Source organism: Paracoccus sp. (in: a-proteobacteria) (genome assembly GCF_030538655.1).
Lineage (GTDB): Bacteria > Pseudomonadota > Alphaproteobacteria > Rhodobacterales > Rhodobacteraceae > Paracoccus.
The window spans coordinates 1-53,011 of the sequence record NZ_JAUNTO010000005.1; the positions used below are offsets into that span (position 1 = coordinate 1).

The window sequence follows — 53,011 nt, forward strand, 5'->3', positions numbered from 1 at the left end:
AATACAAAAATAACCGAAAACACAAACACAACCATGAAGGAAATCAAAAAAGCAGTGTTACGGGACACTTGAATCCATGATTTCCGGGATTATCCGGGTTGACCAGCGATTAGCCGGTTAGAGCCAGCAAAATAAGGGCTTTGCGGCATCTGTGCAGGCTGTTTTGTTGGCGGGTCACGGGACACTAGAATTCGTGCAAGTGTGATGATGGGACACTAGAATGCCGAAATCTGGGGCGCTTCTGTGAGGGCTTCCAGAAGTCTTTTAGAAGCAACTAAACCCAATGAAATCAAGCAGGTTAGGCGTTCGTCGCTGAACCTGATCTGGGCATTTCTGGAAACGGCCTGGAAGGGAGAAGTCTGCCAAATGGCAAACTTCTAAAATCGTCCTGAAAACAGGAAAAATCTCAACAAATACAGATGTATGACGTGGATTCTGCGGCTGCGAGAAGTCTGCCACTTTTTTGCCCGAAAAAGGCGCGGGGCGACCCGAAAGCCGCCCCGATCTGTTACCAGCCAAACCCCCAATAGGCGAGGGCAAGGATCAGGATCGACAGGGCGATTGACGCCCATGCGATGCGGGTGGTCATAGCTCCTCCTTTTCCGGCCACGGGCCGAGGTTATGGGTGACGGCGGTCATGGCCAGTGCCACTGTGCGCTTGACCTCGACGTTCTGACCAGCCCTAACCAGCCCAGCACTTGGATGATGTTCAGCAGCTTGATCGTCGTTTTGTAGTTCCCGTTCACGGCACTCTCCTCTCTCGGGGTGTCACTGCCGGAACGTATAGCCCGCCCATGCAACGCGGCCAATGATTTCAACCTGTTCGGCATTGTGGCCGGACAGGACGCGGCTGTCATAGGCCGGGTTGTCAGAATTAATCAGCAGCACGTCGCCCTGTTGTTGCAGGCGCTTGACCAGCACGTCATCACCGATGCGCAGGGCATAAATGCCCTTGCGCGCAGCGTCCCGGTTCTTGTGATCGACCAGAACCAGTGCGCCGTCGCGCAGGGTCGGTTCCATGCTGTCACCACGCACCCTGACCAGCGAGGCTGCGCCGGGCGTGACGCCTTCGCGGCGCAGCCAGTCGGTACGGAATGCCAGGTTGCCGATCACCTCTTCGCTGCTGTTCAGCGCTCCGGCACCTGCGGCCAGCTGGGCCTCATACATCTGCACCTGGGAAAAGGCGCTGCCGTCGATTTCGACTGGCGGTAGGGCTGGATACGCGCCGGTCATCAGCCAGTCGGGGTCAAGGCCAAGGCGGGCCAGCGCGGACAGCAGCGCGGGCTTGGGTGCGCGCGTGCCGTTTTCGACCTCTTCTATATAGTCAATGCTGGCCCCGATGCGGCTGGCCAGATCGCCAATAGGCAGGCCGCGCCCGCGCCGCCATTCAGCCAGCCGCTGGCCGATAGCCGGATCAACATCTGATGAAGGCGGTAACGAACTGCGCTGGCCAGTCAGGATATAGGTCACGTCCGCGCCGTGGCCTGCGATGGCCGAAAGATAGTTCCCATCTGGAGATCTTTCGTTCGCCTCGTAGCGGATCTGTGACTGCTTGCTTTGCCCTGCAAGGCCCGAGAAATCCGTCTGATTATAGCCTAATCGGCTTCTTTCATCTCGCAAACGATCACCAATAGTCACCATTCGGTATCTTTCCGCTTGACGGTATCCATTCGGGAACCTAATATCCATCACAGGTTAGCGCCTAGGCGCGCAGTTAGGTGAAACATGGCAGATAAATCCCCCCCATACCAGCCCGGCGTCATGCTGCACGAGGCCATCGTGGGCGCGTTCCGTGCCAGCGGCAGCAGTTTTGAGGCTTGGTGCAAAGAGCAAAACAGGCGTCCGCAGAGCGTGCGCAATGCGTCCTTCGGCGTCATACGCGGCCAGATCGGCACGGCACTGCTGACCCAACTGATCGAAGACGCTGGCCCTGATGTCGTCAAAGCGGGCTATCTGGCCCGCCTGAAATCTCACGTTGCAGAAATGAAGGGTGTCGCGTGATGTCCCGTCCGAACTGTGACGCCGCCGAGTTGGCGCGGTCGCTGCTGGCCGAACTGCCCGACGCCGAGCGTGTCGAGCTGATGACTGAACTGCTGGTCAGCCTCAATGGGCCTGCGGCGATCAACCTGCTGAACGGTGCCCGTGCCGCACTGAATGAGCATATTGGCGACATCATCGCTGAAATGTTTGGGGGTGACCTGTGATCACCTCGACGCTGAAAACGGCGGTGGCGCTGACCGCGCTGACCGCACCAGCCTACGCCGTGACGCTGATCCCCGAATTTGACACGCCGCTGGAATGGATCGAGGGCGTCGGTTTCCGCCGCGCGGGCTATGACGCGCCGACGGTGATCGGCATGGATCGCTGGGGCGATTGCCTGCGGCATCTGGGCGATGATCTGCCGGGTAAGGCTATCGTTTTACGCCGCTGCGACCAGCCGCCGCTGCGCCCTGCTGGTGCGGTACTGCGCTGTGGTTGCGCGTGGTTTTGTCCGCCATTGATGCAGGCCCCCGTTGTCTTTGGGGTCACGCCACCGCTGCAAATTTCCGGTGGTCAGCGCCCAATGGTGGTGCCTGTGGTCCCGCCGCCTGCGGCGGTGCCGCTGGGGGGCGCGCTGGGCGCGATGCTGGCCGGTTTGGTGCCTATGGGTGGCCTTGCCGCCCTACGCCATCGCGTCAAACGCGCGGCGGATCGGCTGGACAACAGTTTGTGGGGCGATGCGCTGGGCGCGGTGGCGCTGTTTGCATCGCTGATCGCAGGGATTTGGATTTCTTATGGGGTGTTCGGGTGAGTGAGATAGAGCAGGTTCAGGAAGTCCGTCTGGACCGGATTTCTACGGATCACACGCGGGCGCGTTTCGTCAAGAAAGCGCGCGTCATGCAGCTTGCGGATAATATTGAAGAGCGGGGCCTGCAAAATCCGATCACGGTGCGGCCTGATGTTGATGGTTCTGGGTTCTTGCTTGTCAGCGGCAACCATCGGTTTGCGGCATTTGTCGAGTTGGGTCGTGAAACGATCCCGGCCTTTGTCCGGCCCATGAGCGATGAAGAGGCTCGGCTGACCGAAGTGCAGGAAAACCTGATCCGGCAAGAACTGTCGGTCATGAACCGTGCACTGCACATGGCAGTTGAAAAGCAGATATATGAGGCGCGTAATCCGGGCGCAAAACACGGCGGTGATCGTAAATCGGATCAAGTTGCCAATGTTGTCAACTTGATCCCACGGCGCTTCACGGAGGAAATGGCGGATGCGCTTGGCTGTGGTGAACGAGACGTCCAGCGCGCCATGCAGATCGCCAAGATGGTTGCAAAAACTCCCGGCCTGCAAGCTGAAATATCTGAAACCGAGCTTGAAAACAACCAACATCAGCTTTTGGCGCTGACCAAAGAGGCACCGGAGGAGCGCCTTGCGATTGTCCGCGCCATGAAAGAGCGCGGACTGACCAAGGTTAAAGATGGCAAACGCGTGCGGCTGAAAGGCGATACCCCGAAACCCAGCGAGCATCCGCAGGAGGTGTGGATGCGCAAGATGGCTTCGTTATGGGCCAACGCAGACACCAAGCGGTGGCAGGATGATTTCCTGCGCCGGATCGGCGCGGTTCGCACCGGCAAATCGCCTGCGGCCCCCATTGATGATGCCGAGGCGTAATCATGCAAGAATGGTTTTCCGCCCCTGACCTGCTGGCTCTGCACTCGCCCTTGCTGCCCGCGTCCAAGCGGTCGCTGTATCGCCACCTGGGCGACCGGGCGGCGCATGACGGTGCCGCGATGGTGCGCGACCGGGCGGCGCAGGGTGGTGGGCGCGAATACCATATCGGGCTGTTGCCGCAAGAGGTACAGGATGCAATCCGTGCGCGGACCGATATAGAGCAGGCACAGAAAGCCGCCGCCGCGCTGGCCGCAAGCCGGAAAGAAGCGGTCTGGAAGATCTATCAAACCGCTAGTGACACCGCAAAGGCCGAGGCGCAGGTGCGGCTGGCGATCGTCAAACGTGTCAATGCGCTGCTGGCCGATGCGCCGCAGAAGGTGGCCGTTGACATCGTCGCGCGGGCTGAGGGTGTTTCGCCCTCAACTGTCAAATCGTATTACAAGTTGATTACAGGCTATGACGCCGCCGATTGGCTGGCCGCGCTGACGCCGCAGCATATCGGGCGGACGGCGGTTGCAGAGTGCGATGAGCGCGCTTTGAGCATGCTCAAATCGGACTATTACCGCCCCGAAAAGCCATCGTTTCAAAGCTGCTATGACCGCATGGCCGAGGCTGCCGCCGCCCATGGCTGGTCGCCAATCCCCAGCGCCAAAACGCTGAAGCGCCGCATTGAAAAAGAGGTTGGCCATGCGGCTGGCATCATGATGCGCGATGGACGCCGTGCGGCGCAACGGTTGGTGCCGTCACTGACCCGGACCCGTAACCACATGACCGCGATGGAGGCCGTAAACGCCGACGGTCACGTCTGGGATGTCGCGGTAATCTGGGATGATGGCCATATTGGCCGCCCGCTGATCGTCGGCTTTCAGGACGTTTATTCCGGGCTGATCCTGTCGCACCGGATTGCGGCCAGCGAAAGTCAGGAACTGATCCGGCTGGCGCTGGCCGATATGGTCGAAAGCTGGGGCATCCCCCAGCACTGTTATTTCGACAACGGCCGCGCGTTCATGTCGAAGATGCTGACCGGGCGGATGGCGACGCGGTTCCGGTTCAAAATCAAAGAGGAAGACCCGACCGGGATCTTGGAAAATCTGGATGTGAAGGTGCATCCGGTGAAGCCCTATCACGGCCAGTCAAAGCCGATCGAACGGGCGTGGCGCGACTTTGCCGATAGGATCGCCAAACACCCGCGCGTGGCTGGGGCCTATCTTGGTAACAACCCGCTGAACAAACCCGAAAATTACCGCAGCCGGGCGATCCCAATTGCCGAGTTCCGCGAATTCGTTGCGGGCGAAATCCGCCGCCACAACCTGCGGGCCGGACGCACATCGCACACCGCGCAGGGCCGCAGCCTGTGGGAGACCTTCCGCGACAGCTATGAGGCCCCGACGACGCTGGTGCGCCGCGCGACCGATGCACAGCGTGAGTTCTTTCTGTTGGCCGGTCTGGGCGTGTCCGCCCGCCAACCGAACGGCGAAATCCATCTGGCAGGCAACCGTTATTGGGACGAGGCGCTGATCGGCTATCGCGGCCGCAAGCTGATGATCCGCTTTGACCCCGACAACCTGCATGACGATCTGCTGGTTTATACGCTGGCCGGTCAGCCGATCTGCCGCGCGACCTGTCTGGCCCCCGAGGGCTTTGACAGTTGGGAGGCTGCCCGCGAGATCGAACGCAAACGCAAGACTTTTATGCGCAAATTGCGCGAGGTTGCGGATCTGCATCGCGAGCTGACGCCGGATCAGGTGGCCGATTTGATCCCGGACGCCTCGGAACTGCCCGCCCTGTCCGCAGGCGTGACGCGGATCGTAACTGGCAACACGGTTCGCAAGGCCGAAATCAACGCCGATCCTGACGCCTTCATGCGCGGGGTCGAGCGGATGAGCGGGGAGGTGATCCGCCTGCCCGAAAAAAACAGGGACGCATAAAGCGCCCCCGAAAAGTAGATCACGAGGAGAATACACATGAATACGCAGGCGAAACAAGAGGGCTGGGAATTGCCGCGCCAGACCGCTGCGATCAGCGATCAGGCAGTCTTGGACCGCTGGCAGGAGGTCACGACGGCAATCCGCGATGTGGCAGCGGTCGAGGGCTGGACCAAATCCGAGGTCGCCCGCCGCGCAGACATGCCGCTGGGTACGTTTTCGGCGTGGTATGACGGCACTTATTCGGGCCGTTACGACACCACGACGCAGCGGGTGCAGAACTTTCTGAACAGCCGCCTCGCCACGCTGGAGGTTTCACGCGGGATGCCGGTGGAACCCGGCTTTGTTCAGACGCGGTTGGCACGAGAACTGTTTACCGCCTTTACCTATGCGCAGATGATCCCGACCATGGCGGTCATCACGGTCGCGTCCGGCCTTGGCAAATCGCTGGCTGCCGAGACCTTTGCCGCCAGCCGTCCGCATGTGACCCATGTCACGCTGTCGCCTTCATCCGCCGCCGTCCACACGATGAAGGCCGAGATTGCGGCAGAAATGGGCCTCGACATCCGCGACGGCGCGCAATTCAAACGGGCGATCACCTCGGCACTGAAGCGCACCGGGCACCATTCTTTGTTGATCGTGGACGAGGCGCAGAACCTTGGCGAGGACGCGATCAACGAGCTTCGTCATTTTCGTGACATGGCCAAATGCGGGCTGGTTTTGCTGGGCAACGAAGAAGGCAAGACGCCTTATGCCGGCCGCGATCCGCGCCACAGCAGCGCCCAGGTCGCCCGCCGCGTCGGCCACCGTCTGAACGTGCTGCGACCCTATCCTGAAGATCTGGAAGCCATCGTGGCGGCATGGAACCTGCCCGATCCGGCCGCCATCGAAATGGCCCGCAAAATCGCCCGGATGCCGGGCGGTTTCGGGACGCTGCGCGAAACGGTCCTGACCGCTGGCATGATCGCCACCGGCCATGATCGCGACATCACCGCCGATGATCTGAAAGCGGCGTGGGAAAATCGCGGCGCGGGGGTGCTGAAATGACCAGCGCCGCCAACATCCAGCTCCCCTTCACAGAAAAGGACTAAACCAATGGACCAAATCATCACCAGCGGAACCGACCGCACCCATATGACCGACAGCAAGGGTCGCGCGGTTCCGGTCGAGATGGTCAGCGAGGTCGATCAGCTGATCGACCAGACCGTCGCCAAGATCGCCGAATTTGCCGAGGAACTGTCCGCACAGGTCGCCCGGTTCAAAGGTCACACCTATGACGATGTGAACACCACGCTGGAGCTGATGGCCGAGAAATACGGCGTCAAGCGCGGCGGGCAAAAGGGCAATGTCACCCTGACCAGTTTCGACGGCTGCACCAAGGTCGAGGTGCAGGTGGCCGATAACATCGTCTTTGGCCCCGAGCTGCAAATCGCCAAGCAATTGGTGGACGAATATATCGCCGAGTTTTCAGACGGCCTGCCGCCCGAAATCGAAATGCTGATGAACCACGGCTTTCAGGTCAACAAGGTGGGTACCGTGAACCGCGAGGCGCTTTACTCGTTGCGCCGCCTGCCGATCAAGCACCCGATCTGGGATCGCGCCATGGAGGCTATCGGCGACAGTATGCGCGTCGTCGGTTCGAAAGAATACGTCCGCATCAGCCGCCGCGAAAACCCGCGCGCAGGCTGGAAGATGATCCCGATCAGCCTGTCGGCGGTGTGACATGAACCAATATTTGACAATTCCGGCGAACCGCCCCATCTTGGGCCTGTCAGCAAGCGGTTTAGAACCCGCCCTGATGGCTACCAATGGCGGTTACGCCCCGAACGGCGGTTCATCAGAACCGATCCACTTCCGGGTGCTGCGTGTTTGTCCAGGGCGAAAGCCTAAAGGCGCGCGGGGACTGACCATTGGCAGTCGTTCTAACACCCGGAAGGCATTCGCCTTCCGCGTAACCAATGGAGACGGCCATGACGACACTGTTCGACATTGCGGGGATTCAGGCCCGTATTCACACCCTGCCGGGGCGAACGCCCTTTATCCTGTCCGCCGATCTGGCCGAGGTCTATGGGACCAGCGTCAGGGCGATCAACCAAGCCGTGAAGCGCAATCAGGACATCTTTCCCGAGGACTTTGCCTTCCGCCTGACAGAGGCCGAAGAGGACCAGATGTGGTCACAGATTGTGACCACATCGGCCAAAAAGCGGGACGACTTTCGGACGCTAGTTTTCACCCATGCGGGGGCCAACGGCCTTTCCGCTGTCCTGAAAACTCCGACCGCCCGCAAGATGCACGTCGCGGTTCACCGCGCCTTTGCTGCGATGGAGGCGCAGGCATTGGCCGAGGCGAAGTTTCGACTGCAAAAACTGAATTGCGACGTGCTGACCAAGAAGCCAATCTACGTGCGCGTCCTGCAAGCGGTCGAACAAGACTGGACCTTCGATCAGCTTTGGGCTTCTGGCAACTATTCTCGCTGGAGGCTGGAAAATGCAATTCACGAGATGCTGGACATGCGCATGATCGACGCGCCTTTGCGGGGTATGTCACGCGACATGTTCGCGGAGGCCGTGAATGCCTGACATCAACAGCGCGAGCGAAAAGCTTGATCGGGCGCGCGGTGCGCTCAACGCGATTGTTGATCTGCTCGACAACATGCCAAGCCGCGCACCCAACCTGCACATGTCAGCGCCTGAAAACCTCTCGTCGCTCTTGTTCCTCATTTCAGAAGAAATGGGCCGGGCGGACGACGAACTGGTTCGCCGCTGACGCAAAACTGGCGGGGGCGCTGTCATGAGCGCCCTTGCCGCAGTCCAGATCAAACGCCGTCAATTGGGCCTTGAGGACGAGGACTGGCGCGACGTGGTCGAGCGTGTGACCGGCCAGCGGTCCACGCGGACCCTGCGCCCGGTGCAGCTGCACAACCTGCTGGACGAATGTGATCGCCTGCTGGGCGGGCGCGGGCCGGTCAGCAAGCCCCGGCGCAAGCCTTTGGGCGGGCGCTATGCGGCCAAGCTGCAGGCGCTGTGGATCGCAGCGTGGAACCTTGGGCTGGTCGCAACGCGTGATGACAAGGCGCTGATTGCCTTCGTGCGCCGTCAGACCGGGATCGACAACCCGGCGTGGGTGCTGGAGCCAGAGGATGCGCTGAAGATCATTGAGGCGCTGAAGGCCATGACGGCGCGGCGCGGTGTGAACTGGCACTTCAACAAATATGACCCGGCGTTCCTGCGTGCCCCCGGCTATCAGATCGCGCTGGCGCAGTTCCGGTTGGTTGGTCCCGAGGCCACCAGCTTTAATTTCTGGGCCGGCGAAATGTCGGGAAAGCCGGTCGAAGTCATGACCGGTCCCGATTGGGTCATGGTTATGAACCACCTCGGCCGTCAGGTTCGCGCCGCCGTCCGCGCGGGCAAGATCACCGCAGGAGACGCGGCATGAGCTATGACTGGCTGCCCCCATTGCTGGCCGAGATTGCCGAGGTTGCGGGGCTTGACGCCGCGCTGGCCCTGGCTGCGGCACGCGGGGGCAGCCGGGTCACGATCCCGGCGCGACCACGCCCGGATCACTGGCTGACACAGGCCGTTGGCCCAGAGGCCGCCGCACTGATCTGCGATCATTTCCGGGTCGGGAACAGCGGCGCAGTAGTTGAGTTGCCCGTCGGCAGTCTGGCCCAGAAACAGCGCCGGATTGACGCGATGCTGCGCGACGGCGTATCAGCAGATCAAATTGCGCGCCAATTGCAAGTGCATCGCACCACTGTATTCCGGCGCAAGGCCAAAGCTGGCCCAGACCCACGTCAAGCAAGCCTGTTTGACTAGGTAGCCCCGCTACCGCCGTCCCGTCGCGCGCGCGCGAATATGGTCCTTCTCAACCCGAGAGGACCGCCATGAACATCAAAAATCACAAACTGACCGGGGTCGAGTATCAGCAAGCCCGCTGGATCGGCCCCGAAATCACCCCGGAAATCGTGATCCTGCACGATACCGCCAGCAGCATCAAAAAAGGTGCGGCGGCGGGTTATCTGCGCGACAATCCGGCCAAGGTGTCAGTGCATTTCGTGATCGAAATCGACGGCACGATCATTCAGCAGGTGCCGGTCAACCGCCGCGCCAATCACGCGGGCGCATCCAGTTTTCACGGGCGTTCTGGCTGTAATGATTTCTCGATCGGCATCGAGCTGGTAAACCCCGGCAAGATGAGCGCGGTTGCGCCCGGCGTCGGGCGGACGTGGTTTGGAGCCGCCATTCATAAAGACCCGGTGCAAGGTATCGAGATCCGCGAGGCCGCAACCGAACAACACGGCACTGGCGTCTGGATGGACTATCCAATCAAACAAATCACCGCGCTGTGCCAGTTGCTGGCCGTGCTGTTTTCCGACATCCCGACGCTGCGCGACATCACCACTCACTGGTATGTTTCGCCCGGACGCAAAATTGACACCAACCCGCTGCTCCCGCTGGAAGAGGTTCGCGCGCATATTCTGGGGTGTGACGATCCGGCAGATGTTGTTGCCGAGGATCAATCGACCGAGACCGTATCAAGCGACCTCGTCCAGATCGACGCGCCCGGCGACGGCCTGAACCTGCGCCGCTGGCCCTCGTTCAATCCGAACGTCCTGACCACGATCCCGCACGAGGCCGTCGTGCCGGTGCTGCGCGAAGGCTGGTTCAGCGGCCGCCACTGGCTGCGCGTCATTTACGCCGGGCAAGAGGGCTGGATCGTCGCCAGCCACACTGCCGCCATCACCCATTCTGCCTGAGGATCACCCCATGAACAGCTTGCTTGCTGAATTCGCCGCCACCATCCTGCCCGCCGCCGTTCAGTTGATCGGCGCGGCTCTGGGTCTGCTGCTGATCCGCGCCGCCAATGTGGCCCGAGACCGCTGGGGCATCGAGATTGAAGCCCGCCACCGTGAGGCGCTGCATTCCGCACTGATGAGCGGCATCCGAGCTGCAATCTTGAAAGGTCTGCGCGGGGATGCCGCCGTAGATATGGCGATTGCGCACGCCACGGCCAGCGTCCCCGATGCGTTGTCCCGGCTGCAACCATCAGCAGATGTGCTGATCTCGATCGCCACCGCCAAACTGGAAGAAGTGTTACCTCTGATCTCAGCGCGGGTTGACGCCTGATGGACGAACGCGACTTGGAACATGCCGATGCACTGGCCGAGGCCGAGCGGGCCAATGCTGCGGACCGCGCCTGCCGGGCGGTTGCCAGTCCCGGCGCGGCTGACTGCGAGGATTGCGGGGCCGTGATCTCGGCCGAGCGGCGGGCGGCAGCACCTTTCGCCATCCGCTGCATCCGCTGCCAGCGGGCCCATGAACGCCGGAGGCTGCGCCATGCGGTATGATGATCTGCCCTGGCCGGTTCAGGGGCTGGTGCGCTTTATGCTGCATGATGAGGTGCGGATTTTCGAGGTGTTCTCGGCGCTAAACCTGCTCGCGTGGGCGTGGATGCTGTGGCTGCATCCAGAAATACTGGCCCGCGCCAGCTATCAGGGCTTTATCACCGCCGCGCCGCCGGTCTGGGCCGTCATCGCCTTTGTCATCGGCGCGATGCAGATCGCCGCGATGGTGCTGCGTCATCATCATGTTGCCCGGTTGCGGTTTCCGGCCATGGCGCTGGCGGCAGGTATCTGGACCGTGATTGCGGTGCATTTCTGGGCAGGGCCGCCCTCGACCGCTGCCGTCAACTATACGCTGATCGCCCTCGGGGCTGCAATTTCGGGGGTCTATCTGGGATGGAAACCTACTTCCAACAACTTCTAACCCAAGGCGGACCGCTGGGTGCTGTCGTTGTGATCGTTGTCATGGTGCTGGGCCTGTGGTTTCGGCACAAAGGCTGGCTGTTTGACAGCCCGAAACCCGCGCTGGACAGCAGCCAGATGCGAGAGCTGGCCGCCCAGATGGATGACGTCAAAAAGCGGCTGACCAGTGTCGAGCGTGACCTGAGCCACCTGCCGACCCGCAGCGAAATTCACGCACTGAACGTCGCCCAGGTGCAGTTGAACGAACGGTTGCAGGCGCTGGACCGCACCGCCACCACAACGGGCCGGGCCGTCACCCGGATCGAAGATTACATGATCCAAGTCAGCCGCCGGAGCCAAGAGCCATGACTGTTTTTGACGATTACAGCGACCACTATGACGAAACCGTCCGTCTGACGATGCTGAAGGCCATCGCGGACGATCCCGGTGGAATGCTGAACGAGACCATGCTGCACAAGGTGCTGGATGATTTCGCATTCCGCCGCAGTCGCGCCTATGTCCGCAGCCAGATGATGTGGCTGGCCAATGCCGTCAGCGCCGTCCTCGTTCGCGAGATCAACGGCATTATGGTGGCCAAGATTACCCCTGCTGGCAAAGACCATCTGGACGGTCGGACCTATCTGGATGGCATCCGCATCCCGTCAACGACGCGGGGCTGGTGATGACCCGGCGGCGCGGACGCGGGCGGCTTTCCGCCATTGATCTGCTGCCGGTCGAGGCGGCGGATGCGGTTGCATGGGCGTTCAACGAGCTGCGCGAACGCAACCGCACCCAGATCGAAATCCACGACGAGTTCAACGAAAAGCTGGTGGCGTTGGGGTTGGAGCCGGTCAGCTATTCCGCGTTCAATCGCCACTCGATCCGGCTGGCCTCGATGGCGCGGCGGCATGAAGAGGTGCGGGCGATCACGACGGCGCTGACCGACCGGTTGGACCCGGACGCCGCTGACGATCTGACCATCATGGCGGCCGAGACCATCAAGACGCTGGTGTTCGAATTGATGGAAGGATCGGTCACGCCCAAGCAGACGCAGGAACTGGCGAACGCACTGCGCGCCGCCGAAGCGGCGGCCAAGATGCCGCTGATCCGCAAGCGCGAGATTGAGGCGCAGTTCGCGCGGCAGGTTGATGACGCGATCGACAAAGTGCGGGTCGAAAAGGGCCTGACTGACGAACAGGCGGCATTCTTCCGCCGTGAGGTTCTGGGGGTGAAGCAATGACGAATACCTGGGCGATGTGGAGTAAAGAAGATCTGCAATATGCTGCGGCTGTCGGGCTGACGGTCTTGGCGCAACGCGGTTCGACCGCGTTCATCCAGCGCAATCTGGGGCTTGGATACAACGATGCGGCACGCCTCGTTGAACGGATGGAAGTCGAGGGCATTCTTTCCAAGCCGTCGGCTGTTGGGAAGCGGGATGTTCTCGTTGGCGCGCGTGGAGGAAATCAATGAGCATGTCGCCCCACAACCCGCCCGCCTCGCCCGCGCAGATCGCCCATGATCTGCGGATGCAAGCTAAGGCGCTGCAGGGGCGGCATCTGAGCGGGCATATGATGGACGGGCTGTGCCGGTCGTTGAACCGTGGCGCGGCCACCATCGAACATCTGCTGAAGCGGATCACCGACATTGAGGCCGAGCGATGAAGCCCGATCCCGCCTTTGTTTCCGGCCCGCCGGTCCTGACCCGTGACCCCGGTGCGCTGCCCCATGATCTGCTGGCCGGCAGTGAGATCCCCGACGATCTGGACCCGCTGGCTGACGGCATCCTGATGCAACATCAGATCGACTGGCTGGCGGACAAGTCCACGCTGAAGGTGGCCGAAAAGGGCCGCCGCACCGGTATCACTTTTGCCGAGGCGCTGGATGACACCATTCTTGCTGCGACCGCCCGCTCGGCCGGGGGCGACAACGTGTTTTATATTGGCGACACCAAAGATAAGGGCCGCGAGTTCATCGGCTATGTTGCCCATTTCGCCAAGATCATCGCGGGTGGGCTGCACCCGATCGAAGAGTTCATCTTCAAGGACGAACGCGCCGATGGCACCACGAAAGACATCAGCGCCTTTCGCATCCAGTTCGCCAGCGGGTTCCGGGTCGAGGCGCTGTCATCGAACCCGGCAAACATTCGCGGCCTTCAGGGCACCGTGGTCATTGACGAGGCCGCCTATCACCGCGACGTGCGTGAGGTGATCGACGCGGTGAACGCGCTGTTGATCTGGGGCGGCAAGGTGCGGGTCATCAGCACGCATAAGGGGGTTCTGAACGCTTTCAACGAGCTGATCCTTGAGGCGCGGGCGGGAAAAAACGGCTTTAAGGTCCATCATATTCCGTTCGCAGCCGCCGTCACGAACGGCCTTTACAAGCGCGTTTGCCAGATGAAGGGCAAGGTCTGGTCGCCTGAAGTCGAAGCCGAGTGGGAGGCCGAAATCCGCGCCTCTTACGGCGTGCGCCGCGCAGCGATGCGGCAGGAACTGGACGCAATCCCGGCCGAGGCCGAGGGCGCGGCCCTGTCCCGCGTTCAGATCGAAGCCTGCATGGAACCGGACATCCCGGTCATCCGCTGGTCGCAGCCCGACGATTTCCGCGACGCCCCCGAGGAGGCCCGCAAAGCCGCTGCGCGTGATTGGTGTGAAACGCACCTGCGTCCGATCCTATCCGGCCTGAATCGCAACCTGCGCCATTATGCGGGCGAGGATTTCGCGCGATCAGGCGACGTGACGGACATCCTGATCGCCGAGGAACTGCCCGACCTGACCCGGCGCAGCGTGCTGATGGTCGAGCTGCGCAATATTCCCTTCGATCAGCAGCGTGACATTCTTTATTACGTTTTTGACCGGGTACCGCGCATGACAAAGGCTGCGCTGGATAAGACCGGCAACGGTGCCTATCTGGCCGAAAAAGCGGCACAGCGGTATGGCAGCCGCGTGATTGAGGTGCATTTCTCGCAGGAATGGTATCGCGCGGAAATGCCCGCCTATATCGAGGCGTTCAGCGACCGCACGATCATCCTGCCGCAGCATGCTGACGTGCTGCAAGATCATCAAGCGCTGCAATATGTGAACGGCGTGATCCGGGTGCCGGAGGGCCACCGTTTCAAGGGCAGTGACGGTTATGACCGGCATGGTGACAGCGCCATTGCGGGGGCGCTGATGTGGTTCGCCTCGCGCCAGATCGGCGCGGAATACGGCTATCAGCCGGTCGGCGGCGATGATGATGCAGACCCCGACGATTGGGACAGTGAAGACGCCCCCGGCTTTCGGCGGCGCGGAGGATTGTGGTGATGGTAAAACGTGAAAGCCGGGTGCTGGGGCCGGATGGCCGCCCCGTTGAGATGCAGGCGCTGACTGACAGCGTGATGCCGCCCAGTACGACGGGTGTGCGGCAGGCATGGGCCAACAGCATCGCCAGCGGGCTGACGCCGGAAAAGCTGGCGGCGATCCTGAAAGCGGCGAACGGCGGGGATAACCGCGATCTGCTGACGCTGGCCGAGGAAATGGAAGAGCGCGACACGCATTACGCCTCGGTCCTTGGCCAGCGTAAGCGCGCGGTCAGCGGGATCGAACCGATCGTCAGGGCGGGCGGGACAGACGCCAAGGCCAAAGCGGCGGCGGTGGCTGTGCAGGAACTGGTGGCCGCGCCGATCTTTGACGACATGATCGACAACCTACTGGATGCGCTGGCCAAGGGCTATGCGGTGGTGCAGCCGATCTGGAACTATGGCGCGGTCTGGAAGCCCGCTGAATACCGTTTCGAAGATCCGCGCGCCTTCCAGTTCGCGGGCGACGATCTGCGCATCCGCGATGCAGAGATCCGCGAGGGCCGTCCGATCCCACCGTGGTCGCTGATCGTTCATCGCCCGCATCTGAAATCCGGCCTGACCGTGCGCGCGGGTCTTGCGCGGCTGGTGGCGTGGACCTTCATGCTCAAGTCCTACACGCTTCAGGACTGGGCGGCGTTTCTGGAAATATTCGGGATGCCGCTGCGCGTCGGCAAATATGATCGCGGGGCCTCGGCCGAGGAGCGGCGGGTGCTGCTTCGCGCGGTGCGCGATCTGGCGACTGATGCCGCCGCGATCATCCCGATGGGCATGGAGATCGAGTTTATCGAAGCCAAGGGTGGCAGCGGCAACGCAGTCTTTGGTGCGATGGCTGAATACCTGGACAAGCAGGTCAGCAAGGCCGTGATCGGCCAGACCATGACCACAGACGAAGGGTCCAGCCGGTCACAGTCCGAGATCCATGATGAAGTGCGGCTGGATATCCGCCGCGCCGACGCCAAACAGCTGGGCACCACGGTCAACCGCGACCTGATTGCGCCTTTCATCGCCTTCAACTTTGGGCCGGATGTGGCTGCGCCTGTCGTCAGCTGGCCGGTCGAAGATCCCGAGGACGTCAAAGAATTCACCGAGGCCGTGGCCCGCGTTGTGCCTTTGGGCCAGCCGGTTGCCGTCGTGGACGTGGCGGCCAAGATGGGTATCCGCGTGCCCGAGGCGGGCGATGCAATCCTGAGGGTACCCGGCACTCTGGTGGCTGACGCCCCGGCCCATGTCGCTCGGCAGATCGCCGGGTGCTGCCCCGGCTGCGGCACCACGCATCGCGCCAGCGCGACCCCGCCGCCCGAGGATGACCCGCTGGTGGCCGAGGCGCTGGCCGAATGGCATCTGGACATGGCGCCGATCATCGACCCAATCCTGCAGGCGCTGGACGAGGTGCAGGCAGCGGGTGGCGGCTATGATGAGTTCCTTGCACGGCTGGATCAGATGCAGCCCGACACTTCGGCGCTGGCCCGGCGACTGGCGATCCTGACGATGAAGGCGCGTGGCGATGGCGACCTCGGACGATAACCCCTTTACCGAGGCCCCCGAAGAGGTCACGCGCTATTTCGATTCCAAGCGCCGCCGCCCCAGCTATGACTGGCGCGATGTTGCGCCCTATGAGCACGCCACCGATTTTACGGTGGCAAAGACGACCGGTTATGACGTGCTGGAGGATATTCGCAAGGCCGTCTCGGATGCCCGCCGCAATTACAAGGACTTTGGCGAGTTCGCCGACGAACTGGAGCCGATCCTGCGCAAGAAGGGTTGGTGGGGTTTCCAGAAGCACCCAGAGACGGGCGAGGTCGTTCGTCTTGGGGCGCTGCACCGGCTGCGCACGATCTACTGGGCGAACATGTCCACCGCTCGCGCGGCGGGCGAATGGGAGCGGACCCAAAGGACCAAGCGCGCGCTGCCCTTTCTGATCTATGAGCTGTCCTCGGCCGAGAACAAACGCCCGCTGCACGTCAGTTGGGTTGGCACCATCCTGCCGGTCGATCATGTCTGGTGGACCACGCACTATCCGCCGAACGGCTGGCTGTGCAAATGCCGGGTGCGCCAGATCACCCGGCGCGAAGCGCTGCGGAACAACTATGACCCGGATGCGCCCGCACCAGCCGTCGAAACCTATCGCTGGACCAACGCCCGCACTGGCGAGGTGGTCGAGGTGCCTAAGGGCATCGACCCCGGCTGGCAGGGCAACCCCGGCCTGCGTCGGGTCGAGAATGCGCAAAAGTTGCTGGCGGGGCGGTTGGCTGAAATGTCTGACGCGCAACGCAGTGCGGCGGTGGCGGACCTGACGTCTGGGCGCAAGTTCCGCGCCATTGCCGACGGCGATTTTCCGTATCGCGGGCCGGGCGATCACAGCCCTGAAAATCGCGCCCTTGGTCATGTGGCCGAGCCTGTGGCCTCGCTGCCTGACGATCTGGCACGGCTGATGCAGACCGATGCGCCAGTGGTCGAGTTCTCGGTCGCCGACGCCCATCATCAGCGTGTCGAGAAGCGTGACGAGCGGTCATATCTGTCAGCGCCTGATTATGGTGTGGTTCAAAAGATGCTGTTGCAAGGGCGCATGGCCCGATCAATCGGCCACGACCGGACTTTTGGATTTAGCGTCGAGCACGAAGGAACGATGTGGTGGGCCGCAACAGTGCGCACCGCCGACGGCAAGCGCGTATTCCTGCGGCACCTTTATAAGCGTGGCCAGAACGGTGGCCTGCCGTCAAAAGGCTGGATGTGGGTGGATTGAGGCGGTGGGGTGCGTCACTTTCCCGCGCAGCGCAAGTGGCTGCCTGACGACGTGCCCGCCTCAATGCAGATATGCGGTCCGCGAGGCCAGAATTCAACCCTTCCAGTGCCCTTCAAAAAAATGCATCAGGAGCGGCGTGGCCTTTTATTTGGCCCCTGTGTGCCCGAAGCCGCCGCGCACCCCTTCTAGGGGCTTTTATCCGGCTTCCAAAAGTGATCTGGGGGCCGGTACCCGGTGTGGTTATCGACTTAGCGTCATGCTAGGCATAAAATTGCGAACCGGGTAGTAACGCCACTGGCGTTCATCGCGCCAGCACGGGTTAGACCCGGCGCATGAGCACCAAACCTGAAACCTCCTCCTTCAACTCCAATCACGCCGCCACAGAGGCGGCAGTTCTGGCGTTTCAGATCGCTGCCCCTGACCCCACCCACGCGGCGGTGGGCAGCGTCAGCGCGCCGGAATGGGTGCAGGTGTTCCCGGCCGGCCCGGTCGTCACCGCAAATGACGGCCGGGTCTTTCGCCTGACCGATCCGGCCGCGTTGGTTGCCCGCATCATGGCCGGGCCGCTGCCGATCCTTGTTGATTACGACCACCGCAGCCATTTCGATCCGACCAATGGCGGTGACAGCGTGGCGGCGGGCTGGTCCGATCTGGTCGAGGTGCGAGCGGACGGCATCTGGGCGCGGGTCGAATGGACCGCCGCTGCCGCTGCCCGCATCGTCGCGCGCGAATGGCGTTTCATCAGCCCCGAGTTTCGCGTTGACCAGCTGACAGGCGAGATCGTGGCCCTGTCCGCAATCTCTCTGGTCAATCGCCCTGCCTTTTCTATGGCCGCGCTGGCGCGGTCGCAAACCACCAATGGAGACTCTGACATGAAGGCTATCGCCAAGGCCCTCGGCCTTTCCGATGATGCGGACGAGGCTGCGATCCTTACCGCGATCGAAACTGGCCGCATCGAACTGGCAGCGGCGCAGGCAGCCCCTGCACCCGACCGCTATATGCCGCGCGCGGATTATGACACCGCACTGGCTCGCGCCACCTCGGCCGAGGCTGAGGTGGCGTCGATCCGCAAGGCGGCGCGTGACGCCGAGATCGAAACCGTGCTGACTGCCGCCGTGTCCGAGGGCAAGATCGCCCCGGCGTCAAAGCCGCATTATGTCGCGCTGGCCGCGACCGATGCCGGGTTTGAGCAGGTCAAGCAGTTGTGCGCCGCGCTGCCCAAGGTCATCGCGGACCCGAACGTAACCCTGCCCGCCGCGCCTTCAGGCACGCTGTCCGACACCGAGCGCCACATCGCCGCCAGCCTTGGCCTGTCCGAGGCGGATTTCATCAAAACGCGCGGCGCTGCCGCCTGACCGAAGGACTGACCAAATGGCCGTGACCAACGACCGCAATACACTGGAACGTCAAGGCAGCCGCTTTGCTTATGAGGTTGCCGCAAATGCAGTAATCCACGCGGGCACCATCGTCTGCTTGCAGGCGGGCGCGGCTGTCCCCGGCGCGGCCACCGCCGGGCTGGTGACGGTCGGCATCGCCCAAGATGCCGCAGACAACAGCGGCGGTGCGAAAGGCGCCCGATCCGTCCAGGTGCGCACCGGCACCTTCCTGCTGGCCAACGCCGCAACCGATGCCGTCACCGCAGCCGAGATCGGCGCCGACTGCTTTGTCTTTGATAACGAGACGGTCGCCAAATCCAACGGCGGCACGAACCGCCCCAAGGCGGGCCGCGTCCGCGCCGTCGAACCCGGCGGCGTCTGGGTGACCATCGCCTGACCCTCAAACAAAGGACTAACCTATGAGCACCCCTATCGCCCGCCGTGGCGCTGTAACCCGCGAAGTTCTGGAGGCCGTGAATACGGGCTTTCAGGCGATCTTTCAGGGCGCGTTTGCCAGCGCCGCACCGACCTACACTCGCTTTACCGAGGTCGTGAACTCGACCGCGCTCGTCGAGACCTATGCGTGGCTGGGCCAGATCCCCGGCATGAAAGAATGGATCGCCGAACGCCACATCAAGCGCCTTGAGGCCGAGGCTTACATGCTGCGCAACCGCAAGTTCGAAGACACGGTTGCCGTCCAGCGCGAGGCGATCGAAGACGACAACGTCGGCACCTATGCCCCGGCCATTCGCGCCATGGCAATGGCTGCCGCCGAGCATCCCGAGGAACTGGCCTATCAGGCGCTGGCGTCTGGCTTTGCCGGTGCCTGCTATGACGGCCAGAACTTCTTTGACGCCGATCACCCGGTGGTCCGTGACGGTAAAGAGGTTTCGGTCTCGAACTATCAGGCGGGCAGCGGCCCGGCGTGGTTCCTGCTGTGCACCACGCGGCCAGTCAAGCCGATCATCTATCAGGACCGGATCAAGCCCGAGCTGATTATCCATGATGACCCGGCGAAATCCGACCGCGTGTTTATGAATGACGAGTTCCTTTATGGCACGCGCTCGCGCGGGGCTGCGGGCTACAGCTATTGGCAACTGGCCTATGGCTCCAAGGATGAGCTGAGTGCCGATGCGTTCAAAGAGTTCCGCGCCAAGATGGCCGGGCTGAAGGGTGACGGTGGGCGGCCGCTGAACATCGTGCCGAACCTGCTGGTCGTTCCGCCTGAATTGGAAGACGCGGCCAACGAGATCGTGGGCGTTCAGCGCACCACCAGCGGCGCGGATAACCCGCAATACAAAAAAGCCGAGGTGCTGATGTCACCGTGGCTGGCCGCGTAAGGGGGGGGCGACGATGGCACGTACCCCTCGCAAACCCGCCGCGCAGCCCGATAGTGCTGCCGATCTGGCCGCTGCCGCCGCGACCCTGTCGATCATGGATGGCAGCGATGTCGCCGATCTTGCCGATGATCTGCGCGAGATCGTCGCAGCGGTTGTCGTGGTCAGCGCCCCAGCAGGCCGCCGCCGCCGCGTCGGGCGCGCCTTTGATACGGTCCCGACCCGCATCCCGGTTGGCGATCTGTCGGCCTTCGAGCTGGCCGCGCTCCAGAACGACCCGGCGCTGAAGATCAGTTTCGAGCCGCTGACTGAGGACGAAGCCGCCGCGCTGGCCACTGTCAACGAGTTCAGTGTGGTCGAGTAATCCGAAAGGACATCAACAACCCAATTTATGCAGCGGGCAAACGTCAATCCCCAGCATGAGGCCAAAGCCGCGCTCTGCGCGGCACGGGCCAAGCAACAGTGCGAAAATATGGGCGTGACAGCCGGGAAAGACCGGCACCCATTTTCAAGAGGTGTGACATGACCGCAACGATTGCTGACACAGATAATTCTCGCGTCGAGAACAGCCCGATCCGCCATCAATATCGTATCCTGACCGATGGCGAAAAATACCAGATCGGTGCGATTAAGGATGCCGGTGAAAACTTCCTGCATGCTTTGCCGGAAGGGGCGTCCTCGCGTGAGTTGTCGATTGCCCGCACCAAAATCGAAGAGGCCGTGATGTGGGCCGTCAAGCATGTGACGGCCTGACCCATGATCTACGCCACCCGCGCCACCATCATCACCGTTTATGGTCAGGACTTCCTGACCGATCTGACGCCGGTTGATGTGACCGATCCCGAGGCCACCGTCGATCAGGCGCTGGCGCAAGCCTCGGCCGAGATCGACGGCTGGCTGTCGGCGCGCTATCAGATCCCGCTGGCCCGCCAGCCTCGGGCGCTGGAACGGCCCTGCATCGACATCGCCGCCTATATTCTGGCCAACAGCCACACCCGCCTGACCGTCACCATCGAGGATCGATACAAGCACGCCATCGCGCTCTTGAAGGACATCGGTGCGGGCCGGGCCGGTTTGGGCGATGCGGAACCCTCGGCCGCAATCGACGCGGGCGGCACCGCGTCCGGGGCTGATTTCGTCGCCAACCCGCGCCGCTTTCGGCGGCCCAATGGGCGGGGTGGCAACTGATGGGCGTCGCGCTGACCTTAGAAATCACCGATCGCGGCTTTGACGCCGTGGTCGCGGCGATGGCGCGGCTGGCCGACCCCGCCGATCAGTTCGAACTGATGGACAGCATCGGCCGACTTGTCCAAGAGCAGACCCGCCACCGGATCAGCGCCGAAAAGACCGGGCCGGACGGCACAGCGTGGGCACCGAACCAGCGTGGGACGTCGATCCTTTATGCCAGCCACCGGCTGGCCGAGAGTATCGACTACATCGCGAACCTTGATGAGATCAAAGTCGGGTCGCCCTTGAACTATGCCCGTATCCACCAGACCGGCGGCAAGATCAGCGCCAAGAGTGCAAAATCGCTGCGATTTTTCGCAGGCGCAAATAATCAGCCGATCTATGTCAAATCCGTTACCATCCCCGCGCGCCCCTATCTGGGGCTGTCCACCGAAAATATCGCCGACATCGAGGACGCTGTGGCCGAGTTCACCAGCGCCGTTTTTGAGGGGGCCGGCGAATGAAAATCAACGCCGTTCTGGAGGCCCTTAAAGCCCGCCTTGAAACCGCTTCGAAGGTCAGCCTTCAGGGTGACCTGCGCCGGTTCAATGTCGAGATTTCGCGCGGCCGGTTCGACGCCTTCGAACTGACCCGCGAAAGCTTCCACGCCCCGGCGATCCGGTTGGCCTTTCTGGGGGCCACGCGATCCAAGGCACAGGCCAATGGCCAGCGCCGCTATCTGGCCAGCATCGCGGCCTATATCATCACCGACACCGTGGCCCGCGCGGTGGCCGGCACGGATCTGATGGAGTGGGTCGCGGCCGAGGTCGAGCTGTGGCGACCGAATGTCGAGGGTGTGATCGGCCTTGCGCAGGATCAGCGGATGGAGGCGCTTTATACTGGCGAGGTCGATAAGCGCGGCGTGGCGCTGCATGCGGTGGCGTTCCAGATCCCGCTGCGCATCGGCGCGGATGAGATGGGCGCGGGGCCACATGACCAGCTGGCGATCCCGGATCACGCGGGCGATCTGACCATCAGCCCGGCGAAGCTGGCGGAGGGCATCTGATGGCCAGCCTTGACCGCATCCTTGCCGAAATCATGCGCCAGCAGTCGGAAATCCATCGTCGCATGACAAACATGATCCGCGTCGGGCGCGTGACCGAGGTGGACGCCGCAAACGGCCTTGTCCGCGTCGATGTCGGGGCCGAGGGCGCGGCACTGGTGACGCCACCAATCCCGTGGCCAGAACGCGCCGGGGCACGGCGCAGCTGGAACCCGCCGACCGTGGGCGAGGTGATGACGGTGTTTTCGCCAGGCGGCGAGGTCGGCGCAACATCGGTCGCGGCTTATGGGGGCTTTACCTCGGACACGCCCGCGCCATCGGGCGATGGCGATGCGGCCGTGTTCGCGATCGGTGGCGTGACGATCACGGTGCAGGGCGATGCCGTGACGATTGAGGCCCCGACTGTAACGGTCAAGGCAGCGGATGTCCGGCTGGGCGGTGAGGGTGGCAAGCCGGTCGCCCGGATCGGAGACAAGGTCCACGTCCGCACCGGATCGTCGCAGGGAATGTGGGAGATTATTGAGGGGTCGTCAGTTGTGACGGCTGTGGATTAAGGGGCTGAACATGAAAATGACGAAAGACTATCGTGTAGCACAGCCGTTCTGGTTTGGGGGGCTGTTGCGAGAGGTCGGCGAGACCATCCGCCTGTCTGCGGCCGAGGCCAAATATCGCGGCGACGAAATCGAGCCAATCGAACTGCATAGCGCGCCGCCGTCGGCGCAAGAAGATCTCGTCCCAACGCGGTCACGCCGCCGCACGGCCGAGGGTCAGTCCGAATGATCGGCATGGACCGCCATACCGGCCGCCGTCTGGACGGCTGGCCCCATATCCGGCAGTCGATCATTGACTTGCTGACCACGCGGATCGGCACGCGGGTAATGCGCCGTGATTACGGGTCAGAGGCCCCCAATCTGGTCGACCGCCCCAGCTCGGCCGAGACGGTACTGGATCGGTTTGTTGCTATTGCCGAGGCGCTGGATCAGTGGGAGCCACGCGTCGAACTGACCGGGTTTGGATTAGTTTCGGCACGGGCTGATGGTCAGACCGTGATTGGCATCAGTCTGCGCGACCGTTCCAGTGGTGAACTGCGCCAGGTCGAGGTCACCGCATGACCTACAGCGCCATTGCCCTTGATCAAATCCCCGCACCCGATGTTGTTGAGGCGCTGGATTTCGAGACGATCCTTGCCGAAATGCGCGCTGATCTGGTGGCCCGTGCGCCGGAGCTGGCGGCGGTGCTGGCGTTGGAGAGCGAACCGCTCAACAAACTGCTGGAGGTCTGCGCCTATCGCGAACTGATCCTGCGCGCGCGGGTCAATGACGCGGCGCGGGCGGTGATGTTGGCCACCGCCACCGGCAGCGATCTAGATCATTTGGCGGCGCTGCTGGGCGTGGCCCGGTTGGAGGTGACGCCCGCCGATCCGACCGCCAGCCCGCCCCAGCCCGCCATTTACGAGGATGACGCGGCGCTGCGCCTGCGGGCGCAACTGTCGCTGGAGGGTCTGTCCACCGCTGGCCCGCGCGGCAGCTATGAGTTTCACGCGCGATCCGCCTCTGCGGAAATCGCTGACGTGGCCGTGGACAGCCCGACGCCGGGCACCGTGCGCGTGACCGTGCTGGCGCGGTCGGGCGACGGCACCGCCGATCAGCCGCTGCTGGATCGGGTCAATGCCGCACTGACGGATGAGCGGGTGCGCCCGCTGTGCGACACGGTGCAGGTGCAGTCGGCGACAATCACGCCCTATCAGATCGACGCGCAACTGACCGTCGCGCCGGGACCTGACGCCGGTGTGGTGCGTGCCCGCGCACTGGATGCGGTCACGGCCTATACCGCCGCCGCCCGGCGTATCGGCCAGCCGGTTACGCTGTCGGGCCTCTACGCGGCCCTGCACCGCGAGGGTGTGGCACGGGTGGCCCTGACCAGCCCGGCTGTAGAGGTCGCCCCCGGCCAGACCGGCGTGGCGCATTGCACCCAGATCACGGTCACGGTGGCGCAATGACCAGCCTGTTACCCCCGAACAGCACGGCCACCGAACGCGCCGCCGAGGCCGTGACAGATCGCCCCGTGCCGGTGCCAGTGGCCGATCTGTGGTCCGCAGACCGCTGCCCGGCGGCGCATCTGCCGTGGCTGGCATGGGCGTTGTCGGTGGACGATTGGGACCCGGATTGGCCCGAGGATACCCAGCGTGCGGTGATCGCGGCCAGCGTCGAGGTGCACCGTTGCAAGGGCACGGTTTGGGCGATGCGCCGGGCGCTGGCGGTCGCGGGTCTGGGCGATGCCACGATACAAGAGGGCTGGTCAGCCAACCGCTATGACGGGGTGGTGCCGCGCAATGGCAGTCGCACCCGCAAGACGTCGGATCACTGGGCCGAGTATCGCGTCACTCTGACCCGGCCCATGGCGATCCGGCAGGCCAGCCGCGCCCGCGCAATCCTGACTGCGGCGGCCCCGACGCGCTGTCACCTCACGCAAATGAGCTATGCGCAAGCGGCACATCTTTACAACGGCACCGTCCCGCGCGGCGGTCAATATACGCGAGGAATTGTTTGATGGCGGTTTTACCCGAGGACAACAGCTATCCGGCGGGCATCTATCAGCTGGAACAGGATGATCCTGTGCTGGGCGGCGCACCCAATGAGGCAACCAAGGCGGGGATTGATAATATCCCGCACCAGCAACTGGCACGGCGCACCAACTGGCTGAAGGCGCGGGTTGACGGGCTGTTGGAATCGGTCGTTGCCGCCAGCGCCACGGTGGCCGGTCTGGTGCGCCTGTCCAGCGCCACCAACAGCACGTCACAGACACTGGCCGCGACCCCGGCAGCCGTCAAACTGGCGATGGATAACGCCAACAATCGGGTGCCCCAGAGCCGCACCATCAGCACAGGCGCAGGCATGACCGGCGGCGGGGCGCTGACTAATAATCTGGCGCTGGCGGTGTCGTTTTCCGCGCAGCCCGCTGCGGGCGACGCCACAGCCGCCAGCCTGCGCCTGATCTGTCACAATATCGGCAAGGGCGAGCCGGAGCGCCTGACCACGGCGGCGCTGCTGTCGATCCTCGACGTGCCAGCGATCATTGCGGCCACACAGGCGGGCGCGGTCGGGTCGTGGGCGCTGGCCAAAAACCTGACCGGATCGACGGTCAACACCGGGTCGCTGGCCGCTGGCACGTCGCTGCGCGCCGCCAGCGTCGGCGGGGTGTTGGGCGTCTATTTGACCGGCACGTGGCGGGCTATGTCCGTCACGCCCGCTGATGACGTTGGCATGTTTTTGAGGGTGTTGTGATGATGGAGATCCGTAATGCGCGGCTGATCCGCACGGGTGTAATCGAGTGCGAGATTAATCACCCCGATCTGGGCTGGCTGCCGTTTGGCGCAGTCAATGGCGATCCGGGCCTGCCCGGTCGGGTCTATGCCGCCGCCATCGGTGTGGCTGTCGATGTGCGAGGCGCGTCCAATGACCCCTGACGAGCTGCGCCAGATGGAGAGACGCCTGCGCCAACTGGCGGCCATATCCGTCACCTCGGCCCGTACGCTGCAAGCCCGCGCTGGTGACCCCGGTCTGGCGGCAGATGTGCGCGCGGTCGCAGCGCGCGCCGATGCTATCGCCGCCGATCTCACCGAAGCGACCGAGCAGCTGGCCACGCGCATCGACGGGCTGCCTGTGCCGAACGCTGTCACGGCACTGGACATCCGCGACGGCCACTATGTGTTGTCGCTGGCCGATGGGTCCACGGTTGTGGGTCCAGAGGTGCCGGCGGTTACCGCGCCACCAGCGCAGCCGGTCCCTGTCACGATCACCGGATTTACGGTGCGCGACGGCCACTATGTGCTGACCCTCACGGATGGTTCCGAGATCGTCGGCCCGCCGGTGCCGACTGCCGCTGCGCCGGTGCCCAATACTCCACCTACGCTGGCCAAAATCCCGGATCAGACGGGAACGGTCGGGGTGGCCCTGACGCTGGACCTGTCTCAATACGCCGCCGATGCAGAGGGCGGCGTGTCGTTCACCGCCTCGGGACTGCCTGCCGGGCTGGTTCTGTCGGGGACGGGGCAGTTGTCAGGTGTCCCGACCACAGCCGGTAGTGTGGCGGCCACGATCACCGTATCCGACGCGGGCGGGTTGACCGCACAACGATCCGTCGCGTGGGCGATTGCGCCGTCCCCCGCATTGTTGTGGGTGGGGCAGTTCGACGCCAACAGCGTGACCGTCACTGCGTCCTCGGTGCAGGGTCACGACACGGTCGTATTCCGGGCGGTTCCTCAATCCGGTGCGGCGGTCGTGTCCGCCCCGACCGCCGTCGATCAGACCTACGGATATGCGCGCGCGACGATCACCGGCCTGTCGGCCGGGCAATCCTATACCGTGCAGGCACAAACCCCGGCAGGTATCCCGCTGGGTCAGCCGGGCGCGGTGGGGACCACACCGACCACGCGGGCGGCGTTCAGGATAGGGTTCGCCTCCTGCCATACGGTCGATCGTTCGCAGGAGATTTACAGCCGGATCGCAGACCGTCAGTTGACCGCATTCTATCACCTCGGCGACCGGGGGTATCCCGATATTGCCGTTAACAACGAGGCGCTGTTTCACGGCAACGACGACGCGCAGATGGCGGCGTCTGGGATCGGTCTGCTGCACCGTGCCCAACCGCTACTATACGTCTGGGACGATCACGATTACGGGGCCAACAACAGCGGTTCCGGGTCGCCGTCCCGCCCGGCTGCCCTGTCGTGGTATCGCGCCCGCGTCCCGATGCGCCCCGTCGCAGGGTCGGGCGCGGTCTATACGCTGCACAGCCCCGTGCCGGGGGTTCAGGTCGCGTTGCTGGATGCGCGCACCGACCGGGGTGGCGGGCGGTTGATCTCTGCGGATCAGGAAGCGTGGTTGCTGGGCGTGATCGCCGGGCTGGCCAGTGACGACGCTCTGGTGATCTGCGCGCAGGTGCCGTGGATCGCAACCGGCGTTGCCGACACTTGGAGCGATGCGACCGCGCAGCGTCAACGGATCGCCGACGCGATTACCGCCAACGCCCCCGGTCGGGTGATCGTGATTGCGGGTGATGCGCATATGCTGGCGTTTGATGACGGGAAAAACTCGGTCGGTGGACTGCCGGTGTTTCACGCCGCGCCGCTGGGTCGCCCGACCAGTGTCAAGGGCGGTCCGTATTCGGGTGGCACCTCAACCGCATCAACCCAGCAATACGGGGTGCTGGAGTTCGAACCCGTCATGGGCGGCTGGACCGTGACCTATCGCGGCCTGTCGGTCGATGCCGCTGGCGTCGAGACCCAGCGGCTGACACACACGGCGACCCTGATTGCCCCCGCGCCGCCTGTTGACGTGCCCCCCGGCGTCACCGCCCCGCCGACGATCAGCCCCAACGGCGGCACCGCTGGGGTGCTGCTGACCCGCACGGCTGGCACGGCCAGCGGCAGCCCGGAGCCGAGCCAGACCATCGAATGGCTGCTGGACGGGCAGGTGATCGCCGACCAGTCTGGCGACACGTTGGACACAACCGGGCGCGTCGGTCAGATCACCACCCGCGACCGCTGGAGCAATTCGGCAGGAACGGTTGTAGGCACTTCGCAGGCCGTCACGATCACTGCGCAGGTTGTGGTTCCGCCCGACGATCCGCCACCGGTCAGCGATTTGTCGGCACAGGCGCGGGCGTATCTGGCGGCGATCTTGCCGCACCAGCCCCAGTTCGTGCTGCTGAAACCGGAGGGCGCGCAGATGCTGGACGCGTCAGGCAATGACCGGCACGGCCAGATCGTCGGGGTGCCCGGAGCACACATTGCCGAAGGGCCGCACGGACTGCCTTTTTTTGCCGGAACAACCACCAGCCACGTCGTGGTGCCGCATGAGGACGTATATAACGGCGGCGATTATACCGTTCTGTTCTGGTATGATGCGAACAATCAGACGATGAACCCAATGGGGCGGTATCAGCGCGGCGACGGGGAGCGGGTTGTCTCCTATACGTCTGACGCCAGCCTGCTGTCGGTGCGGGTAAATAATTCGGCGTCCAGATATTCCGCTGCGGATGCGATGCCTAAATCCGGCTGGTGCCTGCTGGCCGTGGCCTACGCCGCTGCCACCAATACGCTCGCCACGTTTGTGGGGCGGGACGGCGGGGTGACCTCCGTTCTGACCGCCTCCGGTGGGGCAGGATACACCACGACCGACGACATTATCTTCAACGGGCGCAGCATCGCCGGGGTAGTGGACAGGCGGGGCAATTCCGCCCACGCCGGGATGGCGCGGGTCCCCGCCGCGCTCAATAAGGCGCAGATACAGGCGATTTACGAGGCAGTGGCTGTAGCGGCGTCCAGCGATCCTGATCCCGGACCGGAACCAACCGACGGGGCTGAAATCCTGTCGTTTGATTTTGTCAGTCAGGCTCGCCGGGTCGCTAGTTATGATCTGTCTGTCAATACGGCGGGCGGTGATGTGGTGCTGGCACTGACGCAGCGCAGCTCCAATGCCGCGCCCGAGGCTGCAACCCTGACGATTAATGGTGCGGTGGCCACGCTGATCGGATCGCAGCGAACGGCGGACAATCAGCAATATAACTCGGTCTATCTGGCGCGCGGTGTTCAGTCCGGCAGTGCGGCTGTCACCTTTTCGCCGGGCAGCGGATTGCCTAATCGAATAGGTGTTGCGGCGTGGTCTGTGGCGGGCGTTGATGTGGATCAGGCCATGGTCACGTCCTCGCTGGGCTTCAATGCTCCTGTCACCGTAGCTGCTGCTGCTGGGGATTTGGTGCTGGCCCTCTACACCCGCAACCAACCCGGCGATATGGCATGGTCCGGCGTCGATCGGCGTATCCCGTGGACTGATTTCGGTGATGGCTATGGCGCATCCGCCGCCGATGCCATCGCCAGCGCGGGCGGCATCGACAGCGTCGCCGTCACCGACAGCGCCGGAAACCTGCCAGTCCTGTCAGTCGTCAGATTGCCGGGGGTGTGAATGTTAATCACCGGTCCGATGGGAGGTCAGGGCGGTAGCAAGAACTGCTGATTTCCAATTTCGCACTGAAGGCTTGATTCAGCCGGTGTGTCGCGTATAGCCTGCGACAGCTTCATAAGACTATTCAGGCGGCGGTAGCGATGCTACCGCCGCCATTATTTTGGCCCCGCGCTATCCCCGAAAAGACAGTTTTCAGACGCCTTTAAGGGGGCTTTCATGGGATATTTGCACGGGATTGAAACGCTGGAGGTGCTGAACGGCGCGCGACCGGTATCGGTGGTCCGCTCCTCGGTGATCGGGCTGATCGGCACCGCGCCAGATGCTGATACGGACGCCTATCCGATCAATACGCCGGTGCTGCATATCGGCGGTGCCGAGGCGCTGGGGAAGCTGGGCGATAAAGGCACGTTGCTGGATGCACTGCGCGGTATTTTTGCGCAGGGTGTCGGTGTTACGGCTGTAATTGTCCGGGTTGAGGCGGGCGAAGATGATGGTGACGCCATGGGCAACATCGCAGGTGATGCCGCCGCAATGACCGGCGTCCACGGGTTCCTGAAGGCGCAGGCGATGTTTGGGGTTACGCCCCGCATCCTGATCGCCCCCGGCTTTACCTCGCAACGCCCCTCCGGTGCCGCAAACCCGGTCGTGACCGCTCTGCTGGGCATCGCGCAACGTCGTCGCGGCATTGTCATTGCTGACGGCCCCTCGACCACCAAAGAAGCCGCGCTGACCTACGCACAGGATTGGGGCAGCGACCGCGTCTATATTGTGGACCCGGCCGTGACCGTGTTTGAGGGCGGTCAAACCGTCCAGCGCCCGGCCAGCGCCTATGTCGCGGGCCTCATCGCGCGGGTCGATCGGGACTTTGGCTATCACCATTCGCCGTCCAACCACGAGATTTTCGGCATCACCGGCACCGCCCGGCCTGTCGGATTTTTCATGGGCGATCAGGACACCGAGGCGAATGCGCTGAACGAAAAGCGCATCGCCACGATCATCCGCGAAAACGGGTTTCGGCTTTGGGGGAACGAAACCCCCTCGACCGAGCCGCTGAACAAGTTCCTGTCGGTCCGCCGCACCCATGACGTGATCGCGGACAGCATTCAGCAGGCGCATCTTTGGGCGCTGGACAAGCCGTTCAGCCTGCAATTGCTGCTGGATGTGGCCGAGACGGTGAACGGCTTCCTGCGCATCCTGAAATCGCGCGGCGTGACGCTGGGCGGCAAGGTCTGGATCGACCCGGCCAAGAACACGAAAGAGGCGTGGGTCGATGGTCACCTGACCGTCGATTATGACGCCGAAGCCCCGGCCCCGATGCAGCGCATCACGTTCAAGTTCAACCGCAACACCGGCTATTACGACGAACTGGCGACCAGCGCCGCCGCCGAAATCGCGCAGCTGACCGCCTGAAAGGACATCCCATGACGCATATTCTGCGCAATTTCACCGCTTTCGTTGACGGCTATGACCTGCGGATGGAGGTCGAGGAGCTGACCCCGCCTCTGATCCGCGACCTGACGGACGAGGTTAAATCCGGGGCGCTGGATGCGCCCTATGATGTGCCGCTCGGCCTGCAAAAGCTGGAAGCCAGCCTGAAAATCAACAGCCGCCAGAAAGAGTTGATGAAAAAGGCTGGACTTGGGCCGGGATCGAATATCCGCGCCACTTTCCGGGGCGTCGCGATTAGTGAGGTGGATGGTAGCCAGCAAAACGAAGTGCTGGTGATGCAGGGCCGCATCAGTGCTGATGCCGCCGCATGGGCCGCACAGACCGTCAACAAGGCAGATTTCAAGATCGGCAGCATCACCTATTACAAGCACTTGGTGGACGGCGCGCCGCTATACGAGATCGACCTGTTCAACTTCGTCCGCATCATCGGCGGGGTCGATCAGTTGGCCGGTGTCCGTAACGGGCTGGGGCTGTAACCATGGCCAAGCACATCAAAGCCGCCGCCCGCACTGCCACGCTGGAACTGGATTGGCCGCTGGAACTGGATGACGGGTCCGTTCTGGATCAAATCACACTGCGCCGCCTGACCGGCGCTGAAGTGGCCGACCTTCAAGAGCAAATGGTGCCCTGTGGTATCAGCGAGGCTGCGCTGCTGGCCGCGTTTTGCGATCAGTCTGCGGATATCATAGCCTCCCTGGATGCCGACGATTTCATTGAGTTGAAAGAACGTGTGGTCGATTTTTTGCCCAAACGCCTGCGGGCGATGGTGGAGGCCGAAATGGCGCGGCTGACAGCCGCTGCAACATCGTAAACTGGCGCACACTGGTGGCCGATCTGGCCTATGCATTCAAGTGGTCCAAGGCCGATTTGCTGGCCGAGCATTGGGACGAGCTGATCCGCTGGCACGCCGAGGTCAGGCGGATATATCGCAGCCAAGGGGGCGCGCATGACTGAAATGAGCGTTGCGCTGGTTATGCGGCTGATCGACCAGTTATCAGCCCCCTTGAAGAAGGTGACTGATGCGCTGACCGGCGTCAAAACCGGGGCCGATGATGTCGGCGATGCCATGGATGGTGCCGGGTCCAGTGCCGGGGCTGCTGGTCGATCTGTGGGGCAGGCGTTCGGGCCACAGCTGCCCCGCCAGATCGACGCGGTAAAGGGCGCGGCTGACCGTGCAGGCACTTCGCTGGATGATGTGGCCGCAGATGCCAAAGAGGCGGGCGCGGCGTTAGATCAGGCGTTCGGGCCGCAACTGCCCCGCAAGATTGACCAAATCACCACCTCGGCCGACCGGGCGCAGGGTGCATTTGGTCGGTTGCGCCGTGCCGCCGGGGATTTTGGTGAAGGTCTGGGCGCGCAACTCCGCACGGGGTTTTCAACAGAAAAGATAGACGAGGCGCTGAAAGAAAACGAAAAGGCCGTCGCCGCTGCGCGAGGCCGGATGATGGGCGCATTTGGGATGGCCGCCTCACTCGCTGCGCCTTTGTGGTTGGCGGGTAATTATCAAGCTGATCTGATTGATTATGGCAACCTCGCGGGCCTGTCCCTCGATCAGCGCAACGATCTCTCCCGCCAGTTGGATGGTATGGCACGGGCCGACACCACTGGCATGGGATCGGGCGAGTTGCTGGCTGGTCTGGGCACCTATGTTGGTAAGGGTATGACCCAAGAGAGCGCGCTGGGCGCACTGGTGGCCACGGCTCGCGCGGCCAAGGCTACCCGCTCGGAGTTCACTGACATGGCCAACGCCGGTTTTGCGGTTATGGACAACTTCAAGGTGGCCCCGGCCGATCTGGACCGCGCGTTCAACATTATGGCTGCCTCGGGTAAAGAAGGGTCATTCGAGTTGAAGGACATGGCCCGCAAATTCGCGGAACTGACCGCCTCGGCACAGGCATTGGGGCTGGAAGGGACCAATGGTGTGGCCTCGCTGTCGGCCGCGCTTCAGATTGCCATGAAAGCAGCTGGCGGCGCCGATCAGGCTGCGAACAACACCGCGAACTTTTTCGGCAAGCTAACCGCCCCGGATACGGTCAAAAAATTCGAAAAATTCGGCGTTGATCTGGAAAAAGAGCTGCGCGGTGCGACCGAGCGGGGCGCTGACCCGCTAGAACACATGCTGGGCGTGATCGAGCAGATTACAGGCGGCGATCAGTTCAAGATGGGCGAGTTGTTCGCGGATAAACAAGTGCTGGATTTTCTGCGCGCGGTGATCCCTAATCTCGAAGAATACCGCCGTATCAAAGAGGCATCGGCAAGCGCTGAAGGCGTGATTGACAGCGATTATCAGGCCGTGATGGATGGGTTCAACGAAAGCGTCAGCCAGCTTGGTAAATCGCTGCGGGGGTTGTTTTCGGCCTCGGGTGCATTGCTGCCCGCGCTGACAGAGCTTGTCCAGGGCGCGACCAGTATGGTCGATGTGGTTCGGGACTGGACGGCTGCCAATCCCGAACTGACCGCATGGCTGGTTAAGGGGGCGGCAATGATGCTGGGCATGGGGATTGCCACGCGCGTGCTGGGCTTTGCTTTTGCTGTGGGGCGCGGCCATCTGATCCGGTTCCTGTCGCTGTTTCTCAAGTTCAATGATGCCGGAAAAAACATCTCGATTGTCGCCCGGCTGTTGCGAGGTCTGGGCGCTGGCATCCGGGCGTTGCCAGCCCTGCGTTGGGCCAGTCTGATCGCGCCGCTGCGCTGGGCTGCGTTCCTGCCGCAGCTGGCATGGTCCAGCGTGATCGGGGTGTTGCGCTGGGGCGCATTCATCCCACGACGCTTGTTCCTGCGCGATTTCGGGCCGGGCGTGACCCAGATCGGCCCGGCCATGCTGCAAGCTGCGGCACAGACAGAGGTAGCATCCCGGCGGATGCAGGTCGCAATGCGCGGGATCATGATGCGGGCGGGTCTGGCTGCGGCCTCAATGGCGTGGCTGGCGCGCAGCATGCCGTCGGATCCGGCAGATATGCCCGCATTCCAGCGGGCTAATAACGAGCAAATCAACAACACGTTTCGCAGCATCCCCGGCCTTAGCCAACTGATGGCCGGGTATGATTGGGCGTTCGAAAAGGTCCATGGCTATCGGCCCGAAAGCTATCCCGGCGCGGGCAATGGCACCGCCCCGCCAGCCCCACGGCCGACAGGGGGACTGAATGACCGCGCGGTCAGTGCTGCCGCGCATAGCGGGACAACCCCATGGATGCGCGGGGCACCGCCCAGCGCGCTGATCCCAATCCAGTTCCAGCCGCCAGCCGGTGCAGGCGGGTTGGGTGCGGCGCAGCCAACCCGCCCAGAACCCGTCAAGGTCGAAGAGACGATCAACCATGACTATTCCGTGCAGCATGATGTGACGGTCACCGTGCCGGTCCAGATCACGCAAGAGGTCAAGGCCGATGCTGTCGCACTGGCCCGTGACATCGGCCAGCGCACCGAGCGCGCCGTGCGCAAGGCGCTGTCTGATCAGTTCGTTCCGCAATAGGTGTCCCATGTTGATGGCCCTCGGCCCCTTCCGTTTTACCGTCTCGCTGGCCCTGCTGGACCGGCTGACCGACAGCGAGCAGGCCCGTATCGAGCAGATGCCCCGCGCAGGGGCGATGCCGACCCCGCAATTCCTCGGCCCCGGCGAGCGTGCGATCGAAATCGACGCGCTGGTCTATAAAGAGGTGCTTTCACCGGGCGGTCCGTTGCAGATCGAACTGATGCGGTTGGCGATGCGGCGCGGGCGACGCCTGCCACTGATTTCCCGGTCGGGGCATTTCTACGGCTTCTTCCTCATCGAAGAGCTGGAGGTCGTCAAAACCCACGTCCTACCCAACGGCACCTTTCAGAAAATGGAAATCCGCCTGCGCCTGACCCGCGCGCCCTTGGGCGTCAGCGTGGCCGGGATCGCGCTGTTTTGAAGGAGAAAGCGCCTTTGACCATCTACACCACCACCGGCCCCGAGATGATCGACGACATCGCGTGGCGGCACTATGGCTACCGGCGCGGCACGGCTGAGGCGGTGTTGACTGCCAATCCCGGCCTGTCCACCCATGGTCCGCTGCTACCGCCCGGCCTGTCGATCACCTTACCCGACCTGCCAGCGATCACAGCGACACAGATCCCGGTCAAGCTCTATGATTAACCTCGCCCCCCTGACGCCGCAGATCACCATCACGGCCGACGGCCAGCCCTTTGCCATGGACCGGGTGCTGTCGGTCGAGATCACCGACGAGGCCGGGTTTGAAAGCGATGAACTGGTTATCACACTGGACGATGCCGCCCCCCAGATTGCCCGCCCGCGCGAGGGCGCGAAACTGACCGTTGCCATCGGCTATCGCGAAACCGGGCTGGTTCAGTTCGGCACCTACGTATTCGAGGAACTGGCCCGCGAAGGCTGGCCCCGCATCTGCACCCTGACCGCCAAGGCCGCCGATCACGCCAAAACGCTGAAAGAACCCAAAACCCGCATCTGGGAGAAAACGACACTGGCCGAGATCGTGGAAACCATCGCGGCCGAGCATAACCTGCAGGCCCAGATCGCCCCCGCGCTTGGTGCGCTGGCGGTGCCGTTCCTCGCCCAGACCGAAGAAAGCGACCAAAACCTGCTGACCCGCCTCGGTCGACGCACCGGCGCGGTCATCACGCCCAAGGATCAGCGCCTGCTGGTGACGGCCCGGCACAGCGGCAAGACTGCATCCGGCCAGCCCATGCCCGCACTGCCGGTCACCCCCGACATGCTGATCACAGACCGGGGCTATTCGATTCGCCTGAAACCCCGCGCGCGCCATTCCGAAATCCGCGCCCGCTGGCGCGATCGGCCTGCTGGTCGCACCAAAATCGTGGTGCTGAAAACCGGACTGGAAGGCCCTTCGATGACGCTTCGAGAGGTCTTTCAGTCCGAACCCGAGGCCCAGAAAGCTGCGGATGCCGCCAAGCGAGACATGGTCGCAGGCGAAGGGGAAATGGAACTGACCCTGATCGGTCAGCCCCTTGCGCGCGCTGAAGCCCCAGTGCAGGTGTCAGGCGTCAGTCTGGACGTAGACGGCAACTGGATCGCCACTTCAGTCACCCACGAATGGGCCTTCAAAGGTGGCGGTGCGCGGACAACAATCCGAGCTGAGTTCGGGGCTGACAGCGACGAAGAATGAGGCGGAGAAACAGGCGCTTCGCACGAAAAAAATTTGGGTCAGATTCAAGTGTCCGAAAAGTCAGATTCAAGTGTCCCGCTACAAGCAGGGTGAAAAAAAGGGGCGTGGGGGGGGTGGGGGGATACGCACATATGGCCTGTCCCCCGCAATTGTGCGGGTTAGCCATGACCGGCTTTGCTGCGATGAAGGCGGATCATTCTGAAACGCCTGTGAGACAGGGCATGTGCCGACAAACTGCGCAGAACCGGGCCATGCCTTTTGGCCGCATTCTTGACCGCGACCGCAATAATCTGCTGATGACGGCGCCGGTTGCCGATCCCCGGCTGGCTGGCCCCAGACTGCGCGCGCTTTATCCCCTGCTGCCCCAATTCGCGGGCTGGACATCGCAGCGGCAGGCCGAGTTTCTGACCGCGCGGGCGCTGGTGATGCGCGGGATGCGGATATTCGGTCAGACGCCCCGGCCGGTGTTGCCCGCCCCGGAAGCGCCGCCCGACTGGGGCGAGGGGATCACCGGCTCGATTTCCTATGCCGCAGGGCAGGTGGGCGTCTGGCTGAGCCGAAGTGTGGATCGCGGTCCGGGGCTGAACCTGCTGCCGATCACCGGGGGGCCGGATATGCTGACAGCGGCCGAAATCCGGCTGCTGGATCATCTGCCCGGTCTGGCGCGGATGGCCGGGCGTGAACGGCTGGCCGCTGCCGTTTCCGCCAAGCGGGCGCTGGTCAAGGCACTGGCCGTCTGTGGCCGGGGCCGCTTCAGCCCCGGCTGCGCCGAGGTCGTGTTGTCAGACCTGCCGGGCGTCACCCTGTCGCTGACCCACGATCTGGGGGTGGGGCTGTGGCGCGGAACGCGGTTCCGGGTCGGGCTGCGGGTGCTGCCCGGTCTGGTCATGACGCAGGTTTCGGTGCCGTGCAGGCCGGGGTTGGCGGCGGTTCCATGCCATTGGCACTGATACCCCCGCAATTGCGGGGGTCGGATCAGACCCGTTCAGGCGGGTGAATATCCCGACGTGACCTTTTCTTTAGCCTCGTCTCAGGAAAACCAAAGCGGGCGCCAGTGATGTTCACCTTGATCCCTTCACACGACGTTGCCTCCAACCCGGATCTGATGACGATGATCTTTCGCCTGCGGAAAAAGGTCTTTGCAGACGGCCTGAACTGGGATGTTCCGGTGCATGGCGATCTGGAACATGACGAATACGACCGGGCCGGGGCGTCTTATCTGGTCTGGTGTTCGGATGACCGGCAAACGCTGTATGGCGTGGTTCGGCTGATGACCACCAATGGTCCCACTCTGCTGCATGATGTGTTCTGGGCCACGCATGGCCGGAATGCCGAACTGATCGGAAGCGACATCTGGGAAGGCACCCGCATGTGCGTGGACGAGGCGATGATCGCCCGCGATCACCCCGGCACGGATTGCGGCCGTGCCTTCAGCCTGCTGCTGATCGCCCTGTGCGAGGCCGCGCTGGCCTGTGGTATCGCAAAGCTGGTCTCGAATTTTGAACCCGTGATGAGCCGCATCTATAAACGCGCCGGGGTGCAGATGCGGATGCATGGCAGCGCCGATGGCTATGGCCGCAGGCCAGTCTGCTGCGCCTCGTTCGAGGTGTCGCCCTGCGTGCTGGCCGGGATGCGTGCGCGGGTTGGCGTCAACCTGCCGCTGTTGCGGCCGCTGCCGCATGTCATGGCCCGCTTTGCCGCCGGAACCGCCAGACGGGCGGCCCCTTTTTGACCCAACCAGACGAGTGACCCTGTGGACAGTTTTTCCCTTTACTGCCTTGCGACGGAATCCGATCAGGCCGAAATGCCGCGCGCTCTGGGGCTGATCGAGGCGCGGCTGGCGGCAGATGACAGCCGTGCCGATAACTGGCTTTACAAAGGTGCGTTGTTGGCGCGGATGGGGGCGGGGCTGGAAGATCAGGATCGCCGCCAGCGGTTTCTGACCACCGGCCTGAACCTGATGCGCGGCGCACAGCCATCGCTGTGGCTGGGGGCGGTGGTGCAGTTGCAGATGCTCTATGCCCGCGCGCTGACCGTGGCCATCCTGCCACGCCCGCCGGTCACATTATCCGAGGCCAGCCGGAATATGCAGGCGCTGTTGGGGCATCCCGGTTTCGACCGCTTGCACCCGCTGCGCCGGGCGCAGGCATTGGCGATGAAGGGACGCTTGCCTGGCGGCCTTTTATGACAGGGCCAGAGGCACGTAGATCAATCTTGGGTTGATAGAAAATGTTGATGATGGATGTTGTGAACATCGCGGCTGAACCGGGGTCAATCTGTAAGGAACGGTTCAGTTTTTGCCATTATCTATAACTTATAAAATAAATTAAAGGGTTATCCCGGCTGATCGCCCTCAGGCGTCACTGGGTCATGGCCGGAAGTCACCCAAAATTTTGCAGATACGGCAAATTTTTGCCGATCATCCGCAAATTGTGCGCAATTGTCACAAAAATCCTTAACGGTAAGGGGTGAGTCGGGCCTGATTGATTCTGACCGACGCCATGCAATGGGGAGAGCGGCATGAACCCTCTGACAACGGCGCTCGAGGAAAACTCGACGGCGGATGCCGTTCTCAACCTGCAAGGGCTGCTGAAGGTGGATCACCTGACCTTTCACATCCTGAACAATCCCAGTGCCGGGATCGACAATCCGTTCGTGCGCACCACCTATCCCGAAGCCTGGGTCAGCCACTATCTGCTGAACAGTTGCAGTGCCGTGGACCCGGTGCTGCAACGTGCCCATACCAGCGACGAGCCGTTCTTCTGGTCTGATCTGACGCTGGACCCCGAGGCGGTCCGGCTGATGGCGCAGTTCGGGGAATTTGATCTGGGAACGACGGGTTACAGCCTGATCCACAGCGATGCCTATGGCCGCAAAAGCGTGCTGTCGATCAGCCGTCGTGACAGCACCGGATGGGCGGATTATGTGGATACGCTGCATGATATGCTGGTGCAGATCCATGCAGACCTGCATATGAAGGCCGTGTCGGAAATTATCGCCGATACGCGTGGCCTGCCGCAACTTGCCCCGCGCGAATGCGAATGCCTGCGCTTTACCGCGCAGGGCAAGACCTACAGCGAAATCGCGATCATCCTTGATCTGTCGGAACATACCGTGCGCAGCTATCTGAAACTGGCGCGGGTCAAGCTGAACTGCGTGTCGCTGGCGCAGGCGGTGGCCAAGGCGGTGCGTTACAAGATCATCTGACCTGCTGCCGGTCGTGTCTGTCCGGCAGTCTGGTTGCCGTGCAGGGGGCAGACAGGGCGAGGGGGGCGAGACCTGGGATGACTGGATCGCGCTTTTTATCCTTGCGGCGATGATGTGGTCGTGTTCGACGATGCCCCCGTTGCGGCACTGGACCGGGTTCTGGCCGTTGCCGGGCTGTTTCAGGCGTCTGTGCTGGATGCGGGCCGGGTGATCCGCGCCTTTGCGCTGGCACTGGCGCAGGCTGTGGCGGCGGCAAATTATATCGGTCAGCCTGCCGGAACCGGATCAGCAGGTCATTGCCGGGTCGAAGCGGCTGTGCCAGTTGATGCGCTCATCGCGCTGGTGCGGGATCTGCGACAGAGCACGCAATTCCCTGACCGGATCATCCACATGACCAGCTGCGCCCCTGTCTGTTGCCCTTGGCTGAAATCGTCGGCGCTGTGGCGAACCGGGCGGTGGCGATGCTGGCCGATGCGGGGATGCAGCCGGTCATATCGGTCGGGCAGGGGGCGCGGAACCATGCCTGCCCGGCACTGGGGCTGTCCGGCCCGCCGATGATAAAACGTCGATTTGCCACGGCCCGAGGAGTCAGGCACCACCAGTCGTCTTCGGGGATGGCCGCGTCACGTCGCACAGCGCATGAACGGTGGCGTCGCCCTGACCACAGGTCTTGCCTGGCCCGAGGGGGCGAAACGCCGGGTGGCGGGTGGTGCTGTCTGGGGCTGCATATGGGCCATGGCTTGCAGGTCCGCATTGGATGCCATCATCGGCACCCGGCGGCTATTTCATCAGCAACCCCGACAGGGCAAAAGCCATGCCAGCCGATTTGGGGTGTTGTCACGGGTCTGGTGGCAACACAAAGCCTGGCGGATGTCCGTGACCGGCCATCCGCCCCGACAGGCCGCCACCCTGCCACCGGATCAATCGTCATCGTCGTTATCATTCGACGAACCGCCCCGGTTGCCGCCGCTGCCGCCCCGCCCGCGTGATCCGCGCGCGTCATCATCATCGTCATCGCGCGATACGGAACCACGGCGACCACGATTGCCGTCATCGTCATCATCGTTGCGCGACCAGGCGCGGCTGCCCGACGAACGGCCGATCCCCGCCGCGTTGTGGCTGCCCGAACGTCCGACGCTGGATTCGGTGCGCGATTTGCGTTCGACCAGACGGCCGGTGCGGGCGTCATAGGACAGGTCGATCTTTTGCGCGCCGCGTTTCGCCTCGACCTTGATGCGGCCGTCATCGCGTTCAATCTCGATATTGCTGAACCCCTGCGACCGCAGCTGCGAGCGGATCTGCGATTCCGCCGACTGCGCCAGCGCGCCGCCCGCCATCAGCGACATGACGGTGGCGATTCCCAAGAAAAGTTTCATGATCGTCTCCTTTTCAGCGTTTCCCGGCTGGGTAAGGGGGGAACGGGCCGGGTATCTGAAACTTCCATCACGGAATCGTGAGGTTGGCGTGCAGGCGGCAGGGCGTTACATGAAGACAGGATCGGACAAAGGATGATGCGATGGGCAGGCTGGTGAACGGAGAATGGCGCGAAGGCTGGATCGACACCGCCGCCACCGATGGCGAATTCCTGCGCGACACATCGCGACACCGCAACTGGATCACGCCGGACGGCGCGCCTGGTCCCAGTGGCGAGGGCGGCTTTGCCGCGGAAAGCGGCCGCTATCACCTGTATGTGTCCTATGCCTGCCCTTGGGCACACCGGGCGCTGATCTTTCGTGCGATCAAGGGGCTGGCCCCGCATATCGGCGTCTCGGCGGTGCATCCTGACATGCTGGCCGATGGCTGGACCTTTTCCACCGATTTTCCCGGCGCGACTGGCGACCGGCTGTTCGGGTCTGCCTTTATGCGCGACATCTATCTGCGCGCCGATCCGCAGACCTCGGGCCGGGTGACGGTGCCGGTGCTGTGGGATCGCGCGCGCGACACCATCGTATCCAACGAAAGCGCCGAGATCATCCGCATGTTCAACAGCGCCTTTGACGGGCTGACCGGCAACCGTGACGATTACTATCCCGCCACGCTGCGCGACCGGATCGAGGCGCTGAATACCCGCATCTATGACACGGTGAACAACGGCGTTTACAAGGCCGGTTTCGCCACCACGCAGGCCGCCTATGACAAGGCGATCACACCGCTGTTTGACAGTCTCGACTGGATCGAGGGGCTGCTGACGCAGAGCCGATGGCTGGCTGGCGACACGCTGACCGAGGCCGACTGGCGGTTGTTCACCACCATCTGCCGCTTTGACGCGGTGTATCACACGCATTTCAAATGCAACCGGCGGATGGTGACGGATTATCCCCATCTGTGGGACTGGGCGCGGGCGCTGTATCAATGGCCTGGCGTGGCCGAGACCGTGTATTGGGATCACATCACCCGGCACTATTATTTCAGCCACGATACCATCAACCCGCACCGGATCATTCCCATCGGGCCGGTGCGTGACTGGCTGGCCCCGCACGGGCGCGGCGATGCAAAGGGCTGACGAAAAAGGAAGCCCCGGCAAAACGCCGGGGCCTTGAGAGAGAGGGAGGGAGGGTTGTGACCGCATCCACCGGCCACTGGGCTTCGGCGGGTTAACGCGGCAAGGCCGGATCGGTTCCCACCCTTTTCGATGAAAAATTTGTCCTGTCGAAGCTGTTGTCAGCCAAGGGCAAATCGCCCGTGCCTGCCCTGTGCGGCAGGGCTGGCCATCATGCCGGGGTTACGGTGCCTTGGGGGGGCGTGAACAGGTCGGCCCATTCGGGGTGCCGTGCCGCTTGGCGCGCGACAAAAGAGCAGCGCGGGATCACCCGGAACCCTTGGCTGCGTGCGTCCTGCATCAGAACGTCCAGCATGGCCCGCGCCACGCCCCGGCCGCCCATGGCTTCCGGCACGCCGGTATGATTGGCGCTGATAATCCCCGGCCCGGCGGGGGTGAAGGTCAGCTCGCCTTCGCCGTCGATACCCGCGATCCGGGCGACATAGCGGCCCGTGTCCTCGGCATGGGTTTCCTTGGTCACGGTCACATCGGTCATGATCTGTCCTTCATCATGGGGTGACAGGGGTGCGGGGTGGATTCCGGGTCAGCCAATGGCCTGATCGCGGGTTTCCGTCCGCACCATCGTCAGGGCCAGAGCCGCCAGCAGCAGCAGCCCGGCAAAGGCGCCGATGGCCAGCCCGAACCCTTTGGCAAAGACCACCGCCAGCAGGCTGGGGGCCAGAATGCCGCCCAGACGGGCCATGGCGCTGGCCGTGCCCATACCCGCGCCGCGCAGCGATGTAGGATAGAGTTCGGGCGTAAAGGCATAAAGCGCGCCCCATGTGCCCAGCAGGGCAAAGCTCATCAACATCAGCGCACTGGCGATCAGGGCGGATGTGCCGGCGATGGTGAACAGGAAACAACCGGCGGCGGACAGCAGCAGAAACAGCATCAGCGTCGGTTTGCGACCCCATTTTTCCACGCCCCACGCCGCCAGTGCGTATCCGGGCACCTGCGCCAGCGCCAGAATGACAAGAAAGCCATAGCCGCGCACAAAGCCAAAGCCTTCGGTCGCCAACTGCCCCGGCACCCAGACGAATACGCCGTAATAGGACAGCGACACCAGAAACCACACCGCCAGCATCCCCAGCGTGCGCTGCCGCAGGGCGGGGGCAAAGATCGACCCTTCGGCGCGCGGATCGACCGGCGTGGGCACCAGCCGGATGTTTTCGGGCAGCAAGGGCGCGCCATTACCCGCCAGCACCCGGTTTACCACCGAGCGGGCCTGCGTTTCCTGCCCGCTGCGGATCAGAAACATTGGCGATTCCGGCACCCACATGCGCAGCCAGAACCCGATGATCGCCGGTGCCGCCGCGATGAAAAAGATCCAGCGCCACGGCTCTGCCGCGCCCTGTGCGGCGGCGATCCATGCGGTCAGGGCGATGACGATGGTGCCGATGGCCCAGAACCCTTCGAGCCAGACCAGCCAGCGGCCCCGGTTCCTGGGCGGCAGGAATTCGGCCATCATCGCGTAATCGACCGGCAGCGTGCCCCCCACCGCCACCCCGGTCAGAAAGCGCAGCAGCAAGAGCAGTTCAAAGCTGGGGGCAAAGACCGACAGCAGGCCGAACAGTGCATCCATCAGCACCGTTGCCAGCAGCACCCGGCGGCGGCCAAAGCGGTCGGCCACGCGGCCAAAGACAAAGGCGCCGACGAACATGCCCAGAAAGAACAGCGTGCCGATCTGCAAGGCGGTGGTGCGTTCCAGCCCGAAGGTCACGGCGATCGACGGTGCGGCAAAGCCCACCGCGATCACCTGCATCGCATCGGCGGCCCAGACCAGTCCGAAAATCCCCAGCAGTTTCGCCTGATACCGGCCGGTGCCGCCGCGCGCCAATGCCGCATCAACCGTCATTGTGGTCATGAGTTGTCCCGTCCCCCCTGAACGCTGGCGCAGGATGCGGTGCAGGGGGCTGTTGGGCAAGCACGAATTTTGCGGTGCAGCATTTTGCCGTTGATCCTGCATGGACAGGTTGATCCTGTGCTGCGGCAGATCGCCGGGCAGACAGGGCGTGGTCTTTGCGTTACCGTCGCAGGGGGGCTGTCTGCCCCCCGCCGCCTGACGGCGGCCCCCCCGAGGATATTTGTCAACGAAAGACACATGATGATTGATCCCGATTCCCCGATGTTCGACCCGCTTTGGCTGCGTATGCTGATTGTGGCGGTGCCTTTGCTGATGTCGGCCTATGAATTCGCGACCGGATCGGTGTTCTGGGGTGTACTGTTTGGTGGCGTGGGCGGATATATGTTCCACCTGTTCTTTCTGGCGCGGGTTGATCGTTCCTGACCGGCGACAGCCTTGCAAGGGCGGGGTGCATGGGCCATCTATCCCCTGACTTAATCTGAGAGGCCCCGATGCTGAACCTTGGCTCTGCCCCCGAAAGCGCGCCCGCCGCCGCTGATCTGATCCAGGACGTGACCGAAGCCAATTTCATGGCCGAGGTGATTGATCGGTCCATGGAAGTGCCGGTTATCGTCGATCTGTGGGCGCCGTGGTGCGGCCCGTGCAAGACGCTTGGCCCTTTGCTGGAGGCCGAGGTGACGCGGCTGAAGGGTCGGGTGCGGATGGTCAAGGTCGATGTCGATCAGAACCAGATGATCGCCGCGCAATTGCGGGTGCAGTCGATCCCTACCGTTTACGCCTTTTATCAGGGCCGCCCGGTCGATGCCTTTCAGGGGGCGCTGCCCGCCAGTGAAGTGCGGGCCTTTGTCGAAAAGCTGGCCGGTTTGGCTGGCGATGGGGGCTTGGGCGATGCGCTGGAGGCGGCCGAGGCGATGCTGGCTGAAGGTGCCGCGCCGGATGCCGCCGAAACATTCGCGGCCATCACCGACGAATCCCCCGAGAATGCCGAGGCCTGGGGCGGGCTGGTCCGCGCGCATCTGGCCATGGGCGATGAGGTCGGGGCCGAGGCGGCACTGGCCCGCGTCCCGGAAAAGGTCACCGGTCTGGCCCCGGTCGAGGCGGCGCGGGCGCAACTGGCGCTGACGCGGCAGGCGGCGAATGCCGGGCCGCTGGCCGATCTGGAGGCGCGTGTCACCGCCAACCCCGACGATCAGCAGGCGCGGCTGGATTATGCCGGGGCGCTGCACGCCGCGGGTCGGGTGGAAGAAGCCATCGACATTCTGCTGGACAGTTTCCGCCGCGACCGTGACTGGAACGAGGGGGCGGCCAAGGCGCAATTGCTGACTATATTCGACAGCCTCAAGCCCAATGACCCGCTGGTGCAGCGCGGGCGGCGGCGGTTGTCTTCGATCATCTTTGCCTGATGCCGCTGCGGTTCGATCTGCCCGACTGGCTGCCTCTGTTCCCTCTGCCGGGGGTGCTGTTGCTGCCGCGTGCGCGGCTGCCTTTGCAGGTCTATGAGCCGCGCTATCTGCAAATGCTGGATGATGTGCTGAAATCCGACCATCGGCTGATCGGCGTCATCCAGCCCTCGGGCGAGGATGAGCTGGCGCCTATCGGCTGTGCGGGCCGCGTGACCGGCTTTACCGAGACCGAGGACGGGCGCTATATGATTTCGCTGCGCGGGGTGTCGCGGTTTCGGCTGACCGACGCGGACGAGGGGTTTGCGCCCTATCTGAAAGGCCGCGCCGACTGGTCGGATTATGCGCATGACACCGGGCCTGCGGAAGCTGACCCCGGCTTTGACCGCCCCGGCCTGATCGACCGGTTGCGCCGCCTGATGGACCAGCACGAGATGAGCGCCGATTGGGACAGCATGGCCGAGGCGGGCGATGAAACGCTGGTCAACGCATTGTCCATGGCGCTGCCCTTTGAGGCGAGCGAAAAACAGGCGCTGCTGGAGGCTGTGACCCTGACCGAGCGACGCAAGATGTTATCCGGCCTGATCGAATTTGCCCTGCACGACAGCGGCAGAGAGGAGCGTTTGCAATGACCGATACCCCGCCGCGCCCGGCGTCAGAGTTCAACCGGCATATGTTGGAGGCGTTGGTCTGTCCGGTGACGCAGACGGCGCTGCATTACGACGCGGCGCGGCAGGAACTGGTGTCGCGTGCCGCCGGGCTGGCCTTTCCGATCCGCGCGGGCATTCCGGTGATGCTGATCGACGAGGCACGGCAGATCAAGGCCGACTGATGGATTACGACGCCCTTGCCGCCCGCATCCGCGCCCTGACCGCGGGCGAAACGGATGAGATCGCGCTGATGGCGACACTGGCCTGCGAGATTCACCACAGCGACGACCGCTTTCACTGGACCGGGTTTTACCGCGTCACCGGGCCGGATCTGCTGAAGATCGGGCCGTATCAGGGTGGGCATGGTTGTCTGGTGATCCCCTTCGCGCGCGGGGTCTGTGGGGCGTCCGCGCGGACGCGTCAGGTGCAGCTTGTGCCGGATGTGGACGCTTTTCCGGGGCATATTGCCTGCGCCAGCAGCACAAGGTCGGAACTGGTGATCCCGGTCATCGGCGCGCGGGACCGGCTGATCGGCGTGCTGGACATCGACAGCGATCTGCCCGACGCTTTCACCGAAACCGATGCGGCGTGGCTGGGGGCGATTCTGGATGACACATTCGGGCAGTGTTGAGTTCACCGGCGGCTGCCTTTGCGGCGCAGTGCGGTTTTCCGGGGCCACCAGCGCGCCCGACCTGCGCGCCTGCCATTGCAGCCAGTGCCGCCGCTGGTCGGGGCATGTCTGGGCGTCGTTTGACCCGGCAAGCCTGACGGTGCAGGGGGATGTGCGCTGGTTCCGGTCATCCGACAAGGCCGAGCGAGGATTCTGCCCGACCTGCGGATCGTCGCTGTTCTGGCGGCGCATCGGGTCGGACAAGATCGAGGTCGCGGCGGGTGCGGTCGATCAGCCCACGGGACTGCGGCTGTCCGGGCATATCTATACCGCCGATAAGGGCGATTATTACACGATTGACGACGGCTTGCCGCAAAGCCCCGCCGGATGATGCAGGGTGGCTGTTTGTGTGGCGCTGTTTGTGTGGCGCTGTGCGCTTTGCCGTGACACCGTCCTTGCGCGACGTGCTGATCTGCCATTGCAGCCAGTGCCGCCGCTGGGCAGGTCATGTCTGGGCGGCCTCTGCCGTGCCGCCTGACCGCCTGCGCCTGATCCGGGGCGAGACGCTGCGCTGGTTTGCTGCCTCGCCCGACGCGGATCGCGGCTTTTGCGCCAGCTGCGGTTCGTCGCTGTTCTGGCGGCCTGCGCATGGGCGGCATATCAGCTTTGCCGCCGGGGCGTTGGACGGGCTGACCGGCTTGCGTATCGGCGCGCAGTGGTGTCTGACAGATGCAGGCGATTACTATCAGACCGAGCGCGAAGATGATCCTTGAAACCCTTGCCGCCATCCCGACTCCGCAACTGGCCGCCTTTGTCCTTGGCGGGCTGGTGCTGAACTTTACCCCCGGTCAGGACGTGTTCTTTGCCAGCGCCTGCGGCATTCAGGGCGGGCCGCGCGCGGGGGCCTTGGCGGGGTTCGGTGTCGGGCTGGGCGTGCTGTTTCATTTGGCGCTGGCCGTCATCGGCCTTGGCGCGGTGATGGCCGCCCACCCCGAGGCGCTGACGGCGGTGAAATATGCAGGCGCGGCCTATCTGCTGTTTCTGGCGTGGAAAAGCTGGAACGCCGGGCCGGTTGACCCGACGGCGCGGGGCAGTGTCCGGCCGTGGAACATTATCCGGCGCGGGGCCTTGTCGAATATCCTGAACCCCAAGCCGGTGCTGTTTCTGCTGGCCTTTCTGCCGCAGTTCACCCGGCCCGACTATGGCCCGATCTGGGAACAGATCCTTGGCCTTGGGCTGATCTTTGCTTTTACCGGCACCTTGGTTACAATGGGCTATGGCATCGTCGCGGGCTATGCGGGCCAGGTGCTGGGCCGCCGCCTTGGGCTGGTGAACAAGATTGCCGCCGTGCTGTTCGCAGGCTTGGCGATCCGCCTTGTGGCCAAATGATCTATGCACCGCCCCCCGGCCTGCCCGAGATCATCCACGCCGACCATGAAATTCTGCTGGTGAACAAGCCCTCAGGCATCCTGTCGGTGCCGGGCCGGGGCGAGGACAAGGCCGATTGCGTCATAAACCGCCTGCGTGGTCCGTTTCCGACCGTCTTGCTGGTGCATCGGCTGGATCTGGACACATCGGGCGTGATGGTCTTTGCGCTGACCCCCCATGCCCAGCGCCACCTGTCCCGCCAGTTCGAGGAACGGCAGACCCGCAAAGCCTATGTCGCCCGGCTGCATGGGCGGTTGCAGCCGAAAACCGGCACCGTCGATCTGCCGCTGATCGTTGATTGGCCGAACCGCCCCCGGCAAAAGGTCGATTACGTCGATGGCCGCCCGGCGCAGACCGACTGGCGGGTGATGCGCGCCAGTGATGATGAAACGCGGGTGCGGCTGTTTCCGCTGACAGGGCGCAGCCATCAGCTGCGGGTGCATATGGCATCCTTGGGGCATCCCATCCTTGGCGATCCGCTGTATGCCACCGGCGCGGCGGCGGATCATCCACGGCTGATGCTGCACGCTGAAACGTTGCGGCTGCGCCATCCTGACAGCGGGGTGATGCAGGGATTTTCTGCGCCGGTGCCGTTCTGACGCTTTTCCTTTCGGATGCGCTGCCCTATCTGTGCGGCAAGCATGACAGGGGGTCGATATGGTGCATCTGTGGGTCCGGGCGGAAAGCCGCCCCAACGAAGACCGGGTGTGCATCACCCCGCAGGGCGCGGCCCGGCTGATCGCTGCCGGTCACAGCGTCACGGTCGAGGAAAGCCCACACCGCATCATCCCCATCGCCCGCTATGCCGAGGCGGGGGCGGCGATCGCCCCGCAAGGGTCCTGGCCCACGGCCCCCGATGATGCGATCATCTTTGGGTTAAAGGAATTGCCCGCCGATGGTTCGCCCCTGCGGCACCGGCACATCATGTTCGGCCATGCCTTCAAGGGTCAACCGGCCGGGCAGGTGCTGCTGCGGCGGTTCCGCGATGGCGGCGGGGCGCTGTATGATCTGGAATATCTGGTCGATGATACCGGGCGGCGGCTGGCAGCGTTCGGCTATTGGGCCGGTTACGCGGGCGCGGCGGTGTCGCTGATGGCATGGGCGGCGCAGCAGCGCGGCGGGATCTGCGGCCCGGTCCATGCCTATACCGGCAAGGAACTGCTGCTGGACGATTTGCGGGCGCGGCTGGATGCGGTGCCCCGTCCGCGCCCGCGTGCCATTGTCATCGGCGCGCTTGGCCGCGTGGGCAGCGGTGCCTCGGATCTGTTGCGGGAAATGGGCGTCGCCACCACCCGCTGGGATATGGCGGAAACCGCGCATGGCGGCCCCTTCCCGGAAATTCTGGCGCATGATCTTTTCATCAACGCCATTCTGGCTATGCCCGGCGTGCCGGTCTTTGTGCCCGCCAGTGCCACCAATCCGGGGCGCACGCTGACGGTGATCGGCGATGTGGCCTGCGATCCGAGCAGTGATTTTTCCCCGGTCAAGGTTTATGACCGTGAAACCACATGGGACCAGCCGGTGCGCCGCGTGGCCGGGCACCCGCCGTTGGATGTGATGGCGATCGACAACCTGCCGTCGATGCTGCCGCTGGAAAGCTCCGAGGATTATGCCGGGCAATTGCTGCCCGTGCTGGAACAGCTTGACCAGATCGACGCCGGGCCATGGGGCCGGGCGCGCGCCCTTTTCGACAAACATGCGAACGAGGTCTGACATGACGATCCACTGGGCAGGCACTGGCCTGTCGGCTATCCCCGGCCTGCGCCGCCTGATCGCATCCGGCCAGCCGGTCGTGGTCTGGAACCGCACCCCCGACAAGGCGCGCGATGCCGTGGGCGATCTGACCGGCGACATCCGCGCCTATACCGCCCAAGCGCTGGCCGATGCCGTGCAGCCGGGCGACATCGTGGTGTCGATGCTGCCCGCCGACCAGCACCCGCCGATTGCGGCAATGTGTGTGGAAAAGGGCGCGCATTTCGTCAGTTCGTCCTATATCTCGCCGGCGATGGCGGAACTGGACGGCGCGGCCCGCGCCGCTGGCGTCGCCTTGGTGAACGAGGTCGGTCTGGACCCCGGCATCGACCATCTGATGGCGCATGATCTGGTCGCCGATTACCGCCAGATCGCGCGGCCCGGCGATGTGGTGCGCTTTACGTCTTATTGCGGCGGGGTGCCCAAACACCCCAACCCGTTCCGCTATAAATTCAGCTGGTCGCCCTTGGGTGTGCTGCGGGCGCTGAAATCGCCGTCGAAATCGCTGAAAGACGGGCAGGTGCTGGATGTTTCGCGCCCATGGGACGCGATCACGCCCTATGACGCCCCCCTGCCGGTGCCGGAACGGTTCGAGGTTTACCCCAACCGCGATTCCCTGCCCTTTGTGCAGCAATACGGCTTTGATCCGGCGTGGAACGTGCAGGATTTCGTGCGCGGCACCATCCGGCTGAAGGGCTGGCAGGACGCGTGGTCGCCGGTCTTTGCCGAAATCGAAACCCTCAGCGGCGAGCAGGGCGAAGCCCGCTTGCGCGAGATGGCCGATCAGTTCTGGCGTGACAACAGCTATGCGCCGGATGAACCCGACCGCGTGGTTCTGTTCGTTGCGCTGCGCGCCGAACGGGATGGCGAGCCGGTGTTCGACAAGGAATGGGTGTTGGACGCCCACGGCAATGCACAGGGCAGCGCGATGGCGCAGCTTGTGTCCACCCCGGTTGCATTGGCAGTGCAGGCGGTGACAGCGGGCAAGATCGCCGCTGGAGTCCATGCAGCCCCCGATGATCCGGTGCAGGTGGCCGACTGGCTGGTGGAAACCGGCCATATCGCCCAGCATATGGCCAAGGTCGATCATCTGTCCCACACGGCCTGACGTCTGACTGACGGCCCTGTGATTTCGGTTGTGGAACGCCATAGGCTTTCGTGTGTTAGGTGCATGACCTGATCCATGAAAGGAATTGCCATGACCCGCCTGATCCGCCCGGCTGCCAGTTTGCTTGCCCTTGCCGCAGGCGGGCTGATGGCCGGAACCGCCTTTGCCGATTTCAATAACGCGCCCGCAAATGGCGCGGCTGCGGGGCAGGCCCCTGTCTTTGAAAACCAGACCCGTGCTCCGGTGATTCAGGATGACACCGCGCTGATTCAGACTGTGGTGGTCGAGGGGCTGGAACACCCGTGGGGCCTTGCCGCTCTGCCCGATGGTGCGTGGCTGCTGACAGAACGTCCGGGCCGGATGCGGGTGGTATCGGCTGATGGCACCCTGTCCGATCCGATCGAGGGCTTGCCCGATGTGGATGCCCGCGACCAAGGCGGCCTGCATGATGTGTCGGTGGCCGATGACTTTGCCGAAACCCGCCGCGTCTGGTGGACCTATGCCGAACCGCGCGGCGAGGGCACGAACGCCACTGCCATCGCCACCGGCACGCTGTCTGCCGATGGCAGGACGATGGAAAACGTCACCCGCATCTGGCAGCAACAGCCCGCCACGACATCCACCAAGCATTTCGGCGCGCGCATCCTGCATGACGGCGAAGGGCATCTGATCGTCGGTCTGGGCGAACGATCCGACCGCCAGTATCGCGATTCCGCGCAAGACCCGGCGACGACCTTGGGCAAGGTCATTCGCATCAACGCCCAGGATGGCGCCCCCGCCGGTGCCGGAATCGAGGGTGCTGCGCCCGAGGTCTGGTCGATAGGCCACCGCAACATTCAGGGCGCCGCCGTTGCCCCCGATGGACGTGTCTGGATGAATGAACACGGTCCGCGCGGCGGCGACGAACTGAACCTGATCGAGCCGGGCCAGAATTATGGTTGGCCGGTCATCACCTATGGAGTGGAATACAGCGGCGGGCAGGTTGGCGATGGCCTGACCGCGCAGGATGGGATGCAGCAGCCGAATTACTACTGGGACCCCTCGCCCGCGATCAGCGGCATGGTGTTTTACGATGGCGAGATGTTCCCTGACTGGCAGGGCAACGCCCTGATCGGCGGGATGCAATCGCGCAACCTGATCCGCCTGACACTGGACGGCGACCGCGTGACTGGCGAGGCGCGTCATCTGGACGGTATCGGTCGCGTGCGCGAGGTCGAGGTGGCCGCCGACGGCGCGTTGATGATTATCACCGACCACGCGAACGGGCGACTGATCCGGGTGAGTGCCGAGTAAGCCCGCATCAGATCACGGCGGGTGCCCTGAATCGCGCCCGCCATTTGCTGTTTGCCTAAACATGCAAAACATGACGCCTGACCCAAAACGATCCGCTGCATCGGCTGGATGCCGCGGATCGCCGTGACCGTTACACACGCAAAAAACGGCTGACGCCTTACACCGGCTTTTGCAGGTCGTGTTCCTCATCCTCGGGCGACAGGCCAAGCGCCTCCATCCCGGCTTCGAGGTAATCGGCCAGACGGGGTTCGCCCATCAGGTAATCTTCGGTAGGCGTGGATTTTTCGGCGCGGGCGGTGGCGATGGCTTCGGTCAGTTCCTCTGGCTCAAAGCTTTCGCGACCGATCCACATGATGGCAACCAGTGCCGCCTGTTCGTCATCGTTCAGGTTTTCGATAAAATCATGCAGTTCCGTGCGGGTGCCATCGCCGCGCCGGTGGCCGTTATGCGCCCAGGCGTCGATGCCGCTGTCATATTCGCGGGCGCGGATGATGATATGCGCGATCTTGTCGGGGGTGATGTCCAGCATGGCGAGCCTTGTCGGAGAAAATTCTCTTGCGAGAATGGAGCGTTTCAGCGGGCGGCGTCAATGGCATCATTCAGCACTTTCGCGACCTCCAACAGCCCGAACAGGCTATAGCTGGCAAGAAAGATTATTGCCGCAATGAAAATGGCAGTTGTGACAAAGTCCCATCCCAACAGACGATAGATTCTTCGCGCCACAAATAGTGCCATATCCGCTGCGATTAGTATCATTAACGCTGCAACGGGAATCTGAGCGATGCTGACCGATTGGTTGATGAACTGAACCCAAGGACTATGTGCTGCGTCCTGATCTATATTGGGCAAGTCGCTGATGTTTGCTTCGGTCTGAATGAGCACTATCAGGATCACGATCCAGAATCCAAGTGCGCCGATCTTGCGCAAGATTTTGTCAAGTGAATCCTCATCGAAGCGGGGCGCTTTGGAGCGGGGTGAGCCGGGTTGGATGTGCATAAGTCGTTCCAACCAGCGGCGTGGCCTTTCTGCAAGCCGAACAACGTTGGCGCGCTCGGGCGCAGGGGTATAGGTCGCTTGCCAACCGTTCCGCTGCCAATGCAGTTTTGTTCTGATATAATCCTGCCGCGCCATCGTCCGGTCAAGGCAACGCCAACCAGAGCGCAGGATGTCATTTCCATTTTGTCGGGCGAGATAGTGTCGGGGCCGTTGCCCCGGCACGAGCGAGAACTGGCCGGGCAGCCGCACCTTATTCATGAGCGCCCAAACAGCCGTTCGATGTCGCTCAGCC

The 53,011-nt window shown here is 63.4% G+C and carries 72 protein-coding genes (1 of these 72 cut by a window edge); 65 read left to right on the forward strand and 7 right to left on the reverse strand.

Annotated elements, in window-relative coordinates; genetic code table 11:
* Positions 1-768 precede the first annotated feature (768 nt).
* Positions 769-1,470 (reverse strand): LexA family transcriptional regulator, encoded by a 702-nt coding sequence (locus Q4G22_RS04630; protein ID WP_303384729.1) that lies wholly within the window; start codon positions 1,468-1,470, stop codon positions 769-771.
* Positions 1,471-1,761: 291 nt separating this feature from the next.
* On the opposite strand from Q4G22_RS04630, the gene Q4G22_RS04635 reads away from it, so the two are divergent.
* From Q4G22_RS04635 to Q4G22_RS04890, 52 genes are all read left to right on the forward strand, one after another.
* Positions 1,762-2,001: a hypothetical protein gene (locus Q4G22_RS04635; protein WP_303384730.1), complete on the forward strand. Its 240-nt coding sequence runs from the start codon at positions 1,762-1,764 to the stop codon at positions 1,999-2,001.
* Positions 2,001-2,204: a hypothetical protein gene (locus Q4G22_RS04640; RefSeq protein WP_303384731.1), complete on the forward strand. Its 204-nt coding sequence runs from the start codon at positions 2,001-2,003 to the stop codon at positions 2,202-2,204. The genes Q4G22_RS04635 and Q4G22_RS04640 overlap by 1 nt, the downstream gene beginning before the upstream one ends.
* The gene (locus Q4G22_RS04645; RefSeq protein WP_303384732.1) at positions 2,201-2,791 is read left to right on the forward strand and encodes a hypothetical protein; all 591 of its coding nucleotides are present in this window, start codon (positions 2,201-2,203) and stop codon (positions 2,789-2,791) included. Before Q4G22_RS04640 ends, Q4G22_RS04645 begins: the two co-directional genes overlap by 4 nt.
* Positions 2,788-3,648, forward strand: a complete 861-nt coding sequence (locus tag Q4G22_RS04650; protein ID WP_303384733.1) for a ParB/RepB/Spo0J family partition protein — start codon at positions 2,788-2,790, stop codon at positions 3,646-3,648. Before Q4G22_RS04645 ends, Q4G22_RS04650 begins: the two co-directional genes overlap by 4 nt.
* 2 nt (positions 3,649-3,650) lie before the next feature.
* Positions 3,651-5,576: a transposase domain-containing protein gene (locus Q4G22_RS04655; RefSeq protein ID WP_303384734.1), complete on the forward strand. Its 1,926-nt coding sequence runs from the start codon at positions 3,651-3,653 to the stop codon at positions 5,574-5,576.
* Between the two features lie 36 nt (positions 5,577-5,612).
* Positions 5,613-6,620, forward strand: a complete 1,008-nt coding sequence (locus Q4G22_RS04660; protein WP_303384735.1) for an AAA family ATPase — start codon at positions 5,613-5,615, stop codon at positions 6,618-6,620.
* A gap of 48 nt (positions 6,621-6,668) precedes the next feature.
* Complete coding sequence (locus tag Q4G22_RS04665; RefSeq protein WP_303384736.1) at positions 6,669-7,295, forward strand: DUF3164 family protein; 627 nt, start codon at positions 6,669-6,671, stop codon at positions 7,293-7,295.
* Positions 7,296-7,543: 248 nt separating this feature from the next.
* On the forward strand, positions 7,544-8,152 hold the full coding sequence (locus Q4G22_RS04670) for an ORF6N domain-containing protein (RefSeq protein ID WP_303384737.1): 609 nt from the start codon (positions 7,544-7,546) through the stop codon (positions 8,150-8,152).
* Complete coding sequence (locus Q4G22_RS04675) at positions 8,145-8,339, forward strand: hypothetical protein (RefSeq protein ID WP_303384738.1); 195 nt, start codon at positions 8,145-8,147, stop codon at positions 8,337-8,339. The genes Q4G22_RS04670 and Q4G22_RS04675 overlap by 8 nt, the downstream gene beginning before the upstream one ends.
* Before the next feature lie 24 nt (positions 8,340-8,363).
* Positions 8,364-9,008, forward strand: a complete 645-nt coding sequence (locus tag Q4G22_RS04680; RefSeq protein WP_303384739.1) for a regulatory protein GemA — start codon at positions 8,364-8,366, stop codon at positions 9,006-9,008.
* Positions 9,005-9,388 carry a helix-turn-helix domain-containing protein gene (locus Q4G22_RS04685; RefSeq protein ID WP_303384740.1) on the forward strand — a complete coding sequence of 128 codons (384 nt, stop codon included), beginning with the start codon at positions 9,005-9,007 and terminating at the stop codon, positions 9,386-9,388. Before Q4G22_RS04680 ends, Q4G22_RS04685 begins: the two co-directional genes overlap by 4 nt.
* Positions 9,389-9,456: 68 nt before the next feature.
* Positions 9,457-10,329 carry an N-acetylmuramoyl-L-alanine amidase gene (locus tag Q4G22_RS04690; RefSeq protein WP_303384741.1) on the forward strand — a complete coding sequence of 291 codons (873 nt, stop codon included), beginning with the start codon at positions 9,457-9,459 and terminating at the stop codon, positions 10,327-10,329.
* Between the two features lie 10 nt (positions 10,330-10,339).
* A complete protein-coding gene (locus tag Q4G22_RS04695; RefSeq protein ID WP_303384742.1) occupies positions 10,340-10,699 on the forward strand; it encodes a hypothetical protein in 360 nt (119 codons plus the stop codon).
* On the forward strand, positions 10,699-10,920 hold the full coding sequence (locus tag Q4G22_RS04700; RefSeq protein ID WP_303384743.1) for a TraR/DksA C4-type zinc finger protein: 222 nt from the start codon (positions 10,699-10,701) through the stop codon (positions 10,918-10,920). Before Q4G22_RS04695 ends, Q4G22_RS04700 begins: the two co-directional genes overlap by 1 nt.
* Positions 10,889-11,338 (forward strand): hypothetical protein, encoded by a 450-nt coding sequence (locus tag Q4G22_RS04705; RefSeq protein ID WP_303384744.1) that lies wholly within the window; start codon positions 10,889-10,891, stop codon positions 11,336-11,338. Before Q4G22_RS04700 ends, Q4G22_RS04705 begins: the two co-directional genes overlap by 32 nt.
* Positions 11,311-11,685, forward strand: a complete 375-nt coding sequence (locus Q4G22_RS04710) for a DUF2730 family protein (protein ID WP_303384745.1) — start codon at positions 11,311-11,313, stop codon at positions 11,683-11,685. The genes Q4G22_RS04705 and Q4G22_RS04710 overlap by 28 nt, the downstream gene beginning before the upstream one ends.
* Entirely contained in the window at positions 11,682-11,999 is a 318-nt protein-coding gene (locus tag Q4G22_RS04715) for a hypothetical protein (protein ID WP_303384746.1), read from the forward strand. The genes Q4G22_RS04710 and Q4G22_RS04715 overlap by 4 nt, the downstream gene beginning before the upstream one ends.
* Positions 11,999-12,556, forward strand: coding sequence for a DUF3486 family protein (locus Q4G22_RS04720; protein ID WP_303384747.1), 558 nt, complete (start codon positions 11,999-12,001; stop codon positions 12,554-12,556). The genes Q4G22_RS04715 and Q4G22_RS04720 overlap by 1 nt, the downstream gene beginning before the upstream one ends.
* Positions 12,553-12,786, forward strand: coding sequence for a DNA translocase FtsK (locus tag Q4G22_RS04725; protein ID WP_303384748.1), 234 nt, complete (start codon positions 12,553-12,555; stop codon positions 12,784-12,786). The genes Q4G22_RS04720 and Q4G22_RS04725 overlap by 4 nt, the downstream gene beginning before the upstream one ends.
* Positions 12,783-12,977, forward strand: coding sequence for a hypothetical protein (locus Q4G22_RS04730; RefSeq protein ID WP_303384749.1), 195 nt, complete (start codon positions 12,783-12,785; stop codon positions 12,975-12,977). Before Q4G22_RS04725 ends, Q4G22_RS04730 begins: the two co-directional genes overlap by 4 nt.
* Complete coding sequence (locus tag Q4G22_RS04735; RefSeq protein ID WP_303384750.1) at positions 12,974-14,614, forward strand: hypothetical protein; 1,641 nt, start codon at positions 12,974-12,976, stop codon at positions 14,612-14,614. Before Q4G22_RS04730 ends, Q4G22_RS04735 begins: the two co-directional genes overlap by 4 nt.
* Complete coding sequence (locus tag Q4G22_RS04740; RefSeq protein WP_303384751.1) at positions 14,614-16,176, forward strand: DUF935 domain-containing protein; 1,563 nt, start codon at positions 14,614-14,616, stop codon at positions 16,174-16,176. The genes Q4G22_RS04735 and Q4G22_RS04740 overlap by 1 nt, the downstream gene beginning before the upstream one ends.
* Positions 16,157-17,395 (forward strand): phage minor head protein, encoded by a 1,239-nt coding sequence (locus Q4G22_RS04745; RefSeq protein ID WP_303384752.1) that lies wholly within the window; start codon positions 16,157-16,159, stop codon positions 17,393-17,395. The genes Q4G22_RS04740 and Q4G22_RS04745 overlap by 20 nt, the downstream gene beginning before the upstream one ends.
* A 332-nt stretch (positions 17,396-17,727) precedes the next feature.
* Positions 17,728-18,750, forward strand: coding sequence for a phage protease (locus Q4G22_RS04750; protein ID WP_303384753.1), 1,023 nt, complete (start codon positions 17,728-17,730; stop codon positions 18,748-18,750).
* 16 nt (positions 18,751-18,766) lie between these two features.
* Positions 18,767-19,168 (forward strand): hypothetical protein, encoded by a 402-nt coding sequence (locus Q4G22_RS04755; protein WP_303384754.1) that lies wholly within the window; start codon positions 18,767-18,769, stop codon positions 19,166-19,168.
* A gap of 22 nt (positions 19,169-19,190) precedes the next feature.
* Entirely contained in the window at positions 19,191-20,111 is a 921-nt protein-coding gene (locus Q4G22_RS04760; protein ID WP_303384755.1) for a Mu-like prophage major head subunit gpT family protein, read from the forward strand.
* A 13-nt stretch (positions 20,112-20,124) separates the two neighbouring features.
* Positions 20,125-20,472, forward strand: a complete 348-nt coding sequence (locus Q4G22_RS04765) for a hypothetical protein (protein ID WP_303384756.1) — start codon at positions 20,125-20,127, stop codon at positions 20,470-20,472.
* Positions 20,473-20,630: 158 nt separating this feature from the next.
* Positions 20,631-20,861 carry a hypothetical protein gene (locus Q4G22_RS04770; protein ID WP_303384757.1) on the forward strand — a complete coding sequence of 77 codons (231 nt, stop codon included), beginning with the start codon at positions 20,631-20,633 and terminating at the stop codon, positions 20,859-20,861.
* Positions 20,862-20,864: 3 nt separating this feature from the next.
* Positions 20,865-21,296 carry a gp436 family protein gene (locus tag Q4G22_RS04775; RefSeq protein WP_303384758.1) on the forward strand — a complete coding sequence of 144 codons (432 nt, stop codon included), beginning with the start codon at positions 20,865-20,867 and terminating at the stop codon, positions 21,294-21,296.
* On the forward strand, positions 21,296-21,799 hold the full coding sequence (locus tag Q4G22_RS04780; RefSeq protein WP_303384759.1) for a phage virion morphogenesis protein: 504 nt from the start codon (positions 21,296-21,298) through the stop codon (positions 21,797-21,799). Before Q4G22_RS04775 ends, Q4G22_RS04780 begins: the two co-directional genes overlap by 1 nt.
* Positions 21,796-22,341, forward strand: coding sequence for a hypothetical protein (locus Q4G22_RS04785; RefSeq protein WP_303384760.1), 546 nt, complete (start codon positions 21,796-21,798; stop codon positions 22,339-22,341). Before Q4G22_RS04780 ends, Q4G22_RS04785 begins: the two co-directional genes overlap by 4 nt.
* Complete coding sequence (locus Q4G22_RS04790; protein ID WP_303384761.1) at positions 22,341-22,892, forward strand: hypothetical protein; 552 nt, start codon at positions 22,341-22,343, stop codon at positions 22,890-22,892. Before Q4G22_RS04785 ends, Q4G22_RS04790 begins: the two co-directional genes overlap by 1 nt.
* A gap of 10 nt (positions 22,893-22,902) precedes the next feature.
* Complete coding sequence (locus Q4G22_RS04795; RefSeq protein ID WP_303384762.1) at positions 22,903-23,118, forward strand: hypothetical protein; 216 nt, start codon at positions 22,903-22,905, stop codon at positions 23,116-23,118.
* 5 nt (positions 23,119-23,123) lie between these two features.
* On the forward strand, positions 23,124-23,450 hold the full coding sequence (locus Q4G22_RS04800; protein ID WP_303384763.1) for a GPW/gp25 family protein: 327 nt from the start codon (positions 23,124-23,126) through the stop codon (positions 23,448-23,450).
* Entirely contained in the window at positions 23,447-24,337 is an 891-nt protein-coding gene (locus Q4G22_RS04805) for a baseplate J/gp47 family protein (RefSeq protein ID WP_303384764.1), read from the forward strand. The genes Q4G22_RS04800 and Q4G22_RS04805 overlap by 4 nt, the downstream gene beginning before the upstream one ends.
* Positions 24,334-24,888 (forward strand): phage tail protein I, encoded by a 555-nt coding sequence (locus tag Q4G22_RS04810; RefSeq protein WP_303384765.1) that lies wholly within the window; start codon positions 24,334-24,336, stop codon positions 24,886-24,888. Before Q4G22_RS04805 ends, Q4G22_RS04810 begins: the two co-directional genes overlap by 4 nt.
* The gene (locus tag Q4G22_RS04815) at positions 24,888-25,622 is read left to right on the forward strand and encodes a phage tail protein (protein WP_303384766.1); all 735 of its coding nucleotides are present in this window, start codon (positions 24,888-24,890) and stop codon (positions 25,620-25,622) included. Before Q4G22_RS04810 ends, Q4G22_RS04815 begins: the two co-directional genes overlap by 1 nt.
* A complete protein-coding gene (locus tag Q4G22_RS04820) occupies positions 25,622-25,804 on the forward strand; it encodes a hypothetical protein (RefSeq protein WP_303384767.1) in 183 nt (60 codons plus the stop codon). The genes Q4G22_RS04815 and Q4G22_RS04820 overlap by 1 nt, the downstream gene beginning before the upstream one ends.
* Positions 25,794-29,303, forward strand: coding sequence for a hypothetical protein (locus Q4G22_RS04825; protein WP_303384768.1), 3,510 nt, complete (start codon positions 25,794-25,796; stop codon positions 29,301-29,303). The genes Q4G22_RS04820 and Q4G22_RS04825 overlap by 11 nt, the downstream gene beginning before the upstream one ends.
* A gap of 216 nt (positions 29,304-29,519) precedes the next feature.
* On the forward strand, positions 29,520-30,713 hold the full coding sequence (locus tag Q4G22_RS04830; protein WP_303384769.1) for a phage tail sheath subtilisin-like domain-containing protein: 1,194 nt from the start codon (positions 29,520-29,522) through the stop codon (positions 30,711-30,713).
* 11 nt (positions 30,714-30,724) lie between these two features.
* Positions 30,725-31,228: a phage major tail tube protein gene (locus Q4G22_RS04835; RefSeq protein ID WP_303384770.1), complete on the forward strand. Its 504-nt coding sequence runs from the start codon at positions 30,725-30,727 to the stop codon at positions 31,226-31,228.
* A gap of 2 nt (positions 31,229-31,230) precedes the next feature.
* On the forward strand, positions 31,231-31,563 hold the full coding sequence (locus Q4G22_RS04840; RefSeq protein WP_303384771.1) for a phage tail assembly protein: 333 nt from the start codon (positions 31,231-31,233) through the stop codon (positions 31,561-31,563).
* A gap of 14 nt (positions 31,564-31,577) precedes the next feature.
* Positions 31,578-31,706 (forward strand): hypothetical protein, encoded by a 129-nt coding sequence (locus tag Q4G22_RS04845; protein ID WP_303384772.1) that lies wholly within the window; start codon positions 31,578-31,580, stop codon positions 31,704-31,706.
* Positions 31,699-34,221 (forward strand): phage tail tape measure protein, encoded by a 2,523-nt coding sequence (locus Q4G22_RS04850; RefSeq protein WP_303384773.1) that lies wholly within the window; start codon positions 31,699-31,701, stop codon positions 34,219-34,221. The genes Q4G22_RS04845 and Q4G22_RS04850 overlap by 8 nt, the downstream gene beginning before the upstream one ends.
* Positions 34,222-34,228: 7 nt before the next feature.
* Positions 34,229-34,642 carry a phage tail protein gene (locus Q4G22_RS04855; RefSeq protein ID WP_303384774.1) on the forward strand — a complete coding sequence of 138 codons (414 nt, stop codon included), beginning with the start codon at positions 34,229-34,231 and terminating at the stop codon, positions 34,640-34,642.
* Between the two features lie 14 nt (positions 34,643-34,656).
* Positions 34,657-34,866: a tail protein X gene (locus tag Q4G22_RS04860; RefSeq protein WP_303384775.1), complete on the forward strand. Its 210-nt coding sequence runs from the start codon at positions 34,657-34,659 to the stop codon at positions 34,864-34,866.
* A complete protein-coding gene (locus Q4G22_RS04865) occupies positions 34,859-35,872 on the forward strand; it encodes a phage late control D family protein (RefSeq protein ID WP_303384776.1) in 1,014 nt (337 codons plus the stop codon). The genes Q4G22_RS04860 and Q4G22_RS04865 overlap by 8 nt, the downstream gene beginning before the upstream one ends.
* Before the next feature lie 221 nt (positions 35,873-36,093).
* Complete coding sequence (locus Q4G22_RS04870; protein ID WP_303384777.1) at positions 36,094-36,822, forward strand: hypothetical protein; 729 nt, start codon at positions 36,094-36,096, stop codon at positions 36,820-36,822.
* A gap of 155 nt (positions 36,823-36,977) precedes the next feature.
* On the forward strand, positions 36,978-37,604 hold the full coding sequence (locus Q4G22_RS04875) for an acyl-homoserine-lactone synthase (RefSeq protein WP_303384778.1): 627 nt from the start codon (positions 36,978-36,980) through the stop codon (positions 37,602-37,604).
* A gap of 21 nt (positions 37,605-37,625) precedes the next feature.
* Positions 37,626-38,060, forward strand: coding sequence for a hypothetical protein (locus tag Q4G22_RS04880; protein WP_303384779.1), 435 nt, complete (start codon positions 37,626-37,628; stop codon positions 38,058-38,060).
* 332 nt (positions 38,061-38,392) lie between these two features.
* A complete protein-coding gene (locus Q4G22_RS04885; protein ID WP_303384780.1) occupies positions 38,393-39,079 on the forward strand; it encodes an autoinducer binding domain-containing protein in 687 nt (228 codons plus the stop codon).
* Between the two features lie 120 nt (positions 39,080-39,199).
* Positions 39,200-39,637 (forward strand): hypothetical protein, encoded by a 438-nt coding sequence (locus Q4G22_RS04890; RefSeq protein ID WP_303384781.1) that lies wholly within the window; start codon positions 39,200-39,202, stop codon positions 39,635-39,637.
* 362 nt (positions 39,638-39,999) lie between these two features.
* Here the strand turns inward: Q4G22_RS04890 and Q4G22_RS04895 are convergent, their stop codons facing one another.
* Complete coding sequence (locus Q4G22_RS04895) at positions 40,000-40,455, reverse strand: PepSY domain-containing protein (RefSeq protein ID WP_303384782.1); 456 nt, start codon at positions 40,453-40,455, stop codon at positions 40,000-40,002.
* Positions 40,456-40,595: 140 nt separating this feature from the next.
* Here Q4G22_RS04895 and Q4G22_RS04900 point away from each other — a divergent pair, with 140 nt between their 5' ends.
* The gene (locus Q4G22_RS04900; protein WP_303384783.1) at positions 40,596-41,582 is read left to right on the forward strand and encodes a glutathione S-transferase family protein; all 987 of its coding nucleotides are present in this window, start codon (positions 40,596-40,598) and stop codon (positions 41,580-41,582) included.
* A gap of 208 nt (positions 41,583-41,790) precedes the next feature.
* Here the strand turns inward: Q4G22_RS04900 and Q4G22_RS04905 are convergent, their stop codons facing one another.
* Both Q4G22_RS04905 and Q4G22_RS04910 read right to left on the reverse strand, forming a co-directional pair.
* Positions 41,791-42,114 carry a GNAT family N-acetyltransferase gene (locus Q4G22_RS04905; protein WP_303384784.1) on the reverse strand — a complete coding sequence of 108 codons (324 nt, stop codon included), beginning with the start codon at positions 42,112-42,114 and terminating at the stop codon, positions 41,791-41,793.
* Between the two features lie 48 nt (positions 42,115-42,162).
* Positions 42,163-43,482 carry an MFS transporter gene (locus Q4G22_RS04910; protein WP_303384785.1) on the reverse strand — a complete coding sequence of 440 codons (1,320 nt, stop codon included), beginning with the start codon at positions 43,480-43,482 and terminating at the stop codon, positions 42,163-42,165.
* Positions 43,483-43,743: 261 nt separating this feature from the next.
* On the opposite strand from Q4G22_RS04910, the gene Q4G22_RS04915 reads away from it, so the two are divergent.
* The 12 genes from Q4G22_RS04915 (at position 43,744) to Q4G22_RS04970 (ending at position 51,723) form a co-directional block, all read left to right on the forward strand.
* On the forward strand, positions 43,744-43,905 hold the full coding sequence (locus Q4G22_RS04915; protein ID WP_303384786.1) for a hypothetical protein: 162 nt from the start codon (positions 43,744-43,746) through the stop codon (positions 43,903-43,905).
* A 68-nt stretch (positions 43,906-43,973) separates the two neighbouring features.
* Positions 43,974-44,885, forward strand: coding sequence for a co-chaperone YbbN (locus Q4G22_RS04920; RefSeq protein WP_303384787.1), 912 nt, complete (start codon positions 43,974-43,976; stop codon positions 44,883-44,885).
* On the forward strand, positions 44,885-45,514 hold the full coding sequence (locus tag Q4G22_RS04925) for an LON peptidase substrate-binding domain-containing protein (RefSeq protein ID WP_303384788.1): 630 nt from the start codon (positions 44,885-44,887) through the stop codon (positions 45,512-45,514). The genes Q4G22_RS04920 and Q4G22_RS04925 overlap by 1 nt, the downstream gene beginning before the upstream one ends.
* Positions 45,511-45,714: a Trm112 family protein gene (locus Q4G22_RS04930; RefSeq protein ID WP_303384789.1), complete on the forward strand. Its 204-nt coding sequence runs from the start codon at positions 45,511-45,513 to the stop codon at positions 45,712-45,714. The genes Q4G22_RS04925 and Q4G22_RS04930 overlap by 4 nt, the downstream gene beginning before the upstream one ends.
* Positions 45,714-46,163, forward strand: coding sequence for a GAF domain-containing protein (locus Q4G22_RS04935; protein ID WP_303384790.1), 450 nt, complete (start codon positions 45,714-45,716; stop codon positions 46,161-46,163). The genes Q4G22_RS04930 and Q4G22_RS04935 overlap by 1 nt, the downstream gene beginning before the upstream one ends.
* Positions 46,141-46,533: a GFA family protein gene (locus tag Q4G22_RS04940; protein ID WP_303384791.1), complete on the forward strand. Its 393-nt coding sequence runs from the start codon at positions 46,141-46,143 to the stop codon at positions 46,531-46,533. Before Q4G22_RS04935 ends, Q4G22_RS04940 begins: the two co-directional genes overlap by 23 nt.
* A 73-nt stretch (positions 46,534-46,606) precedes the next feature.
* Positions 46,607-46,915 (forward strand): GFA family protein, encoded by a 309-nt coding sequence (locus Q4G22_RS04945; protein ID WP_303384903.1) that lies wholly within the window; start codon positions 46,607-46,609, stop codon positions 46,913-46,915.
* Positions 46,905-47,531 carry a LysE family translocator gene (locus Q4G22_RS04950; protein ID WP_303384792.1) on the forward strand — a complete coding sequence of 209 codons (627 nt, stop codon included), beginning with the start codon at positions 46,905-46,907 and terminating at the stop codon, positions 47,529-47,531. The genes Q4G22_RS04945 and Q4G22_RS04950 overlap by 11 nt, the downstream gene beginning before the upstream one ends.
* Entirely contained in the window at positions 47,528-48,169 is a 642-nt protein-coding gene (locus tag Q4G22_RS04955; protein ID WP_303384793.1) for a pseudouridine synthase, read from the forward strand. Before Q4G22_RS04950 ends, Q4G22_RS04955 begins: the two co-directional genes overlap by 4 nt.
* A 58-nt stretch (positions 48,170-48,227) precedes the next feature.
* On the forward strand, positions 48,228-49,283 hold the full coding sequence (locus Q4G22_RS04960; protein WP_303384794.1) for a saccharopine dehydrogenase: 1,056 nt from the start codon (positions 48,228-48,230) through the stop codon (positions 49,281-49,283).
* 1 nt (position 49,284) lies between these two features.
* Entirely contained in the window at positions 49,285-50,430 is a 1,146-nt protein-coding gene (locus Q4G22_RS04965) for a saccharopine dehydrogenase family protein (RefSeq protein WP_303384795.1), read from the forward strand.
* 90 nt (positions 50,431-50,520) lie between these two features.
* On the forward strand, positions 50,521-51,723 hold the full coding sequence (locus Q4G22_RS04970) for a PQQ-dependent sugar dehydrogenase (RefSeq protein ID WP_303384796.1): 1,203 nt from the start codon (positions 50,521-50,523) through the stop codon (positions 51,721-51,723).
* Between the two features lie 157 nt (positions 51,724-51,880).
* Here the strand turns inward: Q4G22_RS04970 and Q4G22_RS04975 are convergent, their stop codons facing one another.
* The 3 genes in view from Q4G22_RS04975 to mutL are tightly spaced (at most 44 nt apart) and all read right to left on the reverse strand, a layout consistent with a single transcriptional unit that may run on beyond the window.
* Positions 51,881-52,252 carry a DUF3775 domain-containing protein gene (locus tag Q4G22_RS04975; RefSeq protein WP_303384797.1) on the reverse strand — a complete coding sequence of 124 codons (372 nt, stop codon included), beginning with the start codon at positions 52,250-52,252 and terminating at the stop codon, positions 51,881-51,883.
* Between the two features lie 44 nt (positions 52,253-52,296).
* Complete coding sequence (locus Q4G22_RS04980) at positions 52,297-52,977, reverse strand: hypothetical protein (protein ID WP_303384798.1); 681 nt, start codon at positions 52,975-52,977, stop codon at positions 52,297-52,299.
* Positions 52,974-53,011, reverse strand: partial view of a DNA mismatch repair endonuclease MutL gene (gene mutL / locus Q4G22_RS04985; protein WP_303384799.1) — the 3' end only. Its footprint extends 1,774 nt past the window's final position; the window shows 38 of its 1,812 coding nt (coding positions 1,775-1,812); its start codon lies off the right edge, out of view; its stop codon occupies positions 52,974-52,976. The genes Q4G22_RS04980 and mutL overlap by 4 nt, the downstream gene beginning before the upstream one ends.

Bases quoted from the DNA above. Each gene is read 5' to 3' on its own strand.
- Q4G22_RS04695 (WP_303384742.1), top strand. From the start codon at position 10,340: ATGAACAGCTTGCTTGCTGAATTCGCCGCCACCATCCTGCCCGCCGCC.
- Q4G22_RS04720 (WP_303384747.1), top strand. From the start codon at position 11,999: ATGACCCGGCGGCGCGGACGCGGGCGGCTTTCCGCCATTGATCTGCTG.
- Q4G22_RS04915 (WP_303384786.1), top strand. From the start codon at position 43,744: ATGTTCGACCCGCTTTGGCTGCGTATGCTGATTGTGGCGGTGCCTTTG.
- Q4G22_RS04750 (WP_303384753.1), top strand. From the start codon at position 17,728: ATGAGCACCAAACCTGAAACCTCCTCCTTCAACTCCAATCACGCCGCC.
- Q4G22_RS04875 (WP_303384778.1), top strand. From the start codon at position 36,978: ATGACGATGATCTTTCGCCTGCGGAAAAAGGTCTTTGCAGACGGCCTG.
- Q4G22_RS04870 (WP_303384777.1), top strand. From the start codon at position 36,094: ATGTGCCGACAAACTGCGCAGAACCGGGCCATGCCTTTTGGCCGCATT.
- Q4G22_RS04675 (WP_303384738.1), top strand. From the start codon at position 8,145: ATGCCTGACATCAACAGCGCGAGCGAAAAGCTTGATCGGGCGCGCGGT.
- Q4G22_RS04755 (WP_303384754.1), top strand. From the start codon at position 18,767: ATGGCCGTGACCAACGACCGCAATACACTGGAACGTCAAGGCAGCCGC.
- Q4G22_RS04730 (WP_303384749.1), top strand. From the start codon at position 12,783: ATGAGCATGTCGCCCCACAACCCGCCCGCCTCGCCCGCGCAGATCGCC.
- Q4G22_RS04685 (WP_303384740.1), top strand. From the start codon at position 9,005: ATGAGCTATGACTGGCTGCCCCCATTGCTGGCCGAGATTGCCGAGGTT.
- Q4G22_RS04785 (WP_303384760.1), top strand. From the start codon at position 21,796: ATGAAAATCAACGCCGTTCTGGAGGCCCTTAAAGCCCGCCTTGAAACC.
- Q4G22_RS04850 (WP_303384773.1), top strand. From the start codon at position 31,699: ATGACTGAAATGAGCGTTGCGCTGGTTATGCGGCTGATCGACCAGTTA.
- Q4G22_RS04710 (WP_303384745.1), top strand. From the start codon at position 11,311: ATGGAAACCTACTTCCAACAACTTCTAACCCAAGGCGGACCGCTGGGT.
- Q4G22_RS04950 (WP_303384792.1), top strand. From the start codon at position 46,905: ATGATCCTTGAAACCCTTGCCGCCATCCCGACTCCGCAACTGGCCGCC.
- Q4G22_RS04840 (WP_303384771.1), top strand. From the start codon at position 31,231: ATGGCCAAGCACATCAAAGCCGCCGCCCGCACTGCCACGCTGGAACTG.
- Q4G22_RS04725 (WP_303384748.1), top strand. From the start codon at position 12,553: ATGACGAATACCTGGGCGATGTGGAGTAAAGAAGATCTGCAATATGCT.
- Q4G22_RS04745 (WP_303384752.1), top strand. From the start codon at position 16,157: ATGGCGACCTCGGACGATAACCCCTTTACCGAGGCCCCCGAAGAGGTC.
- Q4G22_RS04940 (WP_303384791.1), top strand. From the start codon at position 46,141: ATGACACATTCGGGCAGTGTTGAGTTCACCGGCGGCTGCCTTTGCGGC.
- Q4G22_RS04825 (WP_303384768.1), top strand. From the start codon at position 25,794: ATGACCCCTGACGAGCTGCGCCAGATGGAGAGACGCCTGCGCCAACTG.
- Q4G22_RS04765 (WP_303384756.1), top strand. From the start codon at position 20,125: ATGGCACGTACCCCTCGCAAACCCGCCGCGCAGCCCGATAGTGCTGCC.
- Q4G22_RS04855 (WP_303384774.1), top strand. From the start codon at position 34,229: ATGTTGATGGCCCTCGGCCCCTTCCGTTTTACCGTCTCGCTGGCCCTG.
- Q4G22_RS04715 (WP_303384746.1), top strand. From the start codon at position 11,682: ATGACTGTTTTTGACGATTACAGCGACCACTATGACGAAACCGTCCGT.
- Q4G22_RS04980 (WP_303384798.1), bottom strand. From the start codon at position 52,977: ATGAATAAGGTGCGGCTGCCCGGCCAGTTCTCGCTCGTGCCGGGGCAA.
- Q4G22_RS04735 (WP_303384750.1), top strand. From the start codon at position 12,974: ATGAAGCCCGATCCCGCCTTTGTTTCCGGCCCGCCGGTCCTGACCCGT.
- Q4G22_RS04815 (WP_303384766.1), top strand. From the start codon at position 24,888: ATGGCGGTTTTACCCGAGGACAACAGCTATCCGGCGGGCATCTATCAG.
- Q4G22_RS04820 (WP_303384767.1), top strand. From the start codon at position 25,622: ATGATGGAGATCCGTAATGCGCGGCTGATCCGCACGGGTGTAATCGAG.
- Q4G22_RS04780 (WP_303384759.1), top strand. From the start codon at position 21,296: ATGGGCGTCGCGCTGACCTTAGAAATCACCGATCGCGGCTTTGACGCC.
- Q4G22_RS04935 (WP_303384790.1), top strand. From the start codon at position 45,714: ATGGATTACGACGCCCTTGCCGCCCGCATCCGCGCCCTGACCGCGGGC.
- Q4G22_RS04865 (WP_303384776.1), top strand. From the start codon at position 34,859: ATGATTAACCTCGCCCCCCTGACGCCGCAGATCACCATCACGGCCGAC.
- Q4G22_RS04705 (WP_303384744.1), top strand. From the start codon at position 10,889: ATGAACGCCGGAGGCTGCGCCATGCGGTATGATGATCTGCCCTGGCCG.
- Q4G22_RS04835 (WP_303384770.1), top strand. From the start codon at position 30,725: ATGACGCATATTCTGCGCAATTTCACCGCTTTCGTTGACGGCTATGAC.
- Q4G22_RS04805 (WP_303384764.1), top strand. From the start codon at position 23,447: ATGACCTACAGCGCCATTGCCCTTGATCAAATCCCCGCACCCGATGTT.
- Q4G22_RS04955 (WP_303384793.1), top strand. From the start codon at position 47,528: ATGATCTATGCACCGCCCCCCGGCCTGCCCGAGATCATCCACGCCGAC.
- Q4G22_RS04790 (WP_303384761.1), top strand. From the start codon at position 22,341: ATGGCCAGCCTTGACCGCATCCTTGCCGAAATCATGCGCCAGCAGTCG.
- Q4G22_RS04895 (WP_303384782.1), bottom strand. From the start codon at position 40,455: ATGAAACTTTTCTTGGGAATCGCCACCGTCATGTCGCTGATGGCGGGC.
- Q4G22_RS04795 (WP_303384762.1), top strand. From the start codon at position 22,903: ATGAAAATGACGAAAGACTATCGTGTAGCACAGCCGTTCTGGTTTGGG.
- Q4G22_RS04925 (WP_303384788.1), top strand. From the start codon at position 44,885: ATGCCGCTGCGGTTCGATCTGCCCGACTGGCTGCCTCTGTTCCCTCTG.
- Q4G22_RS04665 (WP_303384736.1), top strand. From the start codon at position 6,669: ATGGACCAAATCATCACCAGCGGAACCGACCGCACCCATATGACCGAC.
- Q4G22_RS04660 (WP_303384735.1), top strand. From the start codon at position 5,613: ATGAATACGCAGGCGAAACAAGAGGGCTGGGAATTGCCGCGCCAGACC.
- Q4G22_RS04760 (WP_303384755.1), top strand. From the start codon at position 19,191: ATGAGCACCCCTATCGCCCGCCGTGGCGCTGTAACCCGCGAAGTTCTG.
- Q4G22_RS04800 (WP_303384763.1), top strand. From the start codon at position 23,124: ATGGACCGCCATACCGGCCGCCGTCTGGACGGCTGGCCCCATATCCGG.
- Q4G22_RS04640 (WP_303384731.1), top strand. From the start codon at position 2,001: ATGTCCCGTCCGAACTGTGACGCCGCCGAGTTGGCGCGGTCGCTGCTG.
- Q4G22_RS04975 (WP_303384797.1), bottom strand. From the start codon at position 52,252: ATGCTGGACATCACCCCCGACAAGATCGCGCATATCATCATCCGCGCC.
- Q4G22_RS04960 (WP_303384794.1), top strand. From the start codon at position 48,228: ATGGTGCATCTGTGGGTCCGGGCGGAAAGCCGCCCCAACGAAGACCGG.
- Q4G22_RS04770 (WP_303384757.1), top strand. From the start codon at position 20,631: ATGACCGCAACGATTGCTGACACAGATAATTCTCGCGTCGAGAACAGC.
- Q4G22_RS04680 (WP_303384739.1), top strand. From the start codon at position 8,364: ATGAGCGCCCTTGCCGCAGTCCAGATCAAACGCCGTCAATTGGGCCTT.
- Q4G22_RS04830 (WP_303384769.1), top strand. From the start codon at position 29,520: ATGGGATATTTGCACGGGATTGAAACGCTGGAGGTGCTGAACGGCGCG.
- Q4G22_RS04910 (WP_303384785.1), bottom strand. From the start codon at position 43,482: ATGACCACAATGACGGTTGATGCGGCATTGGCGCGCGGCGGCACCGGC.
- Q4G22_RS04655 (WP_303384734.1), top strand. From the start codon at position 3,651: ATGCAAGAATGGTTTTCCGCCCCTGACCTGCTGGCTCTGCACTCGCCC.
- Q4G22_RS04670 (WP_303384737.1), top strand. From the start codon at position 7,544: ATGACGACACTGTTCGACATTGCGGGGATTCAGGCCCGTATTCACACC.
- Q4G22_RS04970 (WP_303384796.1), top strand. From the start codon at position 50,521: ATGACCCGCCTGATCCGCCCGGCTGCCAGTTTGCTTGCCCTTGCCGCA.
- Q4G22_RS04905 (WP_303384784.1), bottom strand. From the start codon at position 42,114: ATGACCGATGTGACCGTGACCAAGGAAACCCATGCCGAGGACACGGGC.
- Q4G22_RS04965 (WP_303384795.1), top strand. From the start codon at position 49,285: ATGACGATCCACTGGGCAGGCACTGGCCTGTCGGCTATCCCCGGCCTG.
- Q4G22_RS04690 (WP_303384741.1), top strand. From the start codon at position 9,457: ATGAACATCAAAAATCACAAACTGACCGGGGTCGAGTATCAGCAAGCC.
- Q4G22_RS04900 (WP_303384783.1), top strand. From the start codon at position 40,596: ATGGGCAGGCTGGTGAACGGAGAATGGCGCGAAGGCTGGATCGACACC.
- Q4G22_RS04920 (WP_303384787.1), top strand. From the start codon at position 43,974: ATGCTGAACCTTGGCTCTGCCCCCGAAAGCGCGCCCGCCGCCGCTGAT.
- Q4G22_RS04885 (WP_303384780.1), top strand. From the start codon at position 38,393: ATGAACCCTCTGACAACGGCGCTCGAGGAAAACTCGACGGCGGATGCC.
- Q4G22_RS04635 (WP_303384730.1), top strand. From the start codon at position 1,762: ATGCTGCACGAGGCCATCGTGGGCGCGTTCCGTGCCAGCGGCAGCAGT.
- Q4G22_RS04810 (WP_303384765.1), top strand. From the start codon at position 24,334: ATGACCAGCCTGTTACCCCCGAACAGCACGGCCACCGAACGCGCCGCC.
- Q4G22_RS04700 (WP_303384743.1), top strand. From the start codon at position 10,699: ATGGACGAACGCGACTTGGAACATGCCGATGCACTGGCCGAGGCCGAG.
- Q4G22_RS04775 (WP_303384758.1), top strand. From the start codon at position 20,865: ATGATCTACGCCACCCGCGCCACCATCATCACCGTTTATGGTCAGGAC.
- Q4G22_RS04930 (WP_303384789.1), top strand. From the start codon at position 45,511: ATGACCGATACCCCGCCGCGCCCGGCGTCAGAGTTCAACCGGCATATG.
- Q4G22_RS04740 (WP_303384751.1), top strand. From the start codon at position 14,614: ATGGTAAAACGTGAAAGCCGGGTGCTGGGGCCGGATGGCCGCCCCGTT.